Genomic DNA, 43,576 nt, shown 5'->3' on the forward strand with positions numbered 1-43,576 from the left:
GCCCAGGAGCACCAGGAGCTTCCCATTGAGAGGCTCGTGGAGGAGTTGAAGCCCGAGCGCATCCCAGGCCGCACTCCCTTCTTCCAGGTGATGCTCACCTACCAGGCCTCCTTCCGCGGCGCCGCCACGGTGGAGGGCGTCAAGCTGGAGGCTTTGGAGCTCGACACCTTCTCCGCCAAGTTCGACCTCACCCTCCAGGTGCTGGAGACGGACGCGGGCCTCAAGGGCTATCTCGAGTACACGACCGATATCTTCACCGCTTCCACCGCCGCGCGCATGGCCGAGCACTTGAGCGTGCTCCTGCAGCAGGCCGTCGCGCAGCCGAATGAGGCTGTCGCTCGGTTGCCGCTGCTGACCACCCGCGAGCGGCAAGAAATGCTGGTGGACTGGAACGCCACGCGCGCGCCCTTCCCCGAAGCCTGCATGCATTCGCTCTTCGAGGCGCAGGTGCGACGCGCTCCGGAGACCGTTGCCGCGGTCTTCGAAGGGACGCAGCTGACGTATGCGCAGTTGGACGCCCGGGCCAATCAGCTCGCCCATGCCCTGCGCCGTCGTGGCGTGGGCCCGGAGGTCCGAGTCGCCCTCAGCGTCGAGCGCTCCCTGGATATCGTCATCGGCCTGCTTGGCATCCTGAAGGCCGGTGGCGCCTGGGTGCCGGTGGATCCGCTGCTGCCCCGCGAGCGCCTGGCCTTCATGCTGGAGGACAGCGCCGCGCAGGTGCTCGTCACCCAGCAGCCGCTGGTGGACCGCTTCCCGGAAGCACTGCATGCACGCGCGCTCTGCCTGGATACGGAGCGCGCTGCGCTCGCCATGGAGCCGACGGATGCGCCGGTAACGGGCGTGACGCCCGCGAACATGGCGTACCTGCTGTACACGTCGGGCAGCACGGGCACGCCCAAGGGCACGGCGGTGGAACACCGCAGCGTCGCCAACCTCGTCACCCACGAAGCGGTGGCATACGGCATTGGCCCTGGCAGCCGTGTGTTGCAGTTCGCCAGCCTCAGCTTCGACCTGTCGGTGGAGGAGATTTTCACCACGCTCTGCAACGGCGCCACGCTGGTGCTCGCGCCGCTGGAGAAGTTGATGCCGGGCGCGCCGCTGCCCGTGCTGCTGCGTGAGCAGGAGTTGAGCGTCGTCAGCCTTACTCCCGCAGCTCTGGCGGCCACGTCCTCTGAAGGGCTGCCCAAGGTGCGCACCGTCATCTCCGGCGGTGAAGCCCTGCCCGCGGATGTTGTCGCGCGTTGGGCGCCGGGGCGGCGCCTGCTCAACACCTACGGTCCCACCGAAGCCACCGTCATCGCCACGTTCGGTGAGGTGGTGGCGGATGGGAACGTGCCCTCCATCGGCAAGCCGCTGGCGAACGTGCGCGTCTACGTGTTGGACCCGCATGGGCATCCAGTGCCCGTGGGCGTGCGTGGTGAGTTACACATTGGTGGCGTGGGCGTCGCGCGTGGATACGCGGGGCGGCCAGGCCTCACCGCCGAGCGCTTCGTGCCAGATGCCTTCTCCGGAGAAGAAGGGGCTCGCCTCTACCGCACGGGCGACGTGGTGCGCTGGCGCGCGGATGGCCAACTGGACTTCGTCGGCCGCATTGATGCCCAGGTGAAGGTGCGCGGCTTCCGCATCGAGCTGGGTGAAGTCGAGAACGCCCTGCGGGCTGCCCCCGCCGTGAAGGACGCCGTCGTGCTCGCCCGCGAGGATTCGCCGGGTGACAAGCGGTTGGTGGCCTACGTCGTGGGTGAAGCCCTCGATGTGACGGCCCTGCGTGCCCACCTCAAGCAGCACCTGCCTGAGTACATGGTGCCCGCCGCCTTCGTCCCCCTGGAGGCGCTGCCGCTGACGTCCAACGGCAAGGTGGACCGCAAGGCCCTCCCCGCTCCGGACGCGGGTGTGCTCCGGGCCTCGCACGCCTACGAAGCACCCGCCTCTCCGTTGGAGGAAAAGCTCGCGGCCCTCTGGAGCGAGGTGCTGCGCGTCCCCACCGTGGGTCGCACGGACAACTTCTTCGAACTGGGCGGACACTCGCTGCTCGCGACTCAATTGGTGGCCCGAGTGCGCGCCGCGCTCGACATAGAGCTGCCGCTTCGCGCCCTCTTCGAGGCGCCGACCATCGCCACCCTGGCTGAGCGCCTGCAGCGCGCCGCGACCGGCACGCGTCTGCCCTCGCTGACGCGGACCCGCACCGAAGGACACCTGCCGCTCTCCTTCGCGCAGCAGCGCCTCTGGTTCCTCGATCAGCTGACCCCGGACGACGCGTCGTACAACCTCCCCGTCGCGCTGAGACTCATCGGACGCCTGGACGTGGAAGCCTTGCGTCGTGCCTTCGAGGCGCTGGTGGCGCGGCATGAAGCCCTGCGCACCACCTTCTTCGAAGAAGAGGGTCAGCCCTTCCAGCGCATTCATGCGCCCGCTGAATGGGCGCTCCCCGTGGAGGACCTGTCCGGTCTGGAGGAGTCCGCGCGCGAGGCGGAGACGCTGCGGCGTGCCACTCGGGAGGCCCGGCAGCCCTTCCATCTGGTGCATGGGCCGCTGCTGCGCACCGCCCTCCTCAAGCTTTCGGGGGAGTCCCACGTCCTGCTCGCGACGATGCACCACATCGTCTCCGACGGCTGGTCAATGGGCGTCCTCATCCGCGAGTTGGCGAGCCTCTACGCGTCCTTCAGTGCGGGACAGGCGCCATCGCTCGCGCCGCTGCCGGTGCGATACGCGGACTTCGCGCTCTGGCAGCGCCAGTGGCTGCAGGGCGAAATGCTGGAGGCGCAGCTCGGCTACTGGAAGCGGCAGCTGGCCGGAGCCCCCGCGGCACTGGAGCTGCCCACGGACCGCCCGCGCCCAGCCGTGCAGTCCCGGCGCGGTGCCACAGTGCCTGTCAGCATCCCCGTGGAGTTGATGGACTCACTGCGCAGCCTCGCCCAGCGCGAGGGCGCCACGCCCTTCATGCTCCTGCTCGCGGCCTGGCAGCTGCTGCTGTCGCGCTACTCTGGCCAGGACGACATCAGCGTGGGTTCGCCGATTGCCGGCCGCACCCATGCGGAAGCCGAAGGCCTCATCGGATTCTTCGTCAACACGCTCGTCCTGCGTGCCCAGGTGGATTCGCGCTCGACGTTCCGCCAGCTGCTCTCCCAGGTGAAGGCCACCACCCTCGCGGCCTATGAGCACCAGCACGTCCCGTTCGAGAAGCTGGTGGAGGTCCTCCAGCCCTCGCGCGACCTGAGCCGCAGCCCTCTCTTCCAGGTGATGCTCGTCCTGCAGAACGCCCCCGCCGAGGCGCTGCGAGTGCCGGGCATGGCCTTCCAGCCCATCCCCCTGGAGGGCAACTCCTCCCGCTTCGATTTGGCACTCACCCTCTTTGAGGTGCCTCAGGGCCTCACTGGCTTCCTCGAGTACAGCACCGACCTCTTCGACGCCTCCACCGTCCAGCGCCTCATGGGGCATTTCGGCGTCCTTCTCTCCTCTCTTGCAGCCCAGCCCGACGCGCGCGTCTCCATGCTGGAGGTGATGACGGCCGAGGAGCGGCAGAGGCTTCTCGTCGAGTGGAACGAGACGGATACCGCCTTCCCGCGCGACACCTGCATCCACCACGTCGTCGCCGAGCATGCCCGTCGCACGCCCGACGCCATCGCCGTGCGCATGGGTGAGCGAAGCGTCACCTACGCGGGCCTCGACGCCTGGGCGCACGGGCTTGCCGTCCAGTTGCACGTCTCCCGTGGCGAGCGCGTCGCCGTCCTCGCGGAGCGCTCCCCGGAGTTGGTAGCGGGCTTGCTGGCCGTCCTCAAGGTGGGTGCGGCCTACGTCCCCATCGCGCCCGGTGTCCCGCCGGAGCGTCTGGCCTTCATGCTGGAGGACTCCGGCGCGTCCGTCCTCCTCACCCAGCAACACCTTCGTGCTTCGCTGCCTTCTCTCTCCGCGCGCGTCCTCCCGCTGGAGGTGGAGTCCGCGGCCCACATGCAGCCACTCCCGGTGGCGTCCGTGGGGCCAGAGGATTTGGCCTACGTCATCTACACGTCCGGTAGCACCGGCCGCCCCAAGGGCGTCGCCGTCCACCACCGCGCGTTGATGAACCTCATCTCCTGGCACCAGCGCACCTACTCGCTGACGCCTCGGGACTCCACCGCCCTCACCGCCGGCGTCGCCTTCGACGCTTCCACCTGGGAGGTGTGGCCCTCGCTGGCTTCCGGCGCCAGCCTCGTCGTCCCGCCTGACGCCGTGCGTGCCGAGCCCGCCCAGCTGATTCAATGGCTGGCCCGCGAAGCCATCACCACCTGCTTCATGCCGACGCCCCTCGCCGAGGCCGTGCTGCGTGAGGAGTGGCCTCGTCCCATCGCCCTGCGCGCCCTGCTGACGGGTGGCGACGCCCTCCACCACGGCCCTCCTCCTTCGGTACCCGCGGCCCTCTTCAACCACTACGGGCCCACCGAGAGCACCGTCGTTGCCACCTTCACCCCCGTCCTGCGCGACGACAGCACGCGGCCTCCCATCGGCCGTCCCATCGACAACACCCGTACGTACGTCCTCGACGCCCACTTGCAGCCGGTGCCCGTGGGTGTCCCGGGTGAGCTCTTCCTCGCCAGCGAAGGCCTCGCCTGGGGCTACCTTGGCCAGCCTGCCCTGACGGCCGAGCGCTTCATCCCGAGTCCCTTCTCCTCCGCCCCAGGTGCCCGCCTCTACCGCACCGGTGACGCCGTGCGCTGGCGCGCCGACGGCCAGCTGGACTACCTCCAGCGGCTCGACTTCCAGGTGAAGGTGCGCGGCTTCCGCATCGAGCTGGGCGAAATCGAAGCCTCGCTCCTCGCGCATGCCTCCGTGCATGAGGCCGTCGTCCTTGCCCGTGAGGATGTCCCCGGCGACAAGCGGCTCGTCGCGTACCTCGTGCCCACTCAGGGCCAGGAGCTGGACACCATCGCGGTGCGCGCGTTTCTCAAGGAGCGGCTGCCCGAGTACATGGTGCCCTCCGCGTTCCTCGTGCTGGAGGCCATGCCGCTCAGCCCCAACGGCAAGGTGGACCGCAAGGCCCTGCCCGTCCCCGACGCTTCGCCTCTCGCGGACTTCGTCGCGCCTCGTGACGCCACGGAAGAGAAGCTCGCCGACGCCTTCGCCCAGGTCCTGCGCCGCGAGCGCGTGAGCGTCCACGACGACTTCTTCTCGCTCGGTGGCCACTCGCTGCTGGCCACCCAGCTCGTCTCTCGCATCCGCGCGGCGTTCAACGCGGAGCTGCCCCTGCGCGCCCTCTTCGAGGCGCCCACCGTCGCCGCTCTCGCCGTGCGCCTGCGCACCGCCACGGCAAGCGCCCGGCTCCCGCCGCTCCCGCTCGCCACCCACGAAGGCCCGCCGCCCCTGTCCTTCGCCCAGCAGCGGCTGTGGCTGTTGGATCAGCTCCAGCCCGGCAGCGCCGCGTACAACATCCCCGCCGCCCTTCGCCTGAAGGGCCACGTGGACGTCGAGTCCCTGCGCCGCGCCTTCGAAACGCTGGTCGCGCGGCATGAGACGCTGCGCACCACCTTCTTCCAGCATCAGGGTGAACCCGCGCAGCGCATCCACTCGCCCGCGACGTGGGTCCTGCCGCTGCTCGACGTGTCCTCGCTGCCCGAGGCCCAGCGGGACGAAGAGGGCCGCCGCCTCGCGAACCTGGAGGCCCGTCGGCCCTTCGACCTGGAAGCGGGTCCGCTCCTTCGCACGTCCCTGGTGCGCCTGAACGAGGCGGAGCACCTGCTGCTGGTGACGATGCATCACATCGTCTCCGACGGCTGGTCCATGAGCGTCCTCGTCCGGGAGTTGACCGCGCTGTACGCGGCGTTCCACGCGGATCAGTTGCCCGCCCTCGCGCCGCTGCCCGTGCAGTACGCGGACTTCTCTGTCTGGCAGCGGGCCTGGCTCCAGGGCGAAACGCTGGAGGCGCAGCTCGGATACTGGAAGGAGAAGCTCTCGGGAGCTCCGGCCGCGCTGGACCTGCCCACGGATCGCCCGCGTCCGCCCGTGCAGTCGCACCGGGGCGCCACGGTGGACATGCGCGTTCCCGCTCGCCTCTCGGAGGCCCTCAAGGCCCTGGCTCAGCGTGAAGGCGCCACGCCGTTCATGCTGCTGCTCGCGGCCTGGCAGGTGCTCCTGTCGCGATACTCCACGCAGGACGACATCAGCGTGGGCACGCCTATCGCGGGTCGCACCCAGGCGGAGACCGAAGGCCTCATCGGCTTCTTCGTCAACACGCTCGTGCTGCGGGCGCACGTCCAGCCGCAGGCAACCTTCCGGGAGTTCCTGGCCCAGGTGCGCGGCACGACGCTCGCGGCCTACGAGCACCAGCACGTGCCGTTCGAGAAGCTGGTGGAGACCCTCCAGCCCGTGCGCGACTTGAGCCGCAGCGCGCTCTTCCAGGCGATGTTCTCCCTGCAGAACACGCCCATGGAGGCGCTGCGCGTGCAGGGGCTGTCCTTCGAGCAGCTTCCGCTCGAAGCGAACTCGGCGAAGTTCGACCTGACGCTGACGATGCAGGACTCGCCTCAGGGCTTCGTCGGTGTCCTGGAGTACAGCAGCGATCTCTTCGACGCCTCGACCATGCAGCGCATGGTGGGCCACCTCGGAGTGTTGCTGGAGGCCATCGCCGCGAAGCCTGAGGCAACTCTCGCCAGCCTGCCGCTGCTCACCGCTCCGGAGCGGCAGCAGTTGCTCGTGGATTGGAACGGGCCTGGCGCGGAGTTCCCGCGAGACCTCTGCCTCCATGAGGCCTTCAGCGCCCAGGCCCTTCGCACGCCTGACGCGCTCGCCGTCATCTGCCGCGATGAACGCCTCACCTTCCGTGAGCTGGAGGTTCGCGCCAATCAGCTTGCTCACCGCCTGGTGAAGCTGGGCGTGGGCCCCGACGTGCGCGTGGTGCTGTGCGTGGAGCGCTCCGTCGAAGCCCTCGTGGGAATCCTCGGTGCACTCAAGGCGGGCGGCACCTACGTCCCCATCGACCCCAGCTACCCGCGTGAGTGGCTGGCTCACGTCCTTCAGGACACCAGTGCTCCGGTGGTGCTCACCCAGCAGCGTCTGCGCGACTCACTGCCTCCGCACTCCGCGCACACCCTCTGCCTGGACTCCGACACTGCGGACCTTGAGTCCCAGGACGCTCCGGTGACGTCCGTCACCCCAGAGCACCTGGCGTACATCATCTACACCTCGGGCAGCACCGGCCGTCCCAAGGGCGTGATGATTCAGCACCGTTCCGTGCTGAACCTGCGCGTCGCGCTTGCTGCCACCGTGCACGCGGATGCCCAGCCGGGAGAGCGCGTCAGCATCAATGCGCCGCTCTCCTTCGACGCCTCCGTCAAGCAGCTCATCCAGGTGCTCGACGGCCACACGCTTTGCATCGTCCCCGACGAAGCCCGCGCCGACGTGGCCGAGCTGGTGAATCGCATTGGCCAGGATGCGTTGGAAGTCCTCGACTGCTCGCCCGCGCACCTGCGCTTGCTGGTGGATGAAGGCCTCTTGGAGCGCCAGTCCATCCCCCGCCGCGTCCTCGTGGGCGGCGAAGCGGTGGACCCGGCCACCTGGCGCCACCTGGCCCAGGCCCCGCGACCGCGCGTCTTCAACGTCTACGGCCCCACCGAGTGCACCGTCGACGCCACTGCCTGCGCTTTCGATGCCTCCCCCACTCCCACCATCGGCCGGCCCCTGCCCAACGTGCGCGTCTACGTGCTGGACCGCACGCTGCGCCCCGTGCCCGTCGGTGTCGCCGGTGAGCTCTTCATCGGCGGCGAAGGCGTCGCTCGCGGCTACCTCAACCGGCCGGAGCTGACTGCGGACCGATTCATCCCCGACGCCTTCTCTTCCACTCCGGGTGCCCGCCTCTATCGCACGGGCGACGTGGTGCGCTGGCGTGCCGACGGCATGCTCGACTACCTGGGCCGTGCGGACTTCCAGGTCAAGGTGCGCGGCTTCCGCATTGAGCTGGGCGAAATCGAAGCCGCCCTCCTCAAGCATCCCCAGGTGCACGCAGCCGTCGTGCTGGCTCGCGAGGACATTCCTGGCGACAAGCGGCTCGTCGCCTACGTGGTGCCTCCGGAAGGCACTGAGCCCGCGCCCACGCCCGAAGTCCTCAAGGACTGGCTCAAGCAGCTCCTGCCCGAGCACATGCGCCCCTCCGCGCTCCTCGTGCTGGAAGCGCTGCCGCTCAACACCAACGGCAAGGTGGATCGCAAGGCCCTCCCCGCGCCCCAGAGCGGGGCAGCTGCCTCCACCTACGTCGCGCCTCGGAACCCCACCGAGGAACAGCTCGCGGCCCTCTTCACGCAGGTGCTGCGCGTGGAGCGCGTGGGCATCCACGACGACTTCTTCGCGTTGGGGGGCCACTCCCTGCTGGCCACCCAGCTCGTCTCCCGCGTGCGCGCTGGTTTCCGCGTGGAGCTGCCGCTGAGGGCCCTCTTCGAAGCGCCCACCGTGGCCGCGCTCGCGGAGCGCCTCCACTCCCAGGCTCCAAGCCTCCAGCTGCCTCCGCTCACCCGGACCCAGGCGGACGGCCCGCAGCCCCTCTCCTTCGCCCAGCAGCGCCTCTGGTTCCTGGACCAGCTCACCCCGGGCGACGCGTCCTACAACATCCCCACCGCGCTCCGGCTGACGGGCCGGCTGGACGAGGAGTCCCTGCGCCGCGCCTTCGAAGCGCTGGTGGCCCGCCACGACGCCCTTCGCACCACCTTCCGTGAGAGCCAGGGCCAGGCCGCCCAGCACATCCACGCGCCTGGCACGTGGGCGTTGCCGCTCATCGACCTCTCCACGCTGCCTGAAGCGAAGCGCGAAGCCGAAGCCCAGCGGAAGGTCGAAGCGGATGCGCGTCAGCCGTTCGACTTGCGGAATGGCCCGCTGCTGCGCACCGCCCTCGTGCGGCTGGCGGCGGATGAGCACCTGTTGCTCGTGACGATGCACCACATCGTCTCCGACGGCTGGTCCATGGGCGTCCTCGTCCGGGAATTGGTGGCCTTCTACGAGGCCTTCTCCACGGGCCAGACGCCCTCTCTGGCCCCGCTGCCGGTGCAGTACACGGACTTCGCGGCGTGGCAGCGCAACTGGCTCCAGGGTGAGACGCTGGACGCGCAGCTGGGCTACTGGAAGCACCAGCTTCAGGGGGTTCCGGCCGCGCTGGAGTTGCCCACCGACTTCCCCCGCCCGGCCATCCAGTCCCACGCGGGTGCAACGCTCTCCGTGAGGATTCCGCAGGCGACGTCCGACGCGCTCAAGGCCCTGGCCCAGCGTGAAGGCGCCACGCCCTTCATGGTGCTGCTGGCTGCCTGGCAGACGCTGCTGTCCCGTTACTCGGGCCAGGACGACGTCAGTGTGGGCTCGCCCATCGCCGGCCGTACCCAGGCGGAGACCGAAGGCCTCATCGGCTTCTTCGTCAACACGTTGGTTTTGCGCGCCCAGTTGCAGCCGCAGGACTCCTTCCGACAGCTGCTCTCCCGGGTGCGTGGCACGACACTCGCGGCCTACGAGCACCAGCACGTGCCCTTCGAGAAGCTGGTGGAAGCCCTCCAGCCCGTGCGGGACACGAGCCGCAGCCCTCTCTTCCAGGTGATGTTCGTCCTCCAGAATGCGCCTGGAGAAGCGCTGCGCGTGCCGGGCCTCACCTTCCGGCCGGCTGTCGCCGAGGGCCACTCCGCCAAGTTCGACCTCACCCTGACGTTGCAGGACTCACCCCAGGGCTTCACCGGATGGATGGAGTACAGCACCGCCCTCTTCGAGCGGAGCACCATCGAGCGGATGGCGGGCCACCTGCGCACGCTGTTGGAGGCCGTGGCCACAAAGCCCGAGCAGCCCGTGGCGGAGCTGTCCCTGCTCTCCAGTGAGGAGCAGCAGCGCATCCTGGTGGAGTGGAATGACACGGCGGCCGTCAGCCCCACGAACATCCCCGTCCACGTCCACTTCGCCCGGCAGGCCCAGCGCACGCCCGATGCGGTGGTCCTGGTGCTGGGCGACGCGACACTGACGTATGCACAGCTCGAAGCCCGGGCAAACCAACTGGCCCACCATCTGCGCACTTTGGGCATCGTCCCGGGTGCGCGGGTGGGCCTCGCCGTCGAACGCTCCTTCGAGTTGGTGACGGCCCTGCTCGCCATCCTCAAGGTGGGCGCGGCTTTCGTCCCCGTGGACCGCAATGCCCCCGTGGAGCGTATCGCCGCACTCCTGGAGGACGCGGACGTCAGCGTGACGCTCACGCACCCACCCTTCGCGTCCCTGCTGCCTGCTTCCGGCACCCGCGTCTGGCTGGATGCGCAGTCCGCTGAGATTGCCGCGAGGCCCACGCATGCGCCGGACATCCACGTGGACGGTGAAGCGCTGGCCTACGTCATGTTCACCTCGGGCTCCACGGGCCGCCCCAAGGGCGTCTGCGTGCCCCACCGAGGCATCACCCGCCTGGTGCTCGGCAGCTCCTTCATGCGCTTCGGGCCTGACGAAGTCTGGCTCCAGGCAGCCCCTGTTGCCTTCGACGCGTCCACCCTCGAGATTTGGGGCGCGCTGCTGCATGGCGCGAAGCTCGTCCTCGCGCCTCCCCATTCGCTTTCGCTGGAGGAGCTGGCCGCCCAGCTGCGTCACCACCGCGTGACGTCACTCTGGCTCACCGCTGCACTCTTCGAGCAGATGGCCCTGCACCAGGGCGAAGCGCTCGCGGGTGTCCGCCAGGTCCTCGCTGGTGGCGACGTGCTGCCCGCCTCCCGCGTCCGTGAGCACCTTGCTCGCCTGCCGGAAGGCGCCACGTTCCTCAACGGCTACGGCCCCACGGAGAACACCACCTTCTCCACCACCTTCGCCATGCACCGCGACACGGTGGTCAACGGCACGGTGTCCATCGGCCGGCCTCTTACCAACTCCACGGTCTACGTACTCGACGCGCACCTGCACCCGGTGCCCGTGGGCGTCGCGGGCGAGGTGTACGTCGGAGGCCAGGGCCTCGCCTGGGGCTACCTCAACCGTCCTGACCTGACCGCGGAGCGCTTCGTCCCGCACCCCTTCGCCGCCACTCCGGGCGAACGGCTCTACCGCACCGGTGACAAGGCACGCTGGCGGGAGGACGGCGCGCTCGACTTCCTGGGCCGCGTCGACTTCCAGGTGAAGGTGCGTGGCTTCCGCATCGAGCTGGGTGAAATCGAAGCCGCGCTGCGCGCTGTCTCCGGTGTCAACGAAGCCGTCGTGGTGGCCCGGGGCGCGGACTCGGACAAGCGCCTCATCGGATACGTCACCGCTCGCACGGGCCACTCGCTGGACGCGGACACCCTCAAGGCGAGCCTCAAGCAGCGGCTACCCGAGTACATGGTGCCCGCCTCGCTCATGGTGCTGGACGTGCTGCCCCTCAACGCCAACGGCAAGGTGGACCGCAAGGCCCTGCCCCAGCCGGACGAGACCGCGCGCACCGCCGCCTTCGTCGCCCCGCGCACCGACACCGAGAAGCAGCTGGCCGCGCTCTTCGCCGAGGTCCTCCGGGTGGAGCGCGTGGGCCTCCACGACGACTTCTTCGCGTTGGGGGGACACTCCCTTCTGGCCACTCAGCTCGTCTCGCGCGTGCGGGCCACGCTGGGGTTGGAGCTGCCGCTGCGGGCCCTCTTCGATGCGCCGACCGTGGCCGCCCTCTCGCTGAAGCTCGCGGACGCGCGGCCCACGACGGTCCAGGGGGCTCCCGCGCTCCGGAAGTCGTCCCGCAGGGGCACCATTCCGCTCTCCTTCGCCCAGCAGCGCCTTTGGTTCCTGGATCAGCTCACGCCGGGGGACGCGTCGTACAACATCCCCACGGCGCTCCGGCTGAAGGGCCCCGTGGACGTGGAGTCGTTGCGCCGCGCCTTCGAAGCACTGGTCGCTCGCCACGAGTCCCTGCGCACCACCTTCCATGAGCACGAAGGACAGGCCACACAGCACATCCAGGCGCCGGATGCGTGGACGTTGTCGCGCGTGGACCTGAGCGCGCTGCCGGAAGCGCTGCGTGAAGCCGATGCCCAGCGCCGGCTCCTGAAGGAAGCGAACCTGCCCTTCCACCTGGAGCAGGGCCCGCTCCTGCGCACGACCCTGGTGCGGCTGGGCGAGGAGGACCACTTCCTGCTCGTGACGATGCACCACATCGTCTCCGACGGCTGGTCCATGGGCGTCCTCGTCCGGGAGCTGATCACCTTCTACGAGGCCTTCAGCTCCGGTCAGACGCCCACGCTGCCTCCGCTGCCCGTGCAGTACGCGGACTTCGCGGAACGGCAGCGCCAGTGGCTCCAGGGCGAGACGCTGGACGCGCAGCTGGGCTACTGGAAGCAGCAGCTCGCGGGCGCCGCTTCCGCGCTGGAGCTGCCGACCGACTTCGCCCGCCCGGCCATCCAGTCCCACGCGGGTGCGGCCGTCTCCGTCCGGATTCCCCAGGCGACATCCGAAGTGCTCAAGGCACTGGCGCAGCGTGAAGGCGCCACGCCCTTCATGGTGCTGCTCGCGGCGTTCCAGGTGTTGCTGTCGCGCTACTCCGCGCAGGACGACGTCAGCGTGGGTTCACCCATCGCGGGCCGCACGCAGGAGGAGACCGAAGGCCTCATCGGCTTCTTCGTCAACACGCTCGTCCTCCGCACGCGCGTGACGCCGGAGGACTCGTTCCGCCAGCTGCTCGCGAAGGTGCGGGGCACGACGCTCGCGGCCTACGAACACCAGCACCTGCCCTTCGAGAAGCTGGTGGAAGCACTCCAGCCCGTGCGGGACCCGAGCCGCAGCCCCCTGTTCCAGGTGATGTTCGCCCTGCAGAACGCGCCCACCAGCGACCTGCGGGTGCGGGGCCTCGCCTTCCAGCAGGTAACGACCGAGGGCCGCTCCGCCAAGTTCGACCTCAACCTGACGATGCAGGACTCGCCCCAGGGCTTCGTGGGTTCGCTGGAGTACAGCACCGCCCTGTTCAAGCACGGCACCGTGGAGCGGATGGTCCGCCATCTGGGCACGCTGCTGGAGTCCGTGGCCACGCAGCCCGACCAGCCCGTGGCGGAGCTGTCCCTGCTTTCCAGCGAGGAGCGCCAGCGCATCCTCGTGGAGTGGAACGACACGGCTGTCGAAAGCCCCACGGACGTCCCGGTCCACGTCCACTTCGCCCGGCAGGCCGAGCGCGCGCCGGACGCCATCGCCCTCGTCCTCGGAGGGGATTCGCTGACGTACGGGCAGCTGGACGCGAGAGCGAACCAGCTGGCCTGGCACCTGCGCGGCCTGGGCATCGTCCCGGGTGCGCGCGTCGGCCTCGCCGTCGAGCGGTCCTTCGAGCTGGTGGCGGCGACCCTCGCCATCCTCAAGGTGGGCGCCACCTACGTCCCCGTGGACCGCAACGCTCCGGTGGACCGCATCGCGTCGCTGCTGGAGGACGCGGACGTCCACTTCATCGTCACCCACCAGCCCTTCGCTTCACTGCTGCCGGCCACCGGCACGCGCGTCTGGCTGGATGCACAGCGTGACATCATCGCCTCGCTGCCCACCCACGCTCCGGACGTCCGCGTGGACGGCGAGGCCATGGCCTACGTGATGTTCACGTCAGGCTCCACGGGCCGCCCCAAGGGTGTCTGCGTGCCGCACCGGGGCATCACCCGTCTGGTGCTCGGCAGCACCTTCATGCGCTTCGGCGCGGACGAGGTCTGGCTCCATGTCGCGCCGATCGCCTTCGACGCCTCCACGCTCGAAATCTGGGGCGCGCTGCTGAATGGCTCGAAGCTCGTCCTGGCTCCGCCGCACTCCCTGTCGCTGGAGGAGCTGGCCGAACAGCTGCGTCACCACCGCGTGACGTCGCTGTTCCTGACGACCGCGCTCTTCGAGCAGATGGCCCTGCACCAGGGCGAGGTGCTCGCGGGCGTGCGCCAGATTCTCTCCGGTGGTGACGTGCTGCCCGCGGATCGCGTGCGGGAGCACCTCGCCCGGATTCCGGAGGGCGCCACCTTCCACGACGTCTACGGCCCCACGGAGAACACCACCCTCTCGACGGGCTTCGCCATGGAGCACGGCTCGCGCGTGGAGGGGGCCATCCCCATTGGCCGGCCGCTCTCCAACTCCACGGCCTACGTGCTCGACGCGCGCCTGAACCCGGTGCCCGTGGGCATCGCGGGCGAGGTGTACGTCGGAGGCCCCGGCCTGGCGTGGGGCTACCTGAATCGTCCGGAGCTCACGGCGGAGCGCTTCATCCCCCATCCCTTCGCCGCAACTCAGGGCGAACGGCTCTACCGCACGGGCGACCTGGCGCGCTGGCGGGAGGACGGAACGCTCGACTTCCTCGGCCGCGCCGACTTCCAGGTGAAGATGCGCGGCTTCCGCATCGAGCTGGGTGAAATCGAGACCGCCCTGCGCGCCGCCGCGGGCGTCAACGAGGCGGTCGTCGTGGCCCGGGGCGCCGGCGCGGACAAGCGCCTCATCGGTTACGTCACGGCACGCGCGGGCCACGAGCTGACGCCGGATGACCTCCGGGCAGGCCTCAAGCAGCGGCTGCCCGAGTACATGGTGCCGTCTGCCTTCATGGTGCTGGACGCGCTGCCGCTCAACGCCAACGGCAAGGTGGACCGCAAGGCCCTGCCGGAGCCGGGGAACACGCCCCGGAGCTCCGTCTACGTCGCCCCGCGCACCGGCACAGAGAAGAAGCTCGCCGCGCTCTTCGCCGAGGTCCTTCGCGTGGAGCGCATGGGCCTCCACGACGACTTCTTCGCCATGGGAGGCCACTCGCTGCTGGCCACCCAGCTCGTCTCGCGCGTGCGCACCACCTTCCGCGTGGAGCTGCCGCTGCGGGCCCTCTTCGAAGCGCCCACCGTCGAAGGACTCGCGCCGAGGATTGAAGCGGCCCGGGCCACCGGACTCCAGGCCCCGCCCTTGCGTGCCCTGCCGCGCGGAGACGTGATTCCGCTGTCCTTCGCCCAGCAGCGCCTCTGGCTGCTGGATCAGCTCCAGCCGGGAGACATCTCGTACAACATCCCCACGGCCCTGCGGTTGACGGGCCCGGTGGACATGGAGTCGCTGCGCCGCGCGTTCGAAGCGCTGGTGGAGCGCCACGAATCGCTGCGCACCACGCTCTCCTCGGATCAAGAGGACCCGTCGCAGTGCATCCAGGAGCCCTCTGGCTGGGAGCTGGCCCTCATCGATCTGACCTCGCTCCCTGAAGCCCAGCGGGAGGAGGAGGCACAGCGCGCGGCGGCCACGGAGGCCCGGCGCCCCTTCCAGCTGGCCACGGGCCCGCTGCTGCGCAGCACGCTGGTGCGGCTGGGACAGGACTCGCACCTGCTGCTGGTGACGATGCACCACATCGTCTCCGACGGCTGGTCCATGGGCGTGCTCGTCCGGGAGGTGGCGGCCTTCTACGAAGCCTTCAGCACCGGCCAGACGCCTTCACTCCCGCCGCTGCCCGTGCAGTACGCGGACTTCTCCCTGTGGCAGCGCGGATGGCTCCAGGGCGAGGCCCTGGAGGCACAGCTCGGCTACTGGAAGCAGCAGCTGGCGGGGGCTCCGTCCGCGCTGGACCTGCCCACGGACCGGCCGCGCCCGCCGGTGCAGTCACGCCGGGGCGCGACGGTGGACGTGCGCGTCTCTCCGGAGGTCTCGCAGGCGCTCAAGTCCCTGGCCCAGGCGGAAGGCGCGACGCCGTTCATGTTGCTGCTCGCGGCCTGGCAGCTGTTGCTGTCGCGCTACTCCACGCAGGACGACATCAGCGTGGGCACGCCCATCGCGGGACGCACGCAGGCGGAGACCGAAGGCCTCATCGGATTCTTCGTCAACACCCTGGTCCTGCGCGCCCACGTCCAGCCGCAAGAGACCTTCCGGGAGCTCCTGGCCCAGGTGCGCCGCACGACGCTCGCGGCCTACGAGCACCAGCACCTGCCCTTCGAGAAGCTGGTGGAGGTCCTCCAGCCCTCGCGAGACCTGAGCCGCAGCGCGCTCTTCCAGGCGATGTTCTCCCTGCAGAACACGCCCACCGAAACGCTTCGGGTGTCCGGGCTGTCCTTCCAGAGCGTCCCGGTGGACACCCGTGCATCGAAGTTCGACATCACGCTCACCCTCAGCGACTCGCCGCAGGGCTTCATTGGCGTGCTGACGTACGCGACGGACCTCTTCGATGCCTCGACGGTCCAGCGCATGGCTGGGCATCTGGGCGTGTTGCTGGAGGCCATCGCCGCGAAGCCGGAGGCAACGCTCGCGAGCCTGCCGCTGCTCTCCGCTCCGGAGCGGCAGCAGCTGCTCGTGGACTGGAACGGCCCCAGCGCGGAGTTCCCTCGCGACCGTTGCATTCATGAGGCTTTCAGCGCCCAGGCCCTTCGTACGCCTGACGCGCTCGCCGTCATCTGCCGTGATGAACGCCTCACCTTCCGTGAACTGGACACGCGAGCCAATCAGCTTGCGCACCGGCTGATGAAGCTGGGCGTAGGCCCTGACGTGCGCGTGGTGCTCTGCATGGAGCGCTCCGTCGAAGCCCTCGTGGGCATCCTCGGCGCACTCAAGGCCGGTGGTGCCTACGTCCCCATCGACCCCAGCTACCCGCGTGAGTGGCTGGCCCACGTCCTCCAGGACACCGGTGCGCCGGTCGTCCTGACCCAGCAGCGGCTGCGCGACTCACTGCCTCCGCACTCCGCGCACACCCTCTGCCTGGACTCCGACACCGCGGAGCTTGAGGCCCAGGACGCTCCGGTGACGTCCGTCACTCCAGAGCACCTGGCGTACATCATCTACACCTCGGGCAGCACCGGCCGTCCCAAGGGCGTGATGATTCAGCACCGTTCCGTGCTGAACCTGCGCGTTGCCCTCGCCGCCACCGTGCACGCGGATGCCCAGCCGGGGGAGCGCGTCAGCGTCAACGCGCCGCTCTCCTTCGACGCCTCCGTCAAGCAGCTCATCCAGGTGCTCGACGGCCACACGCTTTGCATCGTCCCCGACGAAGCCCGCGCCGACGTGGCCGAACTCGTCAACCGCATCGGCCAGGATGCGTTGGAAGTCCTCGACTGCTCGCCCGCGCACCTGCGCTTGCTGGTGGATGAAGGCCTGCTGGAGCGCCAGTCCATCCCCCGCCGCGTCCTCGTGGGGGGTGAGGCCGTGGACCCCGCTACCTGGCGCCACCTGGCCCAGGCCCCGCGTCCGCGCGTCTTCAACGTCTACGGCCCCACCGAGTGCACCGTCGACGCCACTGCCTGCGCTTTCGACGCCTCCCCCACTCCCACCATCGGCCGGCCCCTGCCCAACGTGCGCGTCTACGTGCTGGACCGCACGCTGCGCCCGGTGCCCGTGGGCGTCGCCGGTGAGCTCTTCATCGGCGGCGAAGGCGTCGCTCGTGGCTACCTCAACCGGCCGGAGCTGACCGCGGACCGCTTCATCCCGGATGCCTTCTCCTCCACGCCCGGAGCCCGCCTCTACCGCACGGGCGACGTGGTGCGCTGGCGTGCGGACGGGATGCTCGACTACCTGGGCCGTGCGGACTTCCAGGTGAAGGTGCGCGGCTTCCGCATCGAGCTGGGTGAAATCGAGTCCTGCCTGCTGAAGCACCCTGCCGTGCATCAGGCCGTCGTGCTGGCTCGCGAGGACGTGCCCGGTGACAAGCGACTCGCCGCCTACGCCGTCCCCGAGGCGGGAGCGCCCCTGGACACCACCGAGCTGCGTGCATTCCTCAAGCAGCACCTGCCCGAGTACATGGTGCCCGCCGCCTTCCTGGTGCTGGAAGCCCTGCCGCTCAACACCAACGGCAAGGTGGACCGCAAGGCGCTCCCCGCGCCCCAGGGCGGTGCAGCCGCCTCCACCTACGTCGCGCCGAGCACTCCCACTGAGGAACAGCTCGCGGCCCTCTTCACGCAGGTGCTGCGCGTGGAGCGCGTGGGCATCCACGACGACTTCTTCGCGTTGGGTGGCCATTCGCTGCTGGCCACTCAGCTCGTCTCGCGTGTGCGTTCCACCTTCCGTGTGGAGTTGCCGCTGCGGGCCCTCTTCGAAGCGCCCACCGTGGCCGCGCTCGCGGAGCGGATCCAGACGAGCACGCCCAGCCTCCAGCTGCCGCCGCGCACGCAGACCCACGCGGACGGCCCGCGCCCCCTGTCCTTCGCCCAGCAGCGGCTGTGGCTGTTGGACCAACTCCAGCCCGGGGATGCGTCCTACAACATCCCCACCGCGCTCCAGCTTTCAGGACGCCTGGACGCGGAGGCCCTGCGCCGTGCCTTCGAAGCGCTCGTCCAGCGTCACGAAGCCCTGCGGACCACCTTCCAGTCACACCAGGACCAGCCCGTCCAGACCATCCATGCCGCCAGCGGATGGACGCTGCCGCTCGTGGACCTCTCCGGCCGGCCGGAGGCGCTGCGGGAGAAGGAAGCGAGACGGCTGGCTGACGAGGAGGCCCGCCGGCCGTTCGACCTCGCCAGGGGCCCGCTGCTGCGCAGCACGTTGGTGCGGCTGCGTGAAGACACCCACCTGCTGCTGGTGACGATGCACCACATCGTCTCCGACGGCTGGTCCATGGGTGTCCTTGTCCGAGAGCTCGCGGCCTTCTACGCGGCCTTCTCCACGGGCCAGTCGCCCTCGCTCCCGCCGCTGCCCGTGCAGTACGCGGACTTCTCGGCCTGGCAGCGCAAGTGGCTGCAGGGGGAGGTCCTGGAGGCGCAGATCCAGTTCTGGAAGCAGCAGCTGTCCGGAGCCCCGGCCGCGCTGGAGCTGCCCACGGACCATCCGCGTCCCCCCGTGCAGTCGCACCGGGGCGGCACGGTGGATCTGCAGATTCCCAAGCACACCGCGGATGCGCTGAAGGCGCTGGCGCAGCGTGAAGGTGCCACGCCCTTCATGATGCTGCTGGCGGCCTTCCAGCTATTGCTGTCGCGCTACTCAGCACAGGACGACGTCAGCGTGGGCACGCCCATCGCGGGCCGTACGCAGGCGGAGACCGAAGGCCTCATCGGCTTCTTCATCAACACCCTGGTCCTGCGCGCCCGGCTGGACCCGCGTTTGACGTTCCGGGAGCTGCTGGCCCAGGTGCGAGGCACGACGCTCGCGGCCTATGACCACCAGCACCTGCCGTTCGAAAAGCTCGTCGAAGCGGTGCAGCCCGCGCGAGACCTGAGCCGCAGCCCGCTGTTCCAGGCCATGTTCATCCTGCAGAACACGCCCACCGAGGCGCTGCGTCTGCCCGGCCTGTCCTTCCAGTCCCTGCCGCTGGAGACCCACTTCGCGAAGTTCGATCTCTCCCTCGGCCTGCGTGAAAACCGGGACGGATTCGCCGGCACACTGGATTACGCGACGGACCTGTTCGACGCGGCGACGGTTCAGCGCATGGCCGGGCACTTCAGCGTGCTGGTGGAGGCCATCGCGAAGAAGCCGGATACGAGGCTGGGTGATCTGCCGTTGCTCACGGAGCCCGAGCATCGGCAACTGCTCGTCGAATGGAATCCTCCGGCCTCGCAGGTGGCGCAGGTCCCCAGCATCCCCGCGATGGTGGAGGCCCAGGTGCGCCGGACGCCGGATGCGCTGGCCGTCATCACGCCGGAGAAGCAGCTGACGTATCGGGAGCTGGACGCGAAGGCGAACCAGCTCGCGCACCGTCTGCGTGGACTGGGCGTCGGGCCCGAGGTCCACGTGGGCCTGTGCGTCGAGCGCACCGAGGACCTTGTCATCGGAGCCCTCGGCATCCTCAAGGCCGGGGGCGCCTACGTGCCGCTGGACCCCAGCTATCCGCGTGAGCGTCTGGGCTGGCTGCTGGAGGACGCACAGGGCCCCGCCCTCGTCGCCCATTCGCACCTGCTCTCCGCGCTGCCCGAAACGTCTGCGACGCCCGTGTGCCTGGACTCGGATGTGGAATTGGCGAAGCAGCCGAAGATGGCGCCCGCGGTGGACATCCACCCGGGCCACCTCGCCTACCTCATCTACACCTCGGGCAGCACCGGCCGGCCCAAGGGCGTCGCCATCTCCCACGGCAACGCCGTCTCCTTCCTCCACTGGGCACTGGAGACGTTCACCGCCGAGGAACTGAAGGGCACGCTCGCCGCGACGAGCCTCAACTTCGACCTCTCTGTCTTCGAACTCTTCGCCCCGTTGAGCAGCGGTGGCGCGGTGGTCGTGGCGAAGAACGCCCTGCATCTGGCGGAGCTGTCCACCGCCTCCCATGTCACCCTCATCAACACGGTGCCCTCCGCCATGGCGCAGTTGCTGCGCCTGAATGCGGTGCCGGCCTCCGTACGTGTCATCAACCTCGCCGGTGAAGCCCTGCCGGAGACGTTGGCGAAGCAGGTCTACGCCGTCCCCACGGTGCAGAAGCTCTACAACCTCTACGGCCCGTCCGAGGACACCACCTACTCCACGGCGTCTCTCGTTGGCCGGGACGAGGTGCCCCTCATCGGCAGGCCGCTGCCCGCCACGCGCGCGTACGTACTGGATGCCTCACTCCAGCCCGTGCCCGTCGGCGTGGCCGGTGAGCTGTACCTCGCGGGTGAAGGCCAGGCTCGCGGCTACCTGCTTCGCCCAGAACTCACGGCGGAGCGCTTCGTACCGGAGCCCTTCGGTCCTCCAGGTGGCCGCATGTACCGCACGGGTGACCGCGTCCGTTACCGCACGGACGGACGGTTGGAGTACCTGGGCCGCATCGACTTCCAGGTGAAGGTGCGTGGCTTCCGCATCGAGCTGGGCGAAATCGAAGCCGCGCTCCGCCGCGCACCGGGCCTCAAGGACGTCGTTGTCGTCGCGAAGGGAGAAGCCGCCGACAAGCGCCTCGTCGCCTACGTCACGCCCAAGGCAGATGCGTCCCTGGAGGTGGAAGCCCTCAAGACGCATCTGCGCCAGGGCTTGCCCGAGTACATGGTGCCCAGTGCCTTCGTGGTGCTGGACGCTCTGCCCCTCAACTCCAACGGCAAGGTGGACCGCAAGGCCCTACCGGAGCCGGAGGCTCAGCAGTCGGGCACCAGCTACGAAGCACCTCGCACGGAAGCCGAAGCGAAGCTGGCCTCCATCTGGGCCGAAGTCCTCCGTCTGCCCCAGGTGGGCGTGAAGGACTCCTTCTTCGAACTGGGCGGCCACTCCCTGCTGGCCACGCAGGTCGTCTCCCGCGTGCGCGCCGAGTTCAACGTCGAACTGCCCCTCCGCGCGCTCTTCGAGTCCCCCACGGTGGAAGCACTTGCCACGCGGCTGCACGGTAGCGCGAGCGCCCAGGCCCCGAAGCTCACTCGCGTCACGCATGACGGCCCTCGGCCGTTGTCCTTCGCCCAGCAGCGGCTGTGGCTGTTGGACCAACTCCAGCCCGGGGATGCGTCCTACAACATCCCCACCGCGCTCCAGCTCTCCGGGCACCTGGACACGGAGGCCCTGCGCCGTGCCTTCGAAGCACTCGTCCAGCGTCACGAAGCCCTGCGCACTACCTTCCATTCGCACCAGGACCAGCCCATCCAGACCATCCATGCAGCCAGTGGATGGATGCTGCCGCTCGTGGACCTCTCCACCCGGCCGGAGGCGCTGCGGGAGGAAGAAGCACGACGTCTGGCCAACGAGGAAGCGCGTCGGCCGTTCGACCTCGCCAGGGGCCCGCTGCTCCGCACCACGCTGGCGCGGTTGGCCGAGGACTCCCACCTGCTGCTGGTAACGATGCACCACATCGTCTCCGACGGTTGGTCCATGGGCGTCCTCGTCCGCGAAATGGTGGCCTTCTACGAGTCCTTCGCCACGGGCAGCACGCCGGCCTTCGCACCGCTGCCCGTGCAGTACGCGGACTTCGCGACGTGGCAGCGCGACTGGCTTCAGGGGGAAGCGCTGGAGGCGCAGATCCACTTCTGGAAGCGGCAGCTGTCCGGAGCGCCCGCGGCACTGGAGCTGCCCACGGACCGTCCGCGTCCGCCCGTGCAGTCGCACCGGGGCGCCACGGTGGACGTACGCATTCCCGCGGACGTCGCGCATGCGCTCAAGTCGCTGGCGCAGCGTGAAGGCGCCACGCCCTTCATGACGCTGCTGGCGGCCTTCCAGCTGCTGCTGTCGCGCTACTCCGCCCAGGATGACATCAGCGTGGGCACGCCCATCGCGGGCCGCACGCAGGCGGAGACCGAAGGACTCATCGGCTTCTTCGTCAACACGCTCGTGCTGCGCGCCCGGCTGAACCCTCGGGCCACGTTCCGGGAGCTGCTGACCCAGGTGCGCGGCACGACGTTCGCGGCTTTCGAACACCAGCACCTGCCCTTCGAGAAGCTCGTCGAAGCGGTGCAGCCCGCGCGAGACCTGAGCCGCAGCCCTCTGTTCCAGGCGATGTTCGTCCTGCAGAACACGCCCAACGAGGCGCTGCGTCTGCCCGGCCTGTCCTTCCAGGCCCTGCCGCTGGAAGCACACTTCGCCAAGTTCGACCTCTCGCTGGGTTTGCGTGAAGGCAAGGATGGCTTCGTCGGCACGCTGGAGTACGCGACGGACCTGTTCGACGCGGCGACGGTTCAGCGCATGGCCGGGCACTTCGGCGTGCTGCTGGAGGCCATCGCGAAGAAGCCGGACACGAGGCTCGGTGACCTGCCGCTGCTCACGGAGCCCGAGCGTCGGCAACTGCTCGTCGAATGGAATCCTCCGGCCTCGCAGGTGGCGCAGGTCCCCAGCATCCCCGCGATGGTGGAGGCCCAGGTGCGCCGCACGCCGGATGCACTGGCCGTCATCACGCCGGAGAAGCAGCTGACGTACCGGGAGCTGGATGCGAAGGCGAACCAGCTCGCGCATCGTCTGCGTGGCCTGGGTGTCGGGCCCGAAGTCCGCGTCGGCCTGTGCGTCGAGCGCACCGAGGACCTTGTCATCGGAGCCCTCGGCATTCTCAAGGCCGGCGGCGCCTACGTGCCACTCGACCCGAGCTACCCGCGTGAGCGTCTGGGCTGGCTGCTGGAGGACGCGCAGGGCCCTGCCCTCGTCGCCCATTCGCACCTGCTCCCCGCCCTGCCGGAGACCCGGGCCACGCCGGTGTGCCTGGACTCGGATGTGGAATTGGCGAAGCAGCCGACGACGGCGCCCGCTGTCGACATCCACCCGGGACACCTCGCCTACCTCATCTACACGTCCGGCAGCACCGGCCGTCCCAAGGGCGTCGCCATCTCCCACGGCAACGCCGTGTCGTTCCTCCACTGGGCGCTGGAGACGTTCACCGCCGAGGAACTGAAGGGCACGCTCGCCGCGACGAGCCTCAACTTCGACCTCTCCGTCTTCGAACTCTTCGCGCCTCTCTCCAGTGGCGGCGCGGTGGTCGTGGCGAAGAACGCCCTGCATCTGGCGGAGCTGCCGACGGCTTCTCACGTCACCCTCGTCAACACGGTGCCCTCCGCCATGGCGCAACTGCTGCGCCTGAACGCGGTGCCCCTCTCCGTGCGTGTCATCAACCTTGCCGGTGAGGCCCTGCCGGAGACGTTGGCGAAGCAGGTCTACGCCGTCCCCACGGTGCAGAAGCTCTACAACCTCTACGGCCCGTCGGAGGACACCACCTACTCCACGGCGTCTCTCGTTGGCCGCGATGAGGTACCCCTCATTGGCCGTCCCCTGCCCGCCACGCGCGCGTATGTGCTGGACGCCTCGTTGCAGCCGGTACCCGTTGGCGTCGCGGGCGAGCTGTACCTCGCCGGTGAAGGCCAGGCTCGCGGCTACCTGCTTCGCCCAGAACTCACGGCGGAGCGCTTCGTACCGGAGCCCTTCGGTCCTCCAGGTGGCCGCATGTACCGCACGGGTGACCGCGTCCGCTACCGCACGGACGGGCGGTTGGAGTACCTGGGCCGCATCGACTTCCAGGTGAAGGTGCGCGGCTTCCGCATTGAGCTGGGCGAAATCGAAGCGGCGCTCCGCCGCGCACCGGGCCTCAAGGACGCTGTCGTCGTCGCGAAGGGAGAAGCCGCCGACAAGCGCCTCGTTGCCTACGTCACGCCGAAGGCCGAGGCCTCCCTGGAGACGGAAGCCCTCAAGGCCCACCTGCGACAGGGCTTGCCCGAGTACATGGTGCCCAGCGCATTCGTGGTGCTGGAGGCCCTGCCGCTCAACTCCAACGGCAAGGTGGACCGCAAGGCCCTGCCGGAGCCGGAGGCGCAGCAGTCGGGCACCAGCTACGAAGCGCCTCGCACGGAAGCCGAAGCGAAGCTGGCCTCCATCTGGGCGGAGGTGCTGCGTCTGCCCCAGGTGGGCGTGAAGGACTCCTTCTTCGAACTGGGTGGCCACTCCCTGCTGGCCACGCAGGTCGTCTCTCGCGTGCGCGCCGAGTTCAACGTCGAACTGCCCCTCCGCGCGCTCTTCGATTCCCCAACAGTGGAAGCCCTCGCGACGCGTCTGGCGGGGCTTACCCGCACGAGCACGTCGCCGCTCACCCGCGTCTCGCATGACGGCCCGCTGCCGCTGTCCTTCGCGCAGCAGCGGCTGTGGCTGATTGATCAGCTCGAACCGGGCAGTCCCCTCTACAACGTGCCCGTCGCCGTCCGGATGGAGGGCCACCTGCGCTCGGACGTGCTGGAGCGTGCCCTGCAGGAGGTCGTGCGCCGACACGATGCCCTGCGCACCACCTTCACCCAGGTGGAGGGAGAGCCGGTCCAGCGCATCCACGCGGACAATCCGCTGTCACTGGGGCTCGTGGACCTCACGGATGTGCCCGAGGCGCAGCGCGAGTCCGAGGCTCGGCTCCAGGTCGAGCAGGAGATGCGCCGGCCCTTCGACCTGCGCACCGGTCCGCTCATCCGCACGCTGCTCTTCAAACTGGCCGAGCACGAACACGTGCTCGTCGTCACCCTGCACCACATCGTCTCCGACGGCTGGTCTCTGGGCGTGCTGGTGCGGGAAGTCACCGCCCTGTACGCGGCCTTCTCCGCGGGACAGCCGTCTCCGCTGCCGGCCCTCCCCGTGCAGTACGCGGACCATGCGGACTGGCAGCGCCGCACGCTCGCGGGCGAGGCGCTTCGGCAGGAAGTGGCTTACTGGGAGCGGAAGCTCTCCGGCGCTCCCGCCGTGCTGGAGTTGCCCACGGACCGGCCGCGTCCGGCCATCCGGAGCACCGCGGGCGCGACCCTGGGCCTCACGCTGTCGCGTGAGTTGACGGAAGCCCTGCGTGGACTGGCACACCAGGAAGGCGGTTCGCTCTTCATGGTGCTGCTCGCGGCCTGGCAGGGCCTGCTGTCTCGCTACACGGGGCAGCAGGACCTCAGCGTGGGCTCGCCCATCGCAGGCCGCACGCGCGCGGAGACCGAAGGCCTCATCGGCTTCTTCGTCAACACGCTCGTCCTGCGCGCGAAGGTGGATGCGGTTCAGTCCTTCCGTTCGCTGCTCCAGCAGGTGCGCGCCACGGTCCTGGATGCGTATGAGCACCAGGAGGTCCCGTTCGAGAAGCTGGTGGAGGCCCTGCAGCCCACGCGAAGCCTCAGCCACACGCCGCTCTTCCAGACGCTGCTCGCGCTCCAGAACGTGCCCGCGGAGGACGTGCGACTGCCTGAACTCCGGCTGCGAGGCCTGGAGGCCCCCCAGGCGACGTCGAAGTTCGACGTGAGCATCTTCTTCACGGAGACGTCCGAAGGACTGCGCGGCACGCTGGAGTACAGCACCGCCCTCTTCGAGCGGAGCACCGTGGAACGGATGGCGGGCCACCTGCGCACGCTGCTGGAGGCCGTGGCCGCGAAGCCCGAGCAGTCCATGGGCCACTTGCCGCTCCTCTCCAGCGATGAGCGCCAGCGCATCCTCGTGGAGTGGAATGACACGGCCGCCGTCAGCCCGACGGACATCCCCGTCCACGTGCACTTCGCCCGTCAGGCGCAGCGCACGCCCGACGCAGTCGCCCTGGTACTGGGCGACGCGACGCTGACGTATGCGCAGCTGGACGCACGCGCGAACCAACTGGCCCATCACCTGCGCGCTCTGGGCATCGTCCCGGGTGCACGCGTGGGCCTCGCCGTCGAGCGCTCCTTCGAGTTGGTGACGGCGCTGCTCGCCATCCTCAAGGTGGGCGTGGCATTCGTTCCCGTGGACCGCAATGCCCCTGTGGAGCGCATCGCAGCGCTTCTGGAGGACGCGGACGTCAGCGTGACGCTCGCGCACCAGCCCTTCGCGTCACTCCTGCCTGCCTCAGGCACGCGCGTCTGGTTGGATGCGCAGCATGACGTCATCGCCGCGCTGCCCACCTACGCCCCGGACATCCACGTGGACGGTGAGGCACTGGCCTACGTCATGTTCACCTCGGGCTCCACGGGCCGCCCCAAGGGCGTCTGCGTACCCCACCGGGGCATCACCCGGCTGGTGCTTGGCAGCACCTTCATGCGCTTCGGGCCTGACGAAGTCTGGCTCCAGGCGGCCCCTGTTGCCTTCGACGCGTCCACGCTCGAAATCTGGGGAGCGCTGCTGCACGGCGCGAAGCTCGTCCTCGCGCCTCCCCAGTCGCTCTCCCTGGAGGAGCTGGCCGCCCAGCTGCGTCACCACCGCGTGACGTCACTCTGGCTCACTGCCGCGCTCTTCGAGCAGATGTCCCTGCACCAGGGCGAAGCGCTCGCGGGCGTGCGCCAGGTCCTCGCCGGTGGCGACGTGCTGCCTGCGGCCCGCGTCCGTGAGCACCTTGCTCGCCTGCCGGAAGGCGCCACGTTCCTCAACGGCTACGGCCCCACGGAGAACACCACCTTCTCCGCGACGTACACCCTGCACCGCGACACGGTGGTGGAAGGCGCCATTCCCATCGGCCGGCCGCTCACCAACTCCACGGTCTACGTGCTCGACGCGCACCTGCACCCGGTGCCCGTGGGCGTCGCGGGTGAGGTGTACGTCGGCGGCCAGGGCCTCGCCTGGGGCTACCTCAACCGTCCTGACCTGACTGCGGAGCGCTTCGTCCCGCACCCCTTCGCCGCCACTCCGGGCGAACGGCTCTACCGCACGGGCGACAAGGCACGCTGGAAGATGGACGGCACGCTCGACTTCCTGGGCCGCGTCGACTTCCAGGTGAAGGTGCGCGGCTTCCGCATCGAACTGGGTGAAATCGAGGCCACGCTGCGCGCTGTCTCCGGTGTCAACGAAGCCGTCGTCGTGGCCCGGGGCTCGGACTCCGACAAGCGCCTCATCGGCTACGTCACGGCTCGCGAGGGCCACTCGCTGGACGTGGACGCCCTCAAGGCGAGCCTCAAGCAGCGGCTACCCGAGTACATGGTGCCCGCCTCGCTCATGGTGCTGGACGCGCTGCCGCTCAACGCCAACGGCAAGGTGGACCGCAAGGCCCTGCCCGAACCCGATGCCCATGCCATCGAAGCCCGGGACTTCGTCGCGCCACGCGATGCGCTCGAGATGCAGCTCGCGCGCATCTGGGCGGACGTCCTCGGCGTGCCCTCCGTCGGCGTTCGCTCCAGCTTCTTCGAGTTGGGCGGCCACTCCCTCCTCGCCGTGCGCATGGTCGCCGTCGTGCGCGAGCGGCTGGGCCAGACGATTCCCCTCTCCGTCCTCTTCCAGCAGCCCACCGTCGAGCAGCTCGCCCAGGTGCTCCGCGATGACTCGCAGGCCTGGACACCGCTCGTCCCGCTGGAGCGCGGCGAGCCCAACCAGCGGCCCCTCTTCCTCGTCCACCCGGGTGGCGGCAACGTCCTCGCCTACTCGGAGCTGGCGCGCAGGCTGGGGCCGTCACTGCCTGTCTATGGCCTCCAGTCTCGCGGCCTCGACGGGCGCCCCGTCGCGGAGTCCGTCGAAGAAATGGCGGACCTCTACATCGAAGCCATCCGCACGGTGCAGCCGCACGGCCCCTACCAGCTCGGAGGCTGGTCACTCGGAGGCGTCATCGCCTACGAGATGGCCCGCCGCCTGCGCGCGGCCGGTGAAGCCGTGGACTTGCTCGCCCTCATCGACGCCCACGTGTACGGCCTGACGAAGCCCTCAAAGGCAGACACGCACCTCGACGCCGAGGCGCGCGCACGGCTCGCTTTCGCCCATGCCACCGCCACCGCCTTCGGCCAGCCTCTCTCCGTCCCGGACGAAGCCCTGGCACAGGGCGACGACGTGATGCTGGGCCACCTGCTCCAGGAAGGACTCCGGGCGCGCATCCTGGATGCGCACTCCGGCCCGGCCCAGCTGCGTGCCCTCTTCAACGTCTTCCGGGCCAACCTCTTCGCCCACGAGAAGTACGTGCCCCAGCCGTACGACGGCACCGCCCTGCTGCTGAGCGCCAGCGCGGTCACCTCGGAGATTCCGCGTCACCGAGGCTGGGAGCCCCTGGTGCGCGGCGGCCTGGAGGTGCACGTCGTCCCCGGCGGCCACCACGAACTGATGCAGGACCCGCACCTGGGGCCTGTCGTCGAACACCTGCGCTCCGCCCTGGCGGCCCTCACGCGGAACGACGCCACCGGCAGTTGAAGACATCCCCGACTCCGTGTCTGTTTTGCAGGCACGGAGTGGAAACGGGTTACGGTGCGCGCATGTCGCGCGAAGAGAACAATCGCTATCTCCGTGAAGCCACCCACAGTCAGCCAAGCAAGCTGCCCGTCCTGGGGTGGCTGGTTCCCCGTCCGCTCCTGAAGATCCTGTTCTGGGCCGTCCTGCTGGGGCTCTGGGCCAGCTTCTATGTCTTCTTCACCACCCCCTCCCCCACGTCCGAGGGCGGGAACGAGTCCATCTCCACGCCCGCGCCCCGGTCGGTCATGGAACACAAGCTGTTCCCCTACCTCCTCGTCATCGTCCCGGCCATAGCCGGGAGCCTGGCCTTGCGGCAGTTCCGGATTCGCAAGGTGCGCAGGAAGGAAGCCAATGCGCTCCAGCAGCCCGGCCCGGAGGCCCACCTCCGGCTCACGGACGAGCTCCTTCCCCCGACCAGCCCATTCCCGGACGCGAACCTGCTGCGGGCGCAGAGGCGGGCCCTGGCGAGGATCCTCTACGGCCAGGATGCCCAGGCCCGCTACGAACTGAACGCGGTGGACTGGCGGGGCAAGGCGCCCCTGCTCCAGGCCATGGAGCGGGGCAGTGACGCGCTCCGCCACCTGCTCTGCAAGGACGACCCTGAACAGGCACGGATGCTCGCCCGCGAGGCCCTTTCCCTGGCGGACATCAACCCCGCCATTCCCGGCGCCAGGCAGGGCCGCGTGTTCTATGAGGCCCTGGTCCAGGCCTCGGAGCTCGTCACCGGCCCGTCAACGCCGGAGGACCTGCGGACGCTGGAGCACCACCAGGCGCAGTCCTCGCTCCTCGTGGTCCGGCTGATCAGCGCCTGGGCGCTTCGGGCCGCGGCCACCCAGCGCAACGACCCGGAAGGCGCGGAGCGCATGCGCCAGTTCCTCCAGACGCACGCGCCCCACTGCGCCGCGCTCCACCGGCTGCCCGCGAGGGCGATGGCGAAAGCCTAGAGCTTCAGCCGCTTGAACACCGGCTCCGGGATGCTCCGGATGATGAGCATGATGAGCGCCCAGAAGCCGGGGACGTAGACCTCGTTCTTGCGTCCGTCCGCGGCCTTCAGGAGGCCGCGCGCCACCTGCTCCGGCGACGCGAAGAGCTTGTTCTTCGGCACGTGGGCCGTCATCGGCGTGTCCACGAAGCCGGGCTTCACCGTCACCACCGCCACGCCGGACTTCGCCAGCCGGTTGCGCAGGCCCTGGAGGAACACGGTCAGCGCGCCCTTGGACGCGCCGTAGACGTAGTTGCTCTGCCGGCCCCGGTCTCCCGCCACCGACGAAATCACCACCAGCGTGCCGGCCTTCTGCGCCTCGAAGCGGTTGGCCAGCTCCGTCAGGAGCGACGCGGCGGAGAGGAAGTTCGTGCGCAGCACCAGCTCCGCCGCCGCCCACGAGCGCTGGCTCTCCGCCTGGTCTCCCAGCACGCCATGCGCCAGCACCGCGCCGTCCAGTCCGCCCAGGGCCTGCCACGCCCGCTCCACCAGGCTCGCGTGCGCTTCGCAGTCGTTCAAATCCAGCGCCCGGAACTCCACCTTCGGCGCGCCGCGCGTGGCCGCGTCCCGGGCCACCGCCTCCAGGTTCGCGGCGTTGCGGCCCACCAGGTACAGCGAAGCCCCGCGCGCGGCGAGCAGCCGCACCGTGGCCTGGGCAATGGCGCTCGTGGCGCCGAGGACAATGACTTTCTTCATGGGAGCAGAGGCTGGGACACGGGCGCCGGATTCACCCGGCGCCAGAAGGAGGAGGAGAACGCGGGATCGATGTACGCGGAGAACCGCTCACGCTGGGGGAAGTACGCCGCGAAGCTCTCCGGGCTCATGCGCGCGTCCTTGGCCGGGTACACCGCCCCGCCCGCCTCGCGCGTCACGCGGTCCAGCGACTCCACCAGCCGCCACGTCTTCTCCCCCTGGTTGGCGAAGTCCAGGGCCAGCGTGTAGCCCGGGCGCGGGAAGGACAGCCACCCGGGTGACTTCAAATCCCCGAACGTCTTGAGCACGGACAGGAAGCTGGGCAGGCCGCCCCGGGCGCTGCGCTCCAGAAGCTCCTTCAGCGCGTCGCGAGCGGTGGCGTGCGGCACCACGCACTGGAACTGGAGGAAGCCCCGCCGGCCATAGATGCGGTTCCAGCCGTACACGCTGTCGAGCGGGTAGAAGAACGGGTCGTAGTGCACCAGCCGGGGAGACGGCCTGGTCCGCTCGCGGTGGTAGTACAGGAAGTTGAAGGCGGACACCGACAGCCGGTTGAGGCAGAAGCCCGGCAGGTCGATGGGCACCGCGAGCCCGCTGCCATGCGACAGGTGGCTCTTCGCCAGGGGCAGCCGGTCGAACTGCGTGGGCGCGAAGTTGCCCCGGTAGAACAGGCCGCGCCCCAGCTTGCGTCCTCGCGCCAGGCAATCCACCCACGACATGGTGAAGTCATGGTCCGACTCGGACTCCGCGGACACGCGCATGAAGCCGTCCAGGTTCTCGAACGGGACGGTCTCCTGCACCACGAAGGGGTTGCGGATGGGCGTCAGCTGCACCTCCGCCCAGGTGACGAGCCCCGTGAGCCCCAGGCCGCCAATGGTCGCGCCAAACCAGTCGGGGTTCTCCTCCGGCGAGCACATCCGGCGGCTGCCGTCCGAGCGCACCAGTTCGAACCGCCGCACGTGCCGCCCGAAAGTCCCGGCCCGGTGGTGGTTCTTGCCGTGCACGTCGTTGGCGATGGCGCCGCCCACCGTGACGAACTTCGTCCCCGGCGTCACCGGCAGGAACCAGCCGCGCGGCACGGCCAGGCGCAGGAGCGTGTCCAACGACACGCCCGCCTCGCAGCGCACCACGCCCGTCGTGGGGTCGAAGTCGATGAGCCGGTCCAGCCCCGCCGTGAGCAGCACCGTGCCCCCGCCGTTGAGGCAGGAGTCGCCGTAGCTGCGGCCCAGGCCATGCGGCAGGACGGAGCCCTCCACCCGGGGCACTTCATCCGAGCGCCACACGAGCGCGCGCGTCTGCTGCTCCACGCGGGGGAAGCGGCCCCACGAATCCGACGTGCTCATCTCCAGGTCCCCGTCACGTCGCCACCCACAGCACCAGCGCGGCGACCGCGCCCACGAAGTAGCTGACGCGGTCCTTCAGCGCGAAGACGAGCGGGTCCTCGTTCACGAGTCCCCGGTGCGCCAGCACCCAGATGCGGCCCACCCAGTACAGCATCACCGGGCACAGGAGCCACAGCCGCTCCGGATGGGCATACAGCGCCGTCACTTCCTTGCTGGTGATGTAGAGGGCCAGCACCAGCACGGACACCTGCCCCGCGGCCGCGCCCAGGCTCGCGAGCTGTTCGTAATCCTGCGCCAGGTAGCCCCGCCCGTGGGCGGAGGTCTCATTGGACTGGCGCAGCCGCCGCACCTCGCTCAACCGCTTGAGCAGGGCCAGCGACAGGAAGAGGAACATGCTGAACATCATCAGCCAGCTGGACGTGGGCACGCCCACCGCCAGCGCGCCGCCGAAGATGCGCACCGTGTAGAGGCCCGCCAGCACCAGCACGTCCAGCATCACCACCTGCTTGAGCCGCAGCGAGTACGCCAGCGTGAGCACGAAGTACGCGGCCAGCAGCGCGGAGAAGGACAGGGGCAGCGTCGCCAGCGCCAGCGCCGCCGCGCCCACCAGCAGCACCGGCGCCAGCACGACGCCCGCGCTCACCGGCAGCGCGCCGGACGCGAAGGGCCGCCGTGACTTGGACGGATGCCGCCGGTCCGACGCCAGGTCCAGCAGGTCGTTGATGACGTACACCGCCGACGCGCAGAGGCTGAAGGCCGTGAACGCCAGCACCGCGCGCGGCGCCATGCCGCCCTGGGTGGCCTTGTGCGCCGCCAGCACGGGCACGAAGACGAGCGCGTTCTTCGCCCACTGGTGCACCCGCAGCGCCTTCACCCAGGGACGCACGCCTCCGGGGGGCGCCTGGAAGACGCGGTGCACGGGGCGGCCCAGCCCCTGCGCCTGGCGCAGCACCCCCGCGGGCGCATGCACCACGATGACGTGCCGGCACTCGCGCCACAGGGGCAGGTCCACCGCGTCGTTGCCCGCGTAGTCGAAGGTGCCCAGCACCTCGCGCAGCCGCTGGAGCTTGTGCGCGCCGGACAGGTTCACGCCGGCTTCACTGGCGACCACCGTATCGAAGAGGCCCAGGTGGGCGGCCACCGCGTCCGCGATGCTCCGGTCCGCGGCCGTGGCCAGGACGAGCCGCCGCCCCCGGGCGTGTTCCTCGCGCAGGAAGTCCACCAGCTCCGCGTTGTACGGCAGCGAGGTGACGTCCAGCTTCGCGCGGCGGGCCACCTCCGCCTTGAAGAAGGCCTTGCCCTTGAGCACCCACAGCGGCACCAGCAGCAGCAGCCACGGCGCGTGCTTGAGGAGCACGAGCAGGTTCTCGTGCAGCGTGTCCGTGCGCACCAGCGTCCCGTCCAGGTCGACCGCGAGCGGGACGTCGGGGGTACTCTCGGAGATGGGGGCTTGAGGCTGCATGAAGGGGGCCCGAAGGGTAGCCCAAGGGCCCGGGGCGTCCACCGTTCTCAAGCCCCGCGACGGTCGAAGCCTCCTCCAGGCGACGGGACTCCTGGCCGCCGTCCGGACGGGAGGGCGCCGCCGGGTCCCAGCCTCAGAGTGACTTCAGGAACGCGACGAGCGCCGCCCGGTCCTCCCGGGGCAGCCGCACATAGCGAGCCTGCGCGGGGGCCGCCTCCCCGCCGTGCCAGAGGACGGCCTCTTCCAGGGAGCGGGCCCGGCCGTCATGCAGGAAGCGGGTGTGCCGGTTGACGGCCTCCACCAGGCCAATGCCCCACAGGGGCGGCGTGCGCCACTCGCTGCCGGAGGCCAGGCCATCCGGGCGCCCGTCCGCCAGGCCCTCGCCCAGGTCGTGCAGCAGCAGGTCCGTGAAGGGGTAGATGACCTGGCGGGACACCTCGTCGAAGCCCTCCACCGCCCCCGTCTCCTGGGGCGTGTCCACGTGGCACGCCGCGCAGCCGATGGCGCGGAAGACGGCATGGCCCCGCTGGACCTCCGGCGCCTCCCAGTCGCGCCGCTTCGGCACGGCGACCAGGCGCATGTAGATCATCAGCAGGTCCAGGTCGTCCTGGGACACCTCCGGTTCGCCCGGCGCGTCCCGGCCCTGCTCCTGGGGGTAGAGCGTCGTGGTGACGCCCATGTCCGCGACCAGCGCGTGCGCCACCTGCTGGCGCAGCGTGGGCTGGTTGGCCTTCCACCCGAAGCGCCCCAGGCGCGTCTCGCCCGTCTCCACGTCCAGCACCTGGTTGGCCCGGCCGGAGATGCCGTCCCCATCGCGGTCCTCGGGGTCGGCGCGCGCCAGGATGCCCGCCTCCGGCAGCGCCTCCAGCAGGCCCAGGCCGAAGTTCACCGGCGACACACGCGCGGAGAACGTCGCGCCTTCGCCCAGCGGGCCGTGCACCAGCCCCTGGAACTGGTAGCGCGGGCGCACGAGCGAGTACGGCTCACCGGTGGCGAAGGTGCCGCGCGTCTCCTCGAAGTCGACGCGGGCCTGACCTTCGGGGACGTGGCCCGCCACGGCGTGCATGTCCAGCTGCATGCCGTACAGCGGGTGGGGACCGGTGCCTCCGGGCGCGCTCAGCTGGAACGCCAGCGAGACGGGCGCCTCCGTGGGGCTTACGGGCGGCTGGCCCCGGCCGTCCTTCACGTGGCAGGTCATGCAGCCGGTGGCGCTGAAGAAGGGCCCGGCGGTGGCCGGACGCACGCGCGAATCGCTCCAGTCGCGGTCGAAGACGCCCTTGCCCGCGTAGAAGTCCGGCCAGCGCGAGCGCGGCATGTTCATGGGCGCGCGGCCGAAGGCGTTGCGTCCGGTGTCCGCCACGGTGGTCGCGCCACCGGCCTGCTCCACGTGGGGCAGGACGACCGGGGGCAGCGCGCCCAGCACCAGCGGTTCGGGGCGGCGCACGACGGTGGCCCACGCGGCGCCGATGAGCAGCGCTCCGGCGGAGATGCCAGCGAGGGACCAGGGCACGCGCATCGTCACGACTCCTCGACGGAAGAGACAAGGACAGACAGCCCACCGGGCGGGAAGCAGGCGCCCTCCGCCCGGTGGAGGTGAAGCCTACTTCTCCTGGCCGAAGGACTCGCCCGTGACGAGGAAGTCCGTGGCGCTGGCGTTCACGTCGATGCCGGAGAAGTGGCGGTACGGATAGGCGCCGTCGCCAATCTCCTCGATGAACTCCGCCGTGTCGCCGACGACTTCCTTCCCGTCCGCGAGCTTCACGCGGAAGGTCGTGTCAGCCACGCGCAGGCGCCAGCCGCAGGCACCGTCCAGGCTCGTGCTCCCGCCCCGCGGCGCGCGGACGGAGAAGAAGTCCCAGTGCGTGTAGTACCAGTCGAGGAACGCCCACCAGCTGTAGAAGATGATGATCCGGGCCTGCGGCTCGCTGCTCGTCCCGACGAGCTCGCCATTGTTGTAGATGTTCATCCGGTACGCGCCGGAGGGCGAACCGGTGAAGCCCGGCGTCACGGACACCTGGCGGTCCTTCCCGGGGGTGATGCGCAGGGTGCTGACCACCTGGTCGCCGTCCCGCGCGGACAGGGCGAAGCCGCCCGTGATGCTGCCAACGCGCACCTGCGCGTCCTGCGACCAGGTGATGGCGTCGTTGAACGTGCTGGAGACGCCATCCGTCTTGAGGTCCTTCAGCCCGGCGACCGCCACGCCCTTCTCGGAGGCGCTGAGGGACGCGTTGCCCTTGGCGCAGTTGGTGATGCCTTCGAACCGCTGCACGCAATCCCCCTTGGCGGAGAGCGTCGCGGACTGGGAACCTTCGGGGGACTGCGCCGGCTCACCCTGGCAACCGGCGACCAGGCTCAGGAACGCGGCCGCCAGGAGGCGGCTCGTCATCTTCAGGTGCATGTGTGGGACCTCGACTGTGTGGGGGGCACTGTCTGCCCACCCCTGCGTGATGCACCTGTCACGCCACATCCCAAGCAATTGGGACTTTCCTCGAAAGCCCCCGCTCCGGCTGACACCGCTGTCCTGGGGCCTGTAGCGCCCCCCGTTACAGGAGCGCCGGAGCGTGTGTCCCGCCATGTCACAGCGACGCGCCCGGTGGCTTGCGCCCAGGGCGGCACGGGGCTAGGGAATCGCCCCTCGTATGTCGGCGCTCGCGGAACTGCTCGAAGCCATCCGGGAGGAGTCAGGCCCGGCCACGTGGTCCGCCGGACAGGCCCTGTCTCGCGCGGGGGTCGTGTCGGTGCAGTCGTCGGACGAGGAGGAGGTCGTCCTGCGAGTGCGGGTCCCCGGCCGCCCCACCCCGCTCACCACGACCCTCTACCCCGAGGACGAAATCTGGGAGTGCGACTGCCGGGGGAAGGTGGACCCCTGCGAGCACGTCATCGCCGCGGCCATCGTCCTGCGGCAGGCGGAAGGCCGGAAGGCCGTGTCGGCGGCGGCCCCTGCCCGTCCGGGCCCTTCCGCCGCGCGCCCCGGCACCCCGCCGAAGCCGGAGCGGCTGGTGTACCGCTTCAAGCGCGTGGACGGAGGCCTCCAGCTGGAGCGCCTGGTGGTCCGTCCGGACAACACCGCGCGGCTGTTGGCCCGGAGCCTCGCGTCCCTGCTCCAGAGCCCCGTGGAGGCCGCGCGCATCCAGGTGGAGCCCTGCGACCTGCTCGCGGACAAGCTGCTCGCGCAGGCCACGAGGGGCGCCCTTCCGCAGAGCAAGCTGGACGCGCTGCTCCACGTGCTGGAGAAGGCGCGCACCGTCCTCTTCGACGGCGCGCTCGTCTCCGTCTCCAACGAACCGCTCCTGCCGCGCGTCACCGTGGAGGACCGGGGCGAGCAGACCGTGCTCAAGGTGGAGAGGGATCCGCGCATCAACGAACTGGTGAGCCCCGGCGTGGCGCTGTGCGCGGGCGCGCTCTGCCGGCTGGGCGAGCAGCCCCTCACCGGAGCCCGGCTGGAGAACCTGCCCCAGGAGCGCGTCTTCGCCCCGGAGCAGCTGGCGGACCTGACGAGCAAGGTGCTGCCGGACTTCGCCAGGCGCATGCCGGTGGACGTGAAGAGCCGGCGGCTGCCGCCCATCGACCGGACGCTCAAGCCGCGCATCTCGCTGGAGCTCGACAAGCTCGACACGGGGCTCTCGGTGCTGCCCACGCTGGTGTACGGCTCGCCGCCCACCGCGCGCATCGACAACGGGAAGCTCGTGTACCTCCAGGGCGCCGCGCCCGTGCGTGACGAGCCCACGGAGACGAAGCTCATCCACCAGCTGAGGGACGAGCTGAACATGGCGCCCGGCCGGCGCGTGACGGTCCACGGCAAGGAGGCCGTGCAGCTGGCGGACAAGCTGCGCAAGTGGCGCGGCGGCCTCACGGGCAACGCGGCGGGCGTGGTCAGCCCGGACGTGAGGTTGAGGCCCATGCTCACGCTGGACACCGGCACCACGGAAGCGGGCGTGCCGCGAGTGGGCTTCTCGCTCGACTTCCAGGTGGAGGGCCTGGGCCCCGGTGAGAAGCGCACGGTGGACGCGGGCGCGGTGATGCGGGCCTGGGAGGAGGGCCTGGGCCTGGTGCCGCTGGAGGGCGGAGGCTGGGCGCCCCTGCCCACGGGCTGGCTGAAGGCAAACGGCCAGCGCGTGACGGACCTGCTGGCCGCGCGCGAGCGGGACGGCCGCCTCGCGAACCACGCCATCCCCCAGCTCACCGGCCTGTGCGAGGCATTGGAGCACCCCGCCCCGCCCGTGATGGAGCGCCTGGCGCCCCTGGTGCAGGGCTTCGAAAAGCTCCCCGAGCCCCACCTGCCCAAGGACCTCACCGCGACGCTGCGCCCCTATCAGCTGCAGGGCGTGAGCTGGCTCACCTTCCTGAGGCAGGCGGGCCTGGGCGGCGTGCTGGCGGACGACATGGGTCTGGGCAAGACGCTGCAGACCATCTGCACGCTGGGCCGGGGGACGCTGGTGGTGGCGCCCACGAGCGTGCTGCCCAACTGGGAAGCGGAGGTGAAGCGCTTCCGTCCGTCGCTGAAGGTCAGCGTCTATCACGGTGTGGGGCGCACGCTGGACGAGTCCGCGGACGTGACGCTCACCACGTACGCGCTCCTGCGTCTGGACGCGGCCATCCTCGCGGCGAGGACGTGGGACACGGTGGTGCTGGACGAGGCCCAGGCCATCAAGAACCCGGACAGCCAGGTGGCCCGGGCGGCGTATGAGCTGGACGCGGCCTTCCGCATCGCGCTCAGCGGCACGCCCATCGAGAACCGGCTCGAGGAGCTGTGGAGCCTGATGCACTTCACCAACCGGGGCCTCCTGGGAGGGCGCAAGGCCTTCGAGGAGCGCTGGTCCCGGCCGGTGTCGGAGAACCAGAAGGGCGCCGCGGAGGCCCTGCGCGCGCGCATCCGGCCCTTCGTGCTGCGAAGGCTCAAGCGCGACGTGGCGCCGGAGCTGCCGCCGCGCACGGAGGCCGTGCGGCACGTCACCCTCACGGAGCAGGAGCGCGCCGTCTACGACGCGGTCCACGCCGCGACGCGCGAGGAGGTGGTGTCGCAGCTGGAGGAGGGCGGCAGCGTGCTGAAGGCGCTGGAGGCGCTGCTGCGGCTGAGGCAGGCGGCCTGCCATCCGGCGCTGGTGCCGGGGCAGCAGGCGCGGACATCCTCGAAGGTGCAGGCGCTGGTGGAGGCGCTCGGCACGGCGGTGGCGGACGGGCACAAGGCGCTGGTCTTCTCGCAGTGGACGTCGATGTTGGACCTCATCGAGCCGGCGTTGAAGGAAGCGGACATCGGGTTCATCCGCCTGGACGGAAGCACGGCGAACCGGGGCGCGGTGGCGGCGTCCTTCCAGGACGAGAAGGGAGCGCCCGTGATGCTCATCTCGTTGAAGGCGGGAGCGACGGGGCTCAACCTCACGGCGGCGGATCACGTCTTCCTGGTGGACCCCTGGTGGAACCCGTCGGTGGAAGCGCAGGCGGCGGACCGGGCGCACCGCATCGGGCAGCAGCGGCCGGTGATGGTCTACCGGATGGTGTCGCAGAGCACGGTGGAGGAGAAGATCCTCCTGCTCCAGGAGAAGAAGCGGGCGCTCTTCGAGGCCGCGCTCGGAGGCGCCACGGGAGGCGCCGCGCTCACGCGAGCGGACCTCATGCAGCTGCTGGACTGAGGGGCGGCGGTCCCCTCCCCCGCCTTGCCTGCGGGGAGCCGGTGACGCTGAACGTTACGCGGAGCATGCGCATCGTCTCGGAGGACACCGTTCAATCCGAGAGGGAGACACAGCATGCCAGCATCCATTCCCGACAAGATGAGGGCCGCGGCGCTCGACCGCTTCGGCGGCCCGGAGGTCCTGGGCATCCAGACCGTCTCTGTTCCCACCTGTGGCGACGACGAAGTGCTGGTGCGGGTCGCGGCGGCGGGAATTGGTGCCTGGGATTGGATGGAGCGCGAGGGCCAGATGGCGGAGATGATCCCCGGAGGCCCGAAGTTCCCCTACGTGCCCGGAGCCGACGGAGCGGGAGAGATTGCCGCGGTGGGCAAGAACGTGAAGGACCTCAAGGTCGGAGACCAGGTGTACGGGTCCGCGTTCATGAGCAGCAAGGGAGGCTTCTACGCGGAGTACGTCGCGGTGAAGGCGGACCTGGCGGCGAAGGTGCCCAAGGGGTTGAAGGTGGAGCAGGCGGCGGTGCTCGCGGCGGACGGGCTCACCGGGCTCCTGGGGCTGGAGGAGCACCTGCAAATCAAACAGGGGCAGAAGCTGCTCATCTTCGGCGCCAGTGGAGGCATTGGCCACATGGCGGTGCAGCTCGCGAAGAGGCTGGGCGCGAAGGTGCTGGCGGTGGCGTCGGGAGAGGACGGCGTGGAACTGGCACGGAGGCTGGGAGCGGACGCGGTCGCCGAGGGCCACCAGAACGACCTGGAGAAGGTCTGCCGGGACTTCGCGCCCGACGGCTTCGACGCGGCGCTGGTGCTGGCGAGAGGAGACGCCGCGGAGCCGCTGCTCAAGAACGTCCGCAAGGGAGGGCGCATCGCGTACCCGAACGGAGTGGAGCCAGCGCCCAAGGGCCCGGATGGCATTGAAGCCAAGGCCTACGACGGCATCCCCACGCCCCAGGTGATGAAGCGGCTCAACGAGTTGATTGAAGCAGGGCCCTTCCACCTGGAGATCGGCCGTCTCTACGCATTGGAAGAGGCCGCGAAGGCGCAGCAGGATGTGCTCAAGCACCACCTGGGCAAGTACGCGATGAAGCTCCAGTAACGGCTAATGCGGTTCAGGGTCGACCGTGGCGGTGTTGAGCATGCGCACCGCCACGGAGCGGCACTGGGAGCAGACGACACCACTGCGTTCCCAGTGCACCTGAGCCTCCAGTTCACCGGGATCCGCGGTCCCCTCATCCAGGCGGCGGACAATCTCCGCGAGCGCCTGAGCCGGGTTGCCTTCCAGGTCATCCGAAGGGTCGAGCAGGTCCTGCTCCCCTTCCAGCATCAGGCTGAAGCGGTAGTACACAGCATGCGCGGCGATGACGCGCCCGCAGGTCGCACAGGTCTTCGCTTGCGGTCCGGTCATGGCGACAAGAGTAGCAGGGAAACGTGAGCGTGAGGCTTTCCGAACCCCTCCGCATTCCCCAAATGGGGGATGTTGGGAGCTTCCACCCCTGCCGTAGGCTCATTGGAGATTGCAACCGGGCCTCCAGGAGCTGACATGTTCGCGGCGGAGCTTCACGGAAAGCTGGGCGACGGAACGAACGCCGGGGACCGGATGGAGGACGTCCTCACGTCGAATGTCTTTGGACTTCTACGCTGCCTGGAGTCACCGGACCTGCTCGTCACCTGGCTCAAGCAATCACGTCCTGCTGTCGATGGCGCGAGCCTCCTGGTGGAAGGGCCCGTCCACTCGGCGGACATCCACTTCTGGCAACGCGTCCGAGCCCGGGAAGTGGATGTGCTGGTGCTACTGCGCGGACCGCAGGGACTGCATCTCATTGGCATTGAGTGCAAGTACGAGTCTGGCAAGAGCAATGCATCCAGGGATGACTCTCTGGAGAGCGCGGGGAGCAGCGACCAACTGAGCTATTACATGGACGCGCTTGGGGCGGATGCCCTGCCCTCCAGGCCCTACCGACCCGAAGAGGTCCACCGTCGCAGTCTGCTCTATCTGACAGGGCACGCCGCGATGCCGAGAGACGCGCTGGAGGTCAGCTTGGGGAGCCGGCGCGAGCGCTCCGCCATCGACCTCCACTGGCTGGCATGGCGTGAGCTGGCACCGCATCTGCCCCAAGGCAGCGGGTCCGGGGGCATGTCATGCCTGCTCGCGCAGCTGCGGCAGGTCCTCGATCGTCGTGGGCTCGCCACGTTCACCGGCTGGAAGGACACGGAGCCGCAGTGGAGGCGCCCTTCCCAGGCGCAGTTCTTCCACCCCACCCGGGGCCGGCCTTTTTTCGCTGGCATGACAGCCCCTGACCTTCCGTCGAACACGACTTTCTGGCGCGGCCCATCACGGCGAGGAACCTGAGCATGGAAGAGAATCTGGGGCGGAAGATCTACGAGGCGTCCTGCTTCATCAATGACATCTACAAGCAGGTGCAGGCGCTCCTCCTCGCCTGTGATGCCGCCTTCGATCGGGCAGGGCTCGTACCCATCAGCAACGAGGTCGAACTCCATCGTGCCAGGAACATCTACGAGGCGGGGGCCTGGAGCCAACGGGCCGTGGGCCGCATCTATGTGCCACGGCGGCTCGATGGAGAGGGAATCAACGCATTCGTCGCGGTGGAGGTCCACTTGCGGCCCAAGAGCGCGACGCAAGCGGTGCTGGTGCTCGCCTACGCCGAACCGTCCGAGGGCGCCACGCCGCCCGAGCTCGCCCGGGAATATCGAGATGGCGATTGGCTAGAAGACCTGCTGAGCAAGGGCGCGCCCGGTCAAACTGAGTGGCGTGGAGGACGGGCGGCGCACGACAAGCACCTCTCCCTCGCGGACGAACTGAAGCTCAAGTCATGGTCCCTGACGGCCTTCACGGACGAGAGCGCCGTCGAACAGGTCCTGGTCGCGAAACTGCGCGAATGGGCCACACAGAAACTCAAGTAAATGCTTCCGATGAACTTGATGTCATCAACGAATTTCCAGCCAGGGAGCAGCCAATGAAACTGTGGTCGGTGTACGTCATTGCCAATGAACGAGCGTCGGTCGTCAGTCGCAAGTGGGTCGCAGCCAGGGACGAGGCCGAAGCCCGAACAATGGCGACAAAAGACTCCAGGTCCGAGACAGGTCGCGTTCTGCTGATAAAGCCGCATCACTCCGACAGTGTTTCGGTGACAGATCAGTGGTCGGTCTCGGACATCAAGGCGATCGCCGAAGAGTTGAGCGAGTATCTCCCAGGTACATCGGCCGCGACCTGAAGGGGCACGAGGGGGAAGGGCCTCGCACTTGGAAGAGCTGCATGCGGCCCTGAATGAGAACTGGCACTACGCATCTCGTTCCCCCCCCGACCTCATGCTATCCGAGGACGCCTCCTCTTCGGCGCATCCGCATGCCGGGGGGCGCCCGAAAGCGCCCTGCCCCCCTATATCCCAAGCTTGTTCGTGAACCCCCGTCTTGCCCAAAGCCTCGCAAGCTTCTTGCTGGGCTTGGGATAGCGGCGCGGATCCTGAGGGTCGAGCGTACCGACCGCATCGACCGCCATTGAGACCTGCCCGACACCGAGCTTCAGGTTCCGGGCGAGTTCCTCGATGGCCTCAGCCCGGCCAGACCTGTCTGAGCGATGATGCAGGTGCAGTTCGATGGTCTGCTCCATCTCTGCTTCGCTCCATTTATGCTTCACCAGCCCTTCGCTCTCCATGCCCATTCCAGCTGGGTCCACCGCGGAACGGAGGAGTGCGGCGACAATCGCCGCTCGCCCTTCCTGCTTCGCCTGTTTGAACTCAGGGATTTGCGACAGCAGAAGTTCGAAGAATTGCGACTCCTGAGTCCGCAACGGACTGGGCAGCACGGCCACGAGTTCGATCCCCCTGAAGAGCGCAGTAGTCCCGGGGTTCACCTGCTCGTCAATGAACTTAGACAGGAGCTTGGCGGATGTCACCGCGAGATCAACGACGACTTTCTTCTCTGATGCGGCAACCGCTTTCAGCTCAGGAGGAATACGCTCCGCGATAGGAACTCCGTCCGCATAGACGAAGCTGAAGTCGGTTCGCTCGAGGAACCAGGACAACATCTCGAAATCGTGACAAGGGATTACAGGAGTCATCAGACGACCTCGGAATGAATGGACAGCCAGCGTCTCCTGAAATCGCTGTCCACTTCTTCAAGTCAGCCCCTGCTGTCCTACAGCCGACAAAGTCTATCGTTACCCAGGCAGGCTGATTTTAGTCGACGGGGCATCGGCTGGCACGCTCGCGGTGAAGAAGGCGTGAACAGTAGCTACGCAAGGGAATGGATGTCGCCCACGCGAGGTGCCACTCAAAGCAGTCGTCCTCAACTGCCAGTCATCTGGCCGAAGCCCCAATGCATCTGGCCGGTCAGAAGTGCACGAGCCGGGGATCGAACCCGGACGACCCTTGCGAGTCAGCGGATTTTAAGTCCGCTGCGTCTGCCAGTTCCGCCACTCGTGCGATGGGAAGAAAGATAGCAGACCCCGCGGCCCAAGCGAGGCGCCAGCGCGCGCCAGGTACGGCCACCGGGCGGCCGTGCTCGAAACGGCGCCTTCCTGGCGCCCGTCGAGCGGTAAGGTGCGCGCCGTGCGGCAGCGGACGCTCCTCATCGACAACCACGACTCGTTCACCTTCAACCTCTTCCAGCTTCTGGCGGAGGTCACCGGGACCGAGCCCCTCGTCGTGCGCAACGACGAGCGCCCCTGGCGGGAGCTGCGCGAGCTCGCGTTCGACAACATCGTCATCTCCCCGGGCCCGGGTCGGCCCGACCACCCGGCGGACTTCGGTGTCTGCCGCGACGCACTCCTCGAAGCGGACGTCCCCATCTTGGGCGTCTGCCTGGGTCATCAGGGCCTGGGCCACGTCCACGGGGCACGCATCCAACACGCACCGGAGGTCATGCACGGACGGCTGAGCCCCGTGCGCCACACCGGGACAGACCTCTTCCAGGGTCTTCCGCAGGACCTCCAGGTGGTGCGCTACCACTCGCTCTGCCTCGCCCGCCCCCTGCCCGAAGGCCTGGTGGAGACCGGCTGGACCCCCGACGGCGTCCTCATGGCCCTGCGCCACGCCACCCTCCCCCGCTGGGGCGTCCAGTTCCACCCGGAGTCCATCGCCACCACGCACGGACAGCAGCTCCTCGCCAACTTCGTCCGCCTGAGCCGAGCGCATCACGCCCGCCCACGCCCTGAAGCGCCCCAGGAGGCC

The 43,576-nt window shown here is 69.3% G+C and carries 15 protein-coding genes and 1 tRNA gene; 8 read left to right on the forward strand and 8 right to left on the reverse strand.

Translation table 11 applies throughout. The features are described 5' to 3' along the window. Nucleotides 1-28,245: non-ribosomal peptide synthetase (locus D7X96_RS23625; protein ID WP_147468380.1), on the forward strand; the 28,245-nt coding region annotated here is incomplete at its 5' end. A 62-nt stretch (nucleotides 28,246-28,307) separates the two neighbouring features. Beyond that, the gene (locus D7X96_RS23630) at nucleotides 28,308-29,228 is read left to right on the forward strand and encodes a hypothetical protein (RefSeq protein WP_120552083.1); all 921 of its coding nucleotides are present in this window, start codon (nucleotides 28,308-28,310) and stop codon (nucleotides 29,226-29,228) included. Here D7X96_RS23630 and D7X96_RS23635 read toward each other — a convergent pair. From D7X96_RS23635 to D7X96_RS23655, 5 genes are all read right to left on the reverse strand, one after another. After that, nucleotides 29,225-29,962 (reverse strand): SDR family oxidoreductase, encoded by a 738-nt coding sequence (locus D7X96_RS23635; protein WP_121770764.1) that lies wholly within the window; start codon nucleotides 29,960-29,962, stop codon nucleotides 29,225-29,227. The genes D7X96_RS23630 and D7X96_RS23635 overlap by 4 nt on opposite strands. Further along, a complete protein-coding gene (locus D7X96_RS23640; RefSeq protein WP_121723585.1) occupies nucleotides 29,959-31,302 on the reverse strand; it encodes an FAD-binding oxidoreductase in 1,344 nt (447 codons plus the stop codon). The genes D7X96_RS23635 and D7X96_RS23640 overlap by 4 nt, the downstream gene beginning before the upstream one ends. Before the next feature lie 13 nt (nucleotides 31,303-31,315). Further along, nucleotides 31,316-32,764, reverse strand: coding sequence for a UbiA family prenyltransferase (locus D7X96_RS23645; RefSeq protein WP_121770765.1), 1,449 nt, complete (start codon nucleotides 32,762-32,764; stop codon nucleotides 31,316-31,318). Between the two features lie 133 nt (nucleotides 32,765-32,897). Then, nucleotides 32,898-34,280, reverse strand: a complete 1,383-nt coding sequence (locus D7X96_RS23650) for a di-heme oxidoreductase family protein (protein WP_121770766.1) — start codon at nucleotides 34,278-34,280, stop codon at nucleotides 32,898-32,900. An 84-nt stretch (nucleotides 34,281-34,364) separates the two neighbouring features. Continuing rightward, entirely contained in the window at nucleotides 34,365-35,162 is a 798-nt protein-coding gene (locus tag D7X96_RS23655; RefSeq protein ID WP_121770767.1) for a hypothetical protein, read from the reverse strand. A gap of 241 nt (nucleotides 35,163-35,403) precedes the next feature. Between D7X96_RS23655 and D7X96_RS23660 the strand changes: the two genes are divergently transcribed. After that, nucleotides 35,404-38,394, forward strand: a complete 2,991-nt coding sequence (locus tag D7X96_RS23660) for a DEAD/DEAH box helicase (protein ID WP_121770768.1) — start codon at nucleotides 35,404-35,406, stop codon at nucleotides 38,392-38,394. 114 nt (nucleotides 38,395-38,508) lie between these two features. Beyond that, nucleotides 38,509-39,483 carry an NADP-dependent oxidoreductase gene (locus D7X96_RS23665; protein ID WP_208647359.1) on the forward strand — a complete coding sequence of 325 codons (975 nt, stop codon included), beginning with the start codon at nucleotides 38,509-38,511 and terminating at the stop codon, nucleotides 39,481-39,483. A 3-nt stretch (nucleotides 39,484-39,486) separates the two neighbouring features. On the opposite strand, the gene D7X96_RS23670 is transcribed toward D7X96_RS23665, so the two are convergent. Then, nucleotides 39,487-39,792: a hypothetical protein gene (locus tag D7X96_RS23670; RefSeq protein ID WP_121770770.1), complete on the reverse strand. Its 306-nt coding sequence runs from the start codon at nucleotides 39,790-39,792 to the stop codon at nucleotides 39,487-39,489. A 135-nt stretch (nucleotides 39,793-39,927) separates the two neighbouring features. On the opposite strand from D7X96_RS23670, the gene D7X96_RS23675 reads away from it, so the two are divergent. The 3 genes from D7X96_RS23675 to D7X96_RS39635 are packed head-to-tail and all read left to right on the forward strand — an operon-like array spanning nucleotide 39,928 to nucleotide 41,620. Continuing rightward, the gene (locus D7X96_RS23675; protein ID WP_121770771.1) at nucleotides 39,928-40,737 is read left to right on the forward strand and encodes a hypothetical protein; all 810 of its coding nucleotides are present in this window, start codon (nucleotides 39,928-39,930) and stop codon (nucleotides 40,735-40,737) included. 2 nt (nucleotides 40,738-40,739) lie between these two features. After that, nucleotides 40,740-41,309: a hypothetical protein gene (locus D7X96_RS23680; protein ID WP_121770772.1), complete on the forward strand. Its 570-nt coding sequence runs from the start codon at nucleotides 40,740-40,742 to the stop codon at nucleotides 41,307-41,309. Next, the gene (locus D7X96_RS39635; RefSeq protein WP_147468381.1) at nucleotides 41,285-41,620 is read left to right on the forward strand and encodes a hypothetical protein; all 336 of its coding nucleotides are present in this window, start codon (nucleotides 41,285-41,287) and stop codon (nucleotides 41,618-41,620) included. Before D7X96_RS23680 ends, D7X96_RS39635 begins: the two co-directional genes overlap by 25 nt. Before the next feature lie 164 nt (nucleotides 41,621-41,784). Here the strand turns inward: D7X96_RS39635 and D7X96_RS23685 are convergent, their stop codons facing one another. Both D7X96_RS23685 and D7X96_RS23690 read right to left on the reverse strand, forming a co-directional pair. Beyond that, nucleotides 41,785-42,432, reverse strand: a complete 648-nt coding sequence (locus D7X96_RS23685; RefSeq protein WP_121770773.1) for a hypothetical protein — start codon at nucleotides 42,430-42,432, stop codon at nucleotides 41,785-41,787. Between the two features lie 311 nt (nucleotides 42,433-42,743). Then, a tRNA-Leu gene (locus tag D7X96_RS23690) sits at nucleotides 42,744-42,829 on the reverse strand. Nucleotides 42,830-42,955: 126 nt separating this feature from the next. Between D7X96_RS23690 and D7X96_RS23695 the strand changes: the two genes are divergently transcribed. Next, nucleotides 42,956-43,576 (forward strand): anthranilate synthase component II (locus D7X96_RS23695; RefSeq protein WP_244219698.1); only part of this gene is annotated, 621 nt, incomplete at its 3' end.

Origin of the sequence: Corallococcus interemptor (assembly GCF_003668875.1) — a bacterium.
In the GTDB taxonomy this organism is placed as follows: Bacteria; Myxococcota; Myxococcia; order Myxococcales; family Myxococcaceae; genus Corallococcus; species Corallococcus interemptor.

Excerpts from the sequence above, each read along its gene's own strand:
- D7X96_RS23630 (WP_120552083.1), top strand. The coding sequence starts at position 28,308 with ATGTCGCGCGAAGAGAACAATCGCTATCTCCGTGAAGCCACCCACAGT.
- D7X96_RS23635 (WP_121770764.1), bottom strand. The coding sequence starts at position 29,962 with ATGAAGAAAGTCATTGTCCTCGGCGCCACGAGCGCCATTGCCCAGGCC.
- D7X96_RS23640 (WP_121723585.1), bottom strand. The coding sequence starts at position 31,302 with ATGAGCACGTCGGATTCGTGGGGCCGCTTCCCCCGCGTGGAGCAGCAG.
- D7X96_RS23645 (WP_121770765.1), bottom strand. The coding sequence starts at position 32,764 with ATGCAGCCTCAAGCCCCCATCTCCGAGAGTACCCCCGACGTCCCGCTC.
- D7X96_RS23650 (WP_121770766.1), bottom strand. The coding sequence starts at position 34,280 with ATGCGCGTGCCCTGGTCCCTCGCTGGCATCTCCGCCGGAGCGCTGCTC.
- D7X96_RS23655 (WP_121770767.1), bottom strand. The coding sequence starts at position 35,162 with ATGCACCTGAAGATGACGAGCCGCCTCCTGGCGGCCGCGTTCCTGAGC.
- D7X96_RS23660 (WP_121770768.1), top strand. The coding sequence starts at position 35,404 with ATGTCGGCGCTCGCGGAACTGCTCGAAGCCATCCGGGAGGAGTCAGGC.
- D7X96_RS23665 (WP_208647359.1), top strand. The coding sequence starts at position 38,509 with ATGCCAGCATCCATTCCCGACAAGATGAGGGCCGCGGCGCTCGACCGC.
- D7X96_RS23670 (WP_121770770.1), bottom strand. The coding sequence starts at position 39,792 with ATGACCGGACCGCAAGCGAAGACCTGTGCGACCTGCGGGCGCGTCATC.
- D7X96_RS23675 (WP_121770771.1), top strand. The coding sequence starts at position 39,928 with ATGTTCGCGGCGGAGCTTCACGGAAAGCTGGGCGACGGAACGAACGCC.
- D7X96_RS23680 (WP_121770772.1), top strand. The coding sequence starts at position 40,740 with ATGGAAGAGAATCTGGGGCGGAAGATCTACGAGGCGTCCTGCTTCATC.
- D7X96_RS39635 (WP_147468381.1), top strand. The coding sequence starts at position 41,285 with ATGGGCCACACAGAAACTCAAGTAAATGCTTCCGATGAACTTGATGTC.
- D7X96_RS23685 (WP_121770773.1), bottom strand. The coding sequence starts at position 42,432 with ATGTTGTCCTGGTTCCTCGAGCGAACCGACTTCAGCTTCGTCTATGCG.